Genomic DNA, 57,181 nt, shown 5'->3' on the forward strand with positions numbered 1-57,181 from the left:
ACGGGTGCTTGACGCCGCTCGGCACGTACAGGCGCGGTCCGGCGTACCGGTGCTCTTCCACCGGGCGAGCCGCGGGCGGGTCCTCGGCGTACCAGACCGTCCGGCGGGTCAGATCGACGACGACGCCGGTGAGCTGGTCGGTGAGCTCACGCCGTACCGGCAGCCGATAGGTTGTGCCGTCGTCGAACAGGCTGTTGACCCACGTGACGACCTTCTCGACCTCGGCGGCCGAGACCCCGACCGCCTCGGCGTTGTCGTCCTCCGTGGGACTCAGGACCGACCCATCCGGGTCGCCCGACATGTCGACGTACAGCCGATACAGCGACTGTGGGAAGGGCCGCGCGCACGCCACCGCGCCGCTGCTGAGGGTCACGGTCTGGCGCAGGCTTCGCGACGCACGAACCGCAGCCATCAGCCGTCGATGCGCGTCGGCGTCGGACGCGGCCGGCTCCGAATACAGCAGCGCGTCGAGGCGTTCGACGAGATCGACGTCGACCTCGCGGGCTTCGTCGGCGCAGTCGAAAGCCAGCGCCAGTGCGCTGACCGTGCCCGACCTCAGGCACGCCGCGACCACGGGCGAGGCGTCCGCGTTCGCCGCCCACAGCAGGATCGTCTCGCGCCACCAGGCCTTGTCGACCATCGACGCCAACACGTTCGCTTCGGGATGGTCGCGGATTTCCGCGGCTGCGAGGTACTCCTGCAGGGTCTGATGCGCGAACGCGTACATCCCGACTTCGCGTTCGACGAACAGACCGCTCTTGGTGAGCTCGTCCAGGAACACCTCGGCCGTCGCGGCGCGCGGAATCCTCGCCAGCGTGGGCCCGACGATCTCGCTCGCCGACTCCCGCGTCACGTCGCGGACCTCGCGGGTCATCATCGCCAACGCGAGCTTGCGTACGACCTTGGCACGTTGCTCGGCCTTCAGTCCTGATCCCGCGGTGAGGTTCTTCGCCTCTTGGCGTCGGTGCAGGAGGAGGTCGCACATCTCGCCGTACAACGCGGCCCGGCTACCGGGCAGCGCCCCGCGGTACTTGTGGACGTTGGCGATCATCGTGAGCAGCATCGGGTTGGCCGCCAGGTCGTACAGCGCCGGCTGCAAACGCATGCGGCGGAGAAGATCGGCGGCGTGCTCCTTGGCGATCGCCCGGGTTCGCTCACCGGTCTCGCCGGTACTGCGGCACTCGATGGCGTAGTACCAACCGTGCACGAACTTGAAGATCTGATCGCTGGTGAACCGCCGAACCTGCAGTACGTCGGCGCCGCGGACCGGATTCGAGTGATACCCATGGGGCCGCGACGTCAGGATGAAGTGATTGGCCGGATAGCGCGCGACCTGGTCCTGCACCCAGGTGGATGTCAGTTGCCGCTGTTCCTCGACTGCGACCTCGTCCAAACCGTCCAGCATGACGACGCAACGGCCCTTCGTCAGACAACGCTCGAACCAGTCGGCCGTGACCATGCCTTTCAACCAGGTAACGCTCGCGATCAGTTCGGGAATCGACACCCCGGGATTGCGGACGATCTCCTGGACGTGGTCGCGCAGGTAAAGAATCACCGGCAGGCCGCGTTTGTGCCGGCCGCTCTCGCCCAGTGTCATTACTGTCCGGCGTAACAAGGTCGTCTTACCTGAACCCGGTCCGCCGATTACCGCGAACACACGGGGCTGATGGCCCCCCAGGAACGATTCGAGCGATCGCCGTTCGCCGGCTTGCGTGTCGGGGCCGACGAATGGCGCGTGCGTTGTCGTCTGCAGCGCCGACGGTGCCAGGCTCACGTCGACGTACACGTGCCGGAGTTGCAGCGAGAACTCTCCCTGGGTGGCCATTCCGAGCAACTCGACATCACGGACACTGGCCAGGAGCTGGTTGAGATAGCGACCCCGATAGCTCTTGAGGAACGCACTCAGCCTTCGGTCGACGGCCACGGCCGTCCGGGGAATCCACAAATCCCCGACCTCACGGCTGACCCGAAAGACGAATCGCGTGACCGCGACCAGGAACCAGTAGCCGATCAGCACGAGAACGCTGACCGCGACATTCTCCTGGACCTTGGACCACAACCAGCCGCTGACCGCCACCGGCGGCCCGAACGCCACCAGGATCGGCAACAGCCGCGCCACGATCCCGCCGTCCGCGAAGTCCCCCGGCCGCTCGGCATCATTCACCATCCGGCGCCCCCAAAACAGCTCCACATCCTGCAATTGCAGACGGTACTGCATAAAACCGCTTAAGTGACACCTTTTGCCTACAAGAGAATTTACGAGACTTAAATGCACGCGACAGACTCGAAATTCACTGACCAGCTCTTCGCTTGGGTTTTCGGGGCACCTGATTGCCGTCGACAAGCAACTTCGCGGGAATTCATCGGGCCTTGCGATGATGTTGCTCCTGGCAACGTGACCTTGCCCCCAGTACGGGCGTAGTACGGGCAGATCCGTGTCAGGGCCGGCGGATACCGTCACGGTTCCGCGGATCGAGTACACCTCTGGAGGATCAATGAAGACACGCGTTTTCGCCACTATGGCAGGGATTTCGGCACTTCTGGGCAGCACGATGGTGGCGGCAGGTCCGGCGTACGCCAACGGCAGTTACACGGGCCGCGCCTACGTCGCCGGCGCCGGCACGATGTACGACGACTGGACCGACGAGGGCGTGGTGAGTGTCGCCGTACACCGTTCTTCGAACGCCACTTGCCTGTGGCAAGCGATCCTCTGGGCCAACGGATACCTGCCGAAGAGCGAGATCGACGGCGTCTTCGGCGACCGGACCGACGCCGCGACCCGTTCGTTCCAGCGGGCCGAGGGCCTGTCCGCGGACGGCTCCGCGGGCCGCAAGAGCTGGGCAGCCGCCGGCGGGGTCTCCCACACCGTCGACGCCTCCGGCTGGTCCAACGGCCTCTACTCCGGCACCAAACACGCCGTCACCGTCCGCCGAAACAGCGCCGGCAACTACCAATTCAGCTTCGGCACCGGCTGGAAATGGGCGTCGTACAACACCCGCACCTGCAGCTGAACCTGATCAAGGGGTGGCTGAGCCATCCAGAAGCCCGAAGTGTCTCAGCGCACGCTCAGCCACCTCCCGCGGCGCCAGCCTGCTGGTATCGATCACCAACTCATCCAGATCCGCGGCCTCCAGACGAGCGGCGATCTCCTCGCAACGCTCCAAATGCCAGTCCAAAGCCTTCTGGCCCGCGTCGTACCGCCCCCGCAGCCGCTGCTTCACGATGTCGGCGTCAGCAGTCAACCGAACCATCCGAACCGGCCCCTCCACCGCGGCCTCATATCGCTCCCGAGCAGCCGCGGTACTGATCACCCCAGCCATCACCAGTTGCCGCGGCCCCACCGCCCGATAACACTTCCAAACCGCAGCAATATTCGCAGCCTCAACCAGCGCATTGTCCTGCTCCGCCGGCGGCCAAGACCGATGAAACCAGTCAACATCCATCAAGCTAAAAGCCTGCCCCACCCCCACCAACAAGTCCCCCACATGCTCCAGCACCGAACTCTTCCCAACCCCATACCCCCCATTAAAAAACACCACCCCACCACCCGGCACCACACCAATCCCCCTCCCGTCGACAGCCAGCCACCCACAGAAGCCCTACCCTAGCCACCGACACACCGCGCACGCCGACCAGTTGACATCAACGCGAATCGGCGACCATCTTGTAGCGCTGTCGCGACGAGTAGTTCTCCATGCCCTGCAGTAAATCTGGCATGATCAATGGATGTCGCTGCGGTACATCTACCAGGTGACGAAGTACGACCCTGCCGACTGGAACGAGGACGGCCGATACGTCGGCCTCGAGGTCGAGACGAGCGATCACGGGACGCAGGAGGCTGCGTACCTCTCAGCACTGGCGGCTTTTGCCGAGGAGAGTGGGGTTGGCGAGGTCAGCATCCGGGAGCCTGAAGTCGCCGGCCCATGGAACTTCGGGCTCGAGGCACCAATCGACGGGCACGGACTGAGCGGGCAGTTCGCTCCTGATCTTAGTGACTACTACGACGGAGCGGTCGTCCCAATCAGTGTCGCCATCGACCTGGTCCGGGCGATGTTGCGGGACAACGGCGCGTGGTGTCGGCTCGAGGTCGAGGGTCGCTTCCTGGTGCACGTCGGCTTCGACCAATACATGTTTATCGGAAGCCATGCACAGTGCGAGCGAGCAGTCGCCACAACGACCACCCTCGGGTTGTTTCCGATCCGGCTGGAGAGGTCACCGTACGAGCCGGACGAAGTACCTGGACCACCCGCCGACGCCGCCTTCTGGGCAAACGTCGCCGACCTCGTGGCCCAGAACGGCACCATCCTGCTCCGGGAATCCGCGATTCGGAATACGTCCCGATGGCATCGGCTCACGCCAGAAACACTCGACGGCATCCAACTCGCCCCACGCTCGAGACTGAGCGTTTGGCCCAACCTCTCCCCCGACGTGCAAGCTGCCCAGTCGAGTGCAGGTGACGTCTGTGAGTACATCTGGGCGAACCCAGCCGGTGAAATCCAGAGCGTGACGCTCACCGATCCGACGGCCGAAGACTTCCCCAATGACGCAGTTGCGGCAGCCGTCGTCCCCTTCATGGAAAAGGATTACAAGCCTTTGCTTGAGGGCGTTCTGCCCGACCCCGACGGCGTACTGCGAGCCCGCTGGTCAGCCAGGTGAGCAGTCGACGGCCAGCCGTTGCCGGCCGACACGCCGCGCCCCAGCCCCGATCCGGACGCACTCAGGCAATCCACGGAATAGATACTGACCTTCACACTCCAGCTGCGGCGACAGGCGCCCGACCAGGGGTCTGGTAGCCCCGCGGTGTTGTGGTTCAGGACATAGGCGACAGATGTCTCAAGACATAGGCGACACGTGTCTCAGGTGATCAGCGACAGCGTGGGCTGGCCGGATGCTCGGGCATGTCGAAGGCTCGGTTGGTCATCACCGCGTTGTTTGTTGAGGGTCAGACGGCCGCGGAGGTCGCCGTGCGGTACGGCGTGCACCGGGCCTGGGTCTACAAGCTGAAGGCCAGGTATCTGGCCGAGGGCGAGGCAGCGTTCGAGCCACGCAGCCGCCGCCCGAAGACCTCACCGCGTGCCACTCCTGCCGAGACAGTCGAGCTGGTCGTTCGGTTGCGCAAGCAGCTGAGCGAGCAGGGCCTGGACGCCGGTGCCGACACGATCGAGTGGCACCTGCAACACCCACCATCAGGTCAGGCTGTCGCGGGCGACGATCCACCGGATCCTGACCCGCGCCGGCGCCGTGGTCCCGGCCCCCGGGAAGCGGCCGAGGTCGTCGTACCTGCGGTTCTCCGCTGAACTGCCGAACGAGTGCTGGCAGTCCGACTTCACCCATTACCGGCTCGCCGACGGCCGAGACGTCGAAGTGATCACGTGGCTGGACGATCACTCCCGCTACGCCCTCCACGTGACCGCGCACCGGCGGATCACCGGGACGATCGTGACCACCACGTTCCGCGAAACCGTCGCGCAGCACGGGATCCCGGCCTCCACGCTCACCGACAACGGCATGGTCTACACCACCCGGCTCTCGGGCGGGAAGGGCGGCCGCAACGGCCTCGAGACCGAACTACGGAAACTGAACATCACCCAGAAGAACTCCCGGCCGAACCATCCCACTACCTGCGGGAAAGTGGAGCGGTTCCAGCAAACCCTCAAGAAATGGCTGCGCGCCCAACCCATCCAGCCGGCCACAATCGCCGAGCTCCAGAACCTGCTCGATGCCTTCGTCGACGAGTACAACCACCGCCGCCCCGCACCGCTCCCTGCCCCACCGCGCCACCCCGGCCACCGCCTACCACGCCCGCCCCAAAGCCACCCCCAGCGGCGACCGCACCGGCGAGGTCCACCACCGCGTCCGCACCGACCGCATCGACCACACCGGCGTCGTCACGCTCAGAGTCAACGGCCGGCTGCACCACATCGGCATCGGACGAACCCACGTCCTGATCCTCGTCCACGACCTCCAGATCAGGGTCGTCGACGCCGCCACCGGCGAACTCCTGCGCGAACTCACCCTCGACCCAGACCGCGACTACCAACCCACCGGCAGACCACCCGGCCCCATCCCTAAAAAGAACAGATGAACCCACGAAACGTGGGTTCACCTGTCGCCGATGTCTTGAGACATCACATCTGGTAGCCCCGCGGGACTCGAACCCACAACCCGCGGAAACTGACAAAAATACGCCCATCATTTGTCATCAATTGCCAGACCTACTCGTGACCTGCGAATTCGCGCCACCATGCTTCTCATCGGTGCCGGCGTATAGCCAACGTCTTGCGTTGATTCTGCTGAGCAAAGGTGGACGACTCGAGACTGTCGGGACCGTCGGACCGCCCGATAACACAACCTGGGCAGGACGCTGCTCCTCAAGCTCGGCTGCGCTGCGACAGGCACCGGACTGGGCGATGCCGGCGTACCTGCCTGACAATCCGGGACACTCGTGAACTGGGCAGTACACCCCTGGACGCTCACCGAACATCCTGCCCTACGGCCAACGACCCCGAAGCCCTTCAGCAGTTGCCGGTAGCCATTGGTCCGGTCTGTGCCGAGGCGTCGCGTCGCGGACCATCTCGACAGCCTGATGTATTGAATCGGTGCGTCCCAGACTCGTCATGTCATCGCGGCTTACAACTCTCTGCGCCTCGGCCTCTGGCTAACCAAAGCCGAGCTGCGCAGCGGGTGTCGCACGCGGCCATCCACGTTTGCGGACGTCGCCGTTGAGCTGGTGCCGCAGCCCTACTTACTCCGTCCTGGACACCCGAGGCGCAGGCGTTCCGCGCGACGCGCGCCGCACGACTGGCGGAAATGTCCTTGAGAGCCGATAATCTTTGGTCATGGTCGGAGAGAAACCTGTCACCGTCAGACCCTTGCTTCGGTGGGCGGGAGGGAAGCGGTGGCTGGTGCCAACTGTGGCCAGGCTGCTCGGCGACACCGAGGTCCAGAATTATCACGAGCCATTCGCGGGGGGCGCCTCGGTGTTCTTCGGATTGAACATCAACGCCAAGGCGTACTTGTCCGATCTGAATACAGCTCTGATAGACACTTATCGCCAAGTGCGTGAAGCGCCAGAGGACGTCTGGAGGTTCTTGCGGTCTTATCGCAACACCGAAGAGGCGTACTATGCCGCACGATCCGGGAGACCGCGCCTGCCAGCGTCAAAGGCAGCGCGGTTCATTTTTCTCAACCACACATCGTTCAACGGCATCTATCGCGTGAATCTTGAGGGCAAATACAACGTACCCTACGGGTACCGAGATCATTACAATATCCCGTTGCTGCAAGATCTCAAAGCCGCTAGCAAACGCCTTGAACGCGCTACTTTGACCGCAGGGGATTTCGAGACCGCGCTCGACAACGTCGGCCCGGGCGATTTGGTTTTCCTGGATCCGCCATACACCGTCGCGCACAACTTTAACGGCTTCGTCAGATACAACGACAAACTCTTCCGCTTCGCAGATCAGTATCGCCTGAGCGACATGGTCGACACTCTTCGCGAGAGAGGTGCTTACTACATTCTCACAAACGCCGCACACCAGTCGATTGCTGAGCTCTTCGAGAAGGGCGACCGACGGATCGAAACTAGCCGGAGGAGCGCTGTGGCCGGCAAGAAAAGCAGCCGCGGCCGCGCGACCGAGTACCTATTCACGAATCTTCCTGAGTCATGACGCTGCCGCCATCAGGAGCCCCGTTGAGGGACGCGCTGCTATCTCCAAGAAGCATCCCGGCCGAAGTTCGAAAGAGGATGTCGCCGGACCACTTCATTACGGTCCAGCCAAGGCAGATCCCCGAGCGTGAAGCCGACGGCTGGGTGATCGACAAGCGGAACAAGAGGTCCGCACGGATGCGCAAGCCCAAACTACACGATGTCGCGTTTGAAGACCGCGTCTGGGCCGCGTTTGCAAAACTGAACTTCACCTCACTAAACAAGGATCGAGATTTCTCTCTCAGATTCGGGAATGACGCCAGAGAAGCGCAGCACGTCGATGTCTTCGCCGCCGATGACGAGGTCGTACTCATAATAATATGCAGGTCGTCGGAGACTGTGCGCACAGGGCAGTTCAGGAAAGAACTTGAGACGGTCCAGTCACAGCGGCCGGCGCTCCTGAAGGAGATCAAGAGGGACTTCCCTTACCACAAGGTAAAGTTCATCCTTGCGACGAACAATTTTGGCGTGACACAGCAGACTGCTGAACGTATCGAGCAGGCTGATGTCATCCACATGGACGAGGATGTCATCGACTACTACATTGGGCTCGCGGATCACCTAGGTCGTGCTGCGCGCTATCAACTCCTCGGAAACCTGTTTCATGGCACAAAGATTCCGAATCTCGACCCAGAAGTTGTGGCTATCGAAGCTCACATGGGTGGACATAAGTATTACTCTTTTTCAATCGAGCCGGAACGGCTACTGAAGCTTGCATATATCCTGCATCGCAATAAAGCAAACTCGAGCCTAATGCCGACATATCAGCGGCTGATCAAGAAGACTCGACTCAAGGGCGTCGCGCAGTTCGTTGACGACGGCGGATATTTTCCCAACTCGCTCATCCTGAGTCTGGATTCTGTTGGCAGGGGTTTGAAGTTCGAGCCGTTCCCGAAACACGCAGGTGGGACCCGAGCCGGCGTCCTTCATCTGCCACAAACCTTCCGCGCCGCCTACGTCATCGATGGGCAGCACCGCCTATACGGCTATGCCGACAGTTCGCGCGCAGCCACAGATCTGATCCCGGTCATCGCCTTTGTGAATCTTGAGCGCCCTGATCAGGTTCGGCTGTTCATGCAGATCAATGAGAACCAGCAAGCCGTTCCCAAGAACCTTCGGAACACGTTAAACGCGGACTTGCTGTATGACTCGAAGGATCTGCGCGAGCAGATCAGAGCGCTTAAGCTGCACATTGCACAACAACTCGGCGAGGATAAATCCTCTCCACTGTACGGACGTATTCAGATCGGAGAGAATCCGAAGACGGCCTTACGGTGCCTAACGATCGACGCAATCAGCCGCGGAATTGATCGCGGAGGTTTCCTCGGATCGTTCTCTAAGACCGAGGTCAAGGAAGTGGGCACATTCTACCGCGGCTCGAACGACGCGACCGCGGGGCCACTCATTAGCTATCTCACACTGGGACTTGCATACTTACGTGACGGACTCGACACTCAGTTCAAGCTTGGCAGCGCTGAGGGCGGATTCGTTTTCATCAATAACGGCGTCGAGTCGCTGATCCGGATTCTGGGCGATATCGCCCAACACCTCACGTTGGTGAATTCCTACAATCCACGAGAATGCGCGCCGCAAGAATTGTTCGATGCGGCACGACGATACATGGACCCGCTTATCAGTCACTTGGCGTCCCTTGACTCAGCCCAGGGCCTAGAGTTTCGGCAAATGTATGGGTCCGGTGCTGGCACGAGGTACTGGCGACGTCTGCAGCAGGCAATCAACGTCGCTTGCTCGGACTTCTTGCCACCCGGCTTGATCGAATATCTCGAAAGTGAGGAGAAGCAGTTCAACGACGAGTCGCGGGATATGGTTGCGGCATTGGGACAGTTCATGAAGGGCGATATTCGCAAGCGCCTCGAGGACGAATATGGATCCACGTGGCGCAAGGACGGCGTCCCACGCAGGATCATGATCGAAGCCGGGAAACTGGCGGTCGAGAAGAATGCCGATCTAGACGCGGATCATGAGCTTGAAGCTTGGGATTGCCTCTACATCGTCGACTATCGAGCGATCATGACGCAGAGCCAGGATCTGTGGAAACGGCTCTTCGAAAAGCAGTACACGCGACCGGGCGACGAAGATAAGCCCGGTGGCTGGAAGGCGCGTTCGGATTGGCTTCAGCGCCTGAATGATCTGCGCAACGACGTGATGCACGAACGTACGGTCACCTCCGAGGACCACGACTTTCTCGTGACGCTGACCACCTGGCTCATCAAGGGGCAGGCTGACAACGACCTCTGACCGCTTCGTCATCTGGCGGACTGAGGTACTGGAGTCGGGCCAGGGTGTCGTCGTGACGCATCTGAGCCTGAAGCTCTGGCGAGTAGGACGCGAATGGGTCCTACTCTTCCGGCAGGCATCGGCCGGAAGAATGGGGACGACGACGAGGCAGAGGTTCGCCACGTAGCGTCGTAGCCGCTGTTATATCAACGGCCTGGTGCCCTGTCGCAGGTGCCCGGTCGGGCTGTGCGTCGAGCACATAGTTGCTCATGATCGCTGCCTGCCGTCGAGAGGTCAGGCGGATCTGCAGTCGCGCAACGGGAGGATGTCGATGTCCTCAACAGGCCACTGTGCGTAGGTCCGCGTGGTGCCGACCTTCTCCCACCCCCAGCGTTGATACATCGCATGGGCTTGTGCACCGGGGCGGGAGATGAGTCTCGCGAAGGCCTCCGGGCGATCAGCGAGGAGAGCGTCGACGGGTTGGCGAGAGAAAACCACGGCGACGGAAGTCCGTGTGCACGCCGAGCTCGATGACCGCGAAAACGGGGCCTGAAGCAACATCAGCAGAAGGCGGGTCAGTCTTGACACCGGTCCACCATCGTCCCGGAGGAAAGGTGAATCCGTACGATAATCCCACGAATCGCCCGTCGAGCTCTCCGGCGACCAGGACGAAGCCGTCCAGGCCCGCATGCTTCGTAATCCGGATCTCGAACCGACAGATGTCTTCGTCCGACATCTCGTACGGCGGTTCGGAGTACGCGTTCGCATAGAGCGGCTTGAGTCTCGGGACGAGGTCGAGCGTCTCGAAGCCCGTATGGCAAGCCAACTCCAGGGTCATGCTGTCTCCCTCGGGTCAGGAATCAATGGCTGGACCTGGAGACAGGCGTGCCCCTCAACCTGAGCGTCAGCCCTAAGTGGCAGCGCGGCGGCAGTTCGACAGGACGAAGCCTCGACCGGCCAGGCCACAGAACACACATGATCGACCTTCGCCATCTGCAGCTCAGTCGAATGCCAACTCCCACACCACCAAATCGGGACGTCTGCCAGTGGCGAGGAACTCGGAGGCCGCCGCACGGGCATCCTTCACGGTGATTGCGCTGCCTTTGCCCATGGTCGTTGGCACGCCGCCGTAGTCGAAGGTTGCCTCCTGCGGCTCACCGAGGGTGCCAGCTGAGCAGTACTTTGCGGAGCCATCGACGTCGTCGTAGAGCGTCAAGGAACTGAAGGCCGCCCCTAGCCCAATGTTCATTGTGACGAGCTCGTCCGCACTGACCAGTTCGACCCAGGTCGGCCGGGGCAGACTCGCGACTCGGTCGAGCAGCTCGTCGAGCTCGGCCTGGCTGCCGATGCGCTGCTGCCCCGCCTCATCGTCGTAGTAGGCCGTCAAGAAGTCGTTCATGCGAGTCCTCTCCCATCACCGATGTAGACCTTATAGCCGCCTGGCCAATAGACCGCCAGCTTCGCACCGCGCGGCAACTGCCACGGCAACGTGTTGTCGCAGCCGTACCGCCCACCGCAGGGACGCTTGTTCACGTACAGGGTCATTTCTCGAGCCATGCCGGCACGGCGCATGAGGGCGGCCGCGTGGCCCTCAGCGTGTTCTCGCGCAGAGTCGAGACTGGCGGTTCGGCCGCCGAGACCTGGCGCCGTACCTCCGGGGCCTCGCGTCCCGCTGCGCACATGAATCAGGCCGCCACCGTCCGGCCTGGTCAGAATGCCGGATGTCGGCCCGACGTCTCCCGGCCGCTCGGGCAGTCGCCGAAAGATCTGCTCGATGAAGGGCGCGGGCTCCGGCTGATCTCCAGCTCCATCACTGCCGCCGCTGCCCTGCGTCCGATCGTCGACCGCGCCCCGCGACGGCTGTCCATCGTCCCCCGAACTCGTCCCTTCACTGACTCGCCCATTCCTGTCCGGGCTCTTCGCATCCGCTTCGTCGTCATGATCGTCACGCCGGCGGTCCGTGGAAGGCGTTCTGCCACCTGTTCCTGGCGACCGTCCATGCCTCGAGCCACCGCCGAGGGCGGTTCGAATGCCGCTCACCATCTGCTCCACCCATTGCTTCGCTCGAGCCTCCACCTGAGACAAGTAGTGGGCTGCCTCTTCACAGCGCCTTGCCGCTTCATCGAGCTGTGTGGCGGCGATTCGGGTGGTTGCTGGTGCTCCCTTCCTGGCTCGGTCATGCAGATAGCCGACCGCCCGCGGTGCCTCGTTCAGGCAGGCGAGCAGCTGTTCGGCGACCCGCTGCAGCTCGGAAGGCATGCGCTGCCTCGGCGCTAAGTCTGGTCGGCGTAGCCGCGGCACCCGGCTTCGGCGATCTGCAACGACTGGACGGCCTGGTCAACCGACTTGGCGGCGGCATCCAGCATCGTTGCAATGTCCTGATCAGCCCGTGTCGCTGTGCCGCGAATGAGGGCCTGAACCTGCTGGCTGGACTGTTCGAAAACGCTGCTTGAACCCAGCCAAGCTGGCTGCGCCCTGCCTCGACTGATCAGCCAAGCCGTGCAGCTGCATCTTCATCTGTTCGACTTGGGACATGTACGGCTCCTCACCTGGTTGGACAATCAGCGATCTGCTGAGGTCCGGATTGACAAGCCGCGCGGTGGCGCGGCAATGATGTTCCCGATACGGGAGGACGATCAGGCACATGATTCGACGCAAGAACGCCTTGTTGGACACGGCTCTCGCCTGCGTGGAGCGTGAGATTCCGGTGCGGGCGGCAACTATCGCAGGTACGCCGGACGGCGACTGGATCACCAATGTCGATGCAGCCCGCGTCCTCTGGGACGTCGCCGAGCCGCCGAACCTGGCGGTCACCTCTTGCCCGACCGTGGCGATCTGGCGCCTGCCGCGGATCGCCGGCGCTTATGGCAAGCGGCTGTACGAACAGGAGCGACCTGGAATCTGGCCGCCGACGATGAAGCTGCCGGACGGCGACTGGATCACCTGCACGCTCCAGCCCGAAGCCGACCTCGGACCGCTGGCTACCGGCGTCGAGTACTTCGAGCCGGGGACACCCGTAGTCATCCCGCCGTCGACAACCGCGGATGGCCGGCTCAGGTCGGACGGGTCGAACTTCCCACTCCATCCGTTGCCGAGCGCCGATGCGGTCTTGTCGAAGGTGCTGCGCGCCGAAGAGGAGTACATCGAGTTGCACGGCCAGCTCGGCTGAGATCTCGCCAGCTGTGCAGCAGGACGCCACGACTCAGCCCTTCTGCCCCACGGCCAGGAACAACGAGCTCGCTGCCACCAGTTCGGGCATCCGATCCGCCAGGCGCGAGCACTCCAGTGCCGTGTCGAGCGGGTCGTGCTCGGCCAGATTGTCGGCGTAGGGCTGGTTCTTAAAGTGGGCGTCGATCATGACTGTGAGCCAGCCACCGGGACCGGTGAGGCCGAAGATGTTCACCGGCCGCAGCCCAGCGCTGACGAGCTCGCTGCGCAGCTCGCGCTCTCGGTGGTAATAGCAGTGCGCCATGCGCTCGTTGTCGACGCTGTGGCCCGTCTCCAGGATGTCGCGCACGATGCCGTGACGCGTCAGAAGCGTGTTGGCCAGCGTCGAGCCAATCAGGTTCGCTGCTCGGTTGATCGCTACCGCAGCCAGTACGCCGCCGGGGCGCAAGACCCGCAAGGCCTCACGAAGTGCCAGTCGACGGTCGCTTGCCTCCGGCAAATGGTAGAGCGGTCCCGCCATGAGCACGGCGTCGAACGATTCGTTCGACCATGGGAGTCGGCGGCCGTCGCCAAGTTCGGCGGTGATGCCCGCCGCGTTGGCTTGGTCGACGTGACGCTGGACGGGATCGAGTAGTACGACGTCGTGCCCTTGATCGCGGAGCCAGCCAGCGTGCACACCGGGACCACCGCCGATGTCGGCAACACGAGCCGGAGGCGGCGGGAACCACTGGCCAAGGAAGTCGTAGAGCCGGGCCTGTTCCAAGCGCCCCTTGACGGTCGAGCTTAACCGGACGGACTCGTCCCAGCGGCTCGAGTAGTGCGTCTCTATCGCTGGATCGACGGTCGGCCCATCCAACGAGATTACGGGCGTATCCACTGCGCTCCTATCATCGGGGTGGAACAGCGGGCGGGCGTCCGCTCTGCAGGCTGTGCGCCCGCCCGCTGGTCTCGAACGGCGGTGGCTGAGTGGTTGCTCGCCCGGGCACTTACGCCCCAACCACTCAGCCGACCGGGACCGAGGCGCCCGTCCGCGCCTCGGTGTTTAAGCGGCTGACACGGAACGGACTCGCTTCCGCGTCCCGTGCCAGCCAGCATCCGAGCGGGCCCTGGCCGAGCCCTCCACAGGGGAGAGGAGGACTCGGACAAGGACCGCAGTACGACGGAGCCCATGGGTGTGCAGCGATCGTCTGCACGTGCGGGGCTGAGGACGATGACTCCCCCACCGACTCCGCCAGTTCACAGGGCGGCCTCGTGCAGCATGATGCGAGCCCCCTGACCCGCTCGAACCGCACACGTACCTCTGCCGGATCTCCCACCAAAGGCAGGTGCCGCAGACCTGGCAGCACGACCGCTGTGATCTGGCAGCGGTTGACCGAGGCAACCAGTGCCTCGGAGGCCTGCGGCACAGTTTCGGGGTCTTCGACGTACACCGACCCCATGGCGAAGCCTTCGAGCCGGGCGAACTCCCCGAGTTCGCGCTTCAGGTCGTCAACGTGTTGGCCGGACAAGTACAGGTCACGTCGTGCATATCCGAGCAGCAACGGCCGGCTGTAGTCGGTCACCGATCGTCGTCCATCCAGCGACGGAAAGCCGCGACCAAGCGCTCCCAGAGCCGGGACCACCAGCCGCGGCGGTGCTGGCCGTTCACGAGTCGGCAGCATCTTCATCCACCGCCGCGGATACCGACTCGATCGTGATGCGAAGACTGGCGAACCGCCGAGTCATGCCCGCGTGGTACAGGATCGCTTTCGCCGGCTCGGCGGTGTAGTCCGCGATGACGTGCTCACCGAACCAGACCCGGACGCGACGGTCAGTCGGCTGTGGCAGCTGAGTGACGGTCATTCGCCCGTCACCTCCTGGATGATGTCTCGGATCATGAAGGCGTAGAGCGCGGCCGCCAGCAGCCAGAGAGCCCACATTTCTGGTATCACGTAGCGTCACCCTGTCGTCGCGGTTAGCACTTTCGGTGACGAGAAGCTTCCCGCCGGTCTGTCTGCCGTCACCATGAACGACACCGGACACTCGGCTGCCATCTGATTGCCATTTGGGACTGCAATGGACGGCAGAGGCGCATCTGACGCCGAAATGCCAGAGGTCAGGGCATGACGTCTGCCTGCCATCTGGCGGACGTTCGGCTGCCATCGACGCGCGGAACCCGCTTGCTACCCACTGGCCTGACGTACGGTGAATGCGTGGCTACGGCGCAGTACAGAACGCTGTTAGAGCAGATCGTCCACGAAGGCCCCTGGACGGTCGAGGAAACGTGCCGTGAGTTCGAGATCAAGGCACGGCAGATGAAGGAGTCGGCGACGTTGTCCCCACGCCAGTTGGCGCGGTGGATGCGCGGCGACGTCGGTCACGCGAGAGCAGTCGCGCAGCGCGTGGCCGAAGCGTTCTGGGGTCACCGTTTCGAGGTCTTGCTTGGCTTGCCGCATGAGTTGGCAGAGTTCGAGCTTCGCAGCGGTACGGCCGCGCCTGGCCTGTCCGTTGACGTCGAATCGTTGGAGGCAGCGGCAGTTATGGCCGCCCACGAGAGTTTTGAGCACGCAGCCCGAATCGCCGGCACTGTTGACTCGGACGACATTTCGTTGCTGCAGGAGTCAGTTCTTGAACTAGCCCGCGGTTACCAGACCAAACCTCCGTTGCAGTTGCTCACCGAAGCCCGCCACATCCGCAATGTGGCCTACCTGTTGCTCGACAAGACGAGACGACCAGCGCAGACCAGCCAGCTCTATCAGGTGGCAGGACAAGCCTGTGGACTGCTGTCAGTCGTGTCGTTCGACCTAGCGCGTTGGGACGCCGCCGAGGAACAAGCCCGCTCAGCGCGTACCTACGCCGAGCTGATTGGTGATGCGCACCTCGAGGCATGGTCCCGGGGAACGCAGGCTCTCATCGCTAACTGGCGTGGCCAGAGTCGGCGGGCGGTCGAGCTGATCGCCAGCAGCATCGATGCTGCCCCAGCCGGTGCCTCACCCGCGAGACTCAGAGCAATTGAAGCACGGGCGTGGGCCGAGCTAGGGCGGCCGGACCAGGTTAAGGAATCCCTGCGCCTGGCCGATATAGAGATGGAGAAATCACAAGACAGCGAGCTGTACAGCGCTGCCGGTGGAGAGTTCGGCTGGGGCCAGAGTCGCCATTCGGCGTGCGCTGGAACGGCCCTACTGACCGTGGGTCAAGGAGAACCGGCTGTGACTCGCATTCAGAACGCCATTGCCCTGGTGCCGGAGGACCCACTGGGCGGCTTGGCGCCTGCACGGGCGCAGGTCGACCTGGCAACCGCGGAACTCCTCGCCGGCCGCCTTGACGCCAGCGTGAACGCGCTGGAGTCCGTCTGGACAATCCCAGCGCCAAGCCGCCGACATGGTGTGACCGGACGAATGGAGCAGCTGTCTCGTCGGCTCACCAGTCGCGACTGGCGCGACTCCAGAGGCTGTGGACTTGCGCGATCAGATCGAGATCTTCAATTCCGAGGCGGTCTCGCGACTGGCGCTACCGAGCGCTTGACGACTGGGCGTCATCCCAAGCGGCGAGGAGTTCAGCTTCCCGTTCGGGACGCATCCCAAGCTGGTCTTGCCGTGGGTGGTCGATGAGCCCGTCGCGGTCAAGCACCTCTTTGAAGTCGTACAGCGTGTCGCGGAGTGGTCTGCAGACGAATCCCGCCTCCGCGGCGCGCCGGCCGTCCACTTGCCAGGTGCCTTGAGGCACCCGCCATAGCGGGATCTCCGTCCACTGCCGGACGCCCTGCTCATCCAGCCATCTCGGATCCACCCATACCAGTTGAGCACGGTGTCCGGTCAATGCCAGGCAGACGTCGATCAGGGCGCCGTACGTCGAGTGGCCGATCGGGGCGACGAGGTTGAAGACGCCGTCCCGTTTCGCCTCAACGGAGTCGAGGAGGAACGTTGACACGTCGCGTACGTCGACTGGCTGAATGGGCTCCCCAGGTGGCGCAGGGAGCAGCCACCGACCACCGCGTGCGGCTCGTTCCAGCAGTTTGAGACCGCGGCCGACGTACTCACCTGGCCCCAGGATGACGCCCGGCCGCACAATCAAGCTGCGTACGTCTCCGTCCATCGCCGCTGTCTCGCAGCCCGCCTTCAGCGTGCCGTACTGGCCGCCTATCGTGAGGTCGGCTAGCTCGGGGGAATCTTCGGTGTAGGTCGGTGACGATGGCCAGAGCGGCGAATCCTCGCTGACAGGGACAGCCGGCCACTCGAGATAAGCACTCACGGTCGAGATGAGCACGTACTGCTCAATCTGCTTTCCGAGCGCCTCCGTCACCCGAGTGACGTCGACGGGTTCATACGCGCTGGTGTCGATGAGCGCGTCCCATCGGCCAGACTCGGCCAAGCGCTGGAGGTCTCCGTCCTTCCTACGATCGCCGAGAACATGTGTCGCCCCAGCCGGCGGCTGACCATTCTTGCCACGAGAGAAAGCCGTGACCTCCCACCCCCGGGCCAAGGCATCGACGATCAGCGTTCGCCCCAGGAACCAGCTGCCACCGAGGATAAGGAGTCGCATGAGGCAATCTTGCCTTCTGACTGCGTGCCGGGCTGACCCCGGCCGCCCCTCGTCAGCGAGCCCACACTGATCACACCACTCCGCGAACTCGAATCTCAGATAGTCGAACGCGCCGCCTGGGTCGAAGACGAACTATCCGCCAGTCCGCCCGGCTAGTATCCCGATTTGCATCGCGCAGGCAGCGCGACACCGGACCCGAACCTCACCGAACTCATCCGGAAGATCGCCGCCTACACAGAGAGCGCCACCAGATTCAGGGCCGATCAATCCTCGGAGACGCCCCAACAACCAACGCAGTCGAGCAACGCCGCCAGCACCTAGGCCTCATGAACATCTCCCTGGCTGCTCAGCAGAGCCATCGGCATCCGGTCCGGGATTCGCTAGGGTGCCAACATGGTCCGTCCACAGCTACAGCCTGAACTGACATCACCAGGCAGACGATCGGTCGGACCCTACCAACCATGGCCGGTAGGGTCCGAGGAATGACGGTCACCCACCTCTACGCTTCCAGCACTGCGCCGACCGCCCGACGGCTGGTGATCGAATGACTGTGCCCGAATCGGATGTCGCGCGAGTGCAGCGGTGGTGCGCGATCCGGGTGCCCGAGAACGCCCGCGACCAATTGCGCATCGAATGCGAACTCGCTCAGCGCCACCTGACGATCGTCGAACGACGACCGCCATGGCACGAGAACCTCGGGCCAGACTGGACCACCTCCGCGATCGCACGCCTGCGCTACAACACCACCGACAAGTCCTGGACGTTGCACTGGAGCGACCAGCATCAACGCTTCCACCTCTACGACCAGCTCGCCCCGTCACGGAGTATCGACGACCTACTGGCTGAGATCGATCGCGACCCCACCAGCATTTTCTGGGGCTGACGCGAAATCGTCCTTAGCGCCACGAAATTGGACGGTATGGTTCGACGCACACCGATGGCATCCAAGGCAGCCTGCTGGTAAGCCTCTGCCATCGCGGTTGTCTGCGCCGGCAGATCCGCCCTGAAACGGCTCCGGTTTACTGACACACAACCATTGGCACGCCGGCATCTGCGTGAACTGGGCCAGGAGGCTGGTCAGGCCGGAATGGCATACTCCGCCGGGTGAGCTATGACTTCGCGATCTGGGAGAGCGACGCATCCACCGGAGAGCCCGATGCGGCGGCGACCTTCGAAGAGCTGTTTTACCCGGTACCTCGAGGTCGATCTGGTCGCACCGACCGCAAAGATCCAGGCGTACTCCGATGCCTTGGCCGCCCGGTTCCCCGACGACGAGAGCGAGGACACTCCCTGGGCAGCGGGCGGTCCAAGCAGCAATTGTTCGGGCCCGATCCTGTACATCGCGGTCAGCTACAGCCGGGCCAACGAGGTCGGCGTAGTCGCAGAGCGACTCGCAAAAGAACACGACCTGGTCTTCTTCGACCCACAGAAGGCGCCGAGGTAGCCCGCCAACGACGGTGAAGTGACCATCACCACCTCGAAGGGGACAGTAGCCGTACCCGACCGCTGGGTGTCCTTCTTATCGCAAGAACTGAGCAATTTCGATGGCTACGTAGTCCTGGACAGCGGCCGGGACCACAACCCGCGGATTGGGTATCCACGTTGTGCAGCGGTCCGCAGCGCTGGTCGGACTTGCTCCTGACCTGGGAAGCTTACTCAGAGAGAGCAGACCTCGTCAGTTCTCATCGACTGGCGCTAGTTCGCGTCCAAAACGGTGGGGAATCTGGTGGCCGGCAACCGGCGTTCGCGCGATGCGGCTGTTTGCCGACTCGCCTCCCCCACAGCTCGTCAGTGACACGTAGGCGTCAACTCACCATCGAACATACGTTCCATAGTTCTCAGCATGGGGAGCAATCGGCGGTACCCTCCGGGAGTCGCGTCCGATCCTGTCAATACGGCACTGGTGGGTCCTGCGGATGGCTCGGGAGCGTGGGCCATGGCCTGGTTTGCTCTTGGAGTAGAGGCAGACCAACTCCGGTGGCTGCGCTGCCCGCGTGGTCTATGTTCCGGACCATCGCGCGGGACGGTCCGTCGAGGGCTGGTTCGCCGATTACCACCTGCGGCTGATCGACGCTTGGCCCAGCGAGGCGACACAGCAGGCAGCACGCCGTGCCTGAATCTGTCCAGTGTGTCCAGCCAGGTGTGATTACGTCAAGATTCTTTGTCAGCCTCGGTTGATATGGGGTCAATTTGGCTCGACCTTGAAATCAAGAGAGAAACGAACGCTGAACAGGCAATCAAGAAGTACTTTGCCGTCGCCTGGTCCACCGAGGGCTCGTCAGATGCGAAGTGGCGAATTCCATCATCGTCGCTCGTGTAGCCATAAAGATTCGACCACCCCTTCTCCAGAGCCGGGTGAATTTCGACGCCCGCAGTTCTTAGTCGCACAAGCGCCCGGCCCAGCGTCTTTTCGCCGGTGATCTTATGGCAGACTGATTCAACTGCACTGATGCTTTCCTTGACACTGTTTGCATAGTCCGGTGATTGGCGGTCAGCCAGATGCTCGACGGCCCGCGCGAGATGGTGCTTCGCTCCTATGAACGGAGTCGCGGCATCCAGTGCATCCTCAATCGCACTCAGATCTAGATCGGAATCGATGGGTACGAGTTGATTCCCTATGAATCGATAGGCGCACAGATTCTTCTCAAGAATAGTGTTGTATAGCTGTCCTAATTGACGATTGAGGGAGCCTGCGTTCTCTGAGACGAACTCGATGAGGTCGAGGACCTCATACCAAAGTCCATCGATGATCGTCATCTTGATGGCATTTTGAAACAGGCTAGGATGATACGGTATCTCGTCAACATTGCGTCGCCACAACTGCGTCCATATCTGCACCGACAGCTCGGAGTGTTCCGAGTATGTTGTATGCTCAGTTTCGGCCTTATGAACGGCTAGCGTGAGATTCCAGATTTCACTTCTGGTTGGCCCGTCGAGTGACTCGTGCTGGATCGCCGAGCGGACAGGCTGGTATCCATGGCGTTCTGAAAATCTCAATGTTCCCCCACGTTGCTGAAACGACGAGCACCTGTTGCGAGGTGTCCGCTGTGACGATATCAATCCCAACACCCAGGGGTTGACGGTTACGTGTCAAGCGCACGGACAGGCCTCCCGCATCGCCCCGATAGCTGCCGACCTTAGGTCCGGCGCGGTGCGGGTCAAGGGTCGAGCTTGCTCGATCGCTTGCGACGCGGAAGGCGCTCTTGACGCGCGCCGCACCGGACCGTCCCTTCCATGATTGCTAGCGGGGCGATGCCGGAACGCACCGGACAGCGGTGGCGCGGACAACCGGGCGCGAGGCAGGTAGCCGGCCGTTCCGGCGAGTGGGTGCACTGAGAGGGTGTCGGGCATTGATGGCGAGGTCTGCTGTCATCGATCCAGCGCCATTTGGCACGTGCGCGCCATGCCAAGGGAGGCGCCGGGAGCGCAGCGAAGCGGGGGGCAGGCGTCCCGCCCTGCGGTGGCGGCGCGGTTTCGGGCCCTGAAGGGGCCCGTCTTGAGGACGTAGAGAAAGTTGTCAGAGACTCGAATACCCCTAGCCACCGCGAGTTATGCAGGTGCGTGTACAACTGCGGCCCCTCCTGCTCCATGCGCCTCGATTCGCGCAATCAGCGCCTCAAGATGCTCGGATGCCCCCTGCAAGTATCCGGGTGAGTAGACCTTAATCCCGTGGACTACTTCGTTGCGAATCTGGCGGAGGTGGTCCAAATCAATGATCATGTCGGGCTCAAGAAACGACAGTCTCTCCATAGCTCGACGATTCCAAACAACAGGTCGGTGAGCGTCTTGGCCCGGAACCAGCTCCCTCATTAGACGTTCGAACCTTACCCATTGTGTAAGGAAGTACCCGACTTCCTTGTAGATGGATGAGTCTTCGAAATGACTACCGCGCCGAGATGCATCCTGATCCTGGCGAACGGACTGATAGATCTCGTAGCGCGAAGGGTCCTCAGCGAGTAAGGCATCGATGACCTGCTCAGAGAGCGGCCGTCGCTCTACGTCGGCATGCAGGCTCTCTAAGTACGGCTCCAGACAACCTGGAGTTTCGAGATCGAGGCGGGCCAGGAGTCCGAATAGCAGGTCGACGCGCCCGAGGCCGGCCGTCGTGACGGGCCGATCCTCCATAGTTGCTTGGCTCAACAGGTGGGCCGCTAGTTCGTAATGATTGGCGAAATGCCGCCCCGTAGGCGCAACTCGTGCCTCTCCGGCTTTTTGCAGACGTTCAAGTGCTATCTCTCCGGCAAGAACCAACCCATTTAGCTGATCGAGCAGATCATACTCTTCGTCCGACAGCTTGCCTTCATATGGCTTATAGACAAGGTCGTGCTCCACCTCAGACCATGCATGCATCAAGACCGACGCGATTTGCACTTCGATATTGGCTGATAAGTAGCGCGCTTCGGGATCATTTGGCGCAGACGCCCGGAGACGGACGCGATAGTGGACAGCAGAATATCCTGAGAACCGTTTGGATTTGAGTGGAGGGCTTGCATTTGGAAATTCTCTGCGCGAGTCATATTCCGAGAACAGTCGCTCGATCACCTTTCCGACCTGGTCACGCTCCGCCGGAAAATATAGGGCTACCCTAACACCGGCTAGGTCAACGATATCTCCATAGATAGCATCCAGCGACCTATACGGCGTCTTGGAATTTCGTTGACGAACTTTTTCTTCTAACCGCAACACCGACTTTGCCCGACTCGTGACGATGCATCGGATACCCTCCGATTGCAGTTCCGTCTCCAGCTTGCTTGCCGCGAGCCGCGCCGCCTGCTCGTAAAAATCGATCTCTCTCACGTATTGCGAAATGAACCGGTCAACTAACTTCACGGCATCCCCCATCAACGTCTCTAACCAATCTGCCCCGGCCCTCAGGGACCTTCTACTACACCCTCTGGGGTCTATCGATCCTGACCTGCAAGTCGTTACTGCGCGTGATAGCCGGTCTTCCCGAACAGCATCGGCGGATTCCGCGACCCCCACAACCCGCTCCGGGATCTCCGCGACGTGCGGGCCGACATCGACTCACCGGAGTGGGTCAAGTCACACAGCTTCCGGAAGACACTCGCGACGCTCCTGGACGACGTCGGCCATTCCGCGCGGCAGATCGCGGACCAGCTCGGGCACAGCCGGGTCTCAATGACACAGGACACCTACCTCGGTCGGAAGATCCGCAACACCAAGGCGGTCGAAGCCATGAACAAGGTACTGGGCACCGACCCCGAGCGAGGCTCGGAGACTCAACGTGGTGGGTAAGTGGTGGATCGAGGTGGTAGCCACGGTGGCCATGTGCGCTATGACCTGCGGAAACAGGTAGGCCCCGTGGGACTCGAACCCACAACCCGCGGATTAAAAGTCCGCTGCTCTGCCAATTGAGCTAGAGGCCCCTCAGGGGGTGAGGGGAACAGTGTGTCAGGTTTGGCGGGGGTTTGCTTGGGCGGGGGGTGACCCTCTGGTCGCTTACGGTGTGTAGTTGTAAGCGGTCGGGTGGTGACGTCGGGGTGGGTTTCGGCGTCCTGCTTCCTCGGGGGAGGAAAAGGCGATGGGTTTCCGGATCCGGTTCGGGTGTGTTGATCTGGCGCGTACGACGATCTGTCGGGAGCCGGATCCGCTGTGGGAAGTGTTGCTCGGGATGCACATGGTGCAGACCGATGACGAGCCTGAGGTGTTCGGTGCGTGGCGGCAGCGGACGCGGGCGCGGTTGACGCCGCTGGAGCGGGAGTTGCTGGTGCTGGCGCCGCCGGTCGGGTACTCGCCGGACTTCCTGACGCCGGCGGAGAGCGTCGACGGGCTGGAGGCGGGGCTCAGCGCGGTCGCGGCGACCCCGCAGCCGCAGCTCGAGAGTGAGCTCGCGCTGCTGGCGGACCAGGACCAGGTGCGGCTGCCGAACTGGACCCGTCGCCTCGCGGCCGGCGATCCCGCCGTACTGGCGAAGTTGTGTCATGGGCTGCGGCAGTTCCATCGGTCGCATATCGCGCCGCAGATGCCGATGATCACCGCGATGATCAGCCGGGAAGTGAAGGTACACAGCGACACCGTGACGACTGGCGGGTTCGAGTCGCTCGCGGGCACGCTGCATCCGGTGCTGCAGTGGGAGCCGCCGTACCTGCACGTCGACATGGGGCATGTCGATCGCGACCGGGATCTCGACGGGCGCGGCCTGCGGCTGGTGCCGTCGTACTTCTGCTGGCGGCATCCGATCATGCCGGCCGACCCCGAGCTCCCGCCGGTCCTCGTCTTCCCGGTGCACCACGACCCTGCCTGGGCCGAGCGCGGCGTCGACCCGGAGCGCGCCGTCGCCGATCTGCTCGGGCGGACGCGGGCTGCCGTACTGCGGACCATCTCGAAGCAGGCGTGTTCGACCAGTGAGTTGGCTGCCCGTGCCGGGATCTCGCTGGCGTCCGCGAGTGAGCACGCCCGCGTCCTCCACCGCACCGGCCTGGTGACGACGCGCCGCGCGGGCGGCGCGGTTCGGCACACGATCAGCCCGATCGGCACCAACATCCTCACTGGAGCGCAATTCTGAGCCTTGCGAGTCTCTGAGCGCGGCTGGTAAAGATCGGTGTTCGCTCGGGAGGTCCGGGCGCTGACAATCCCGCCGCGGGGGGACCGACGGCGGGTTGGGGGGAACAACGTGTCATTCTTCCGTGCTGCGCTGGTTCCGGCCGCCCTGACGGCCGTCTGCGCGCTCGCCGCCGGATGTGGAGCAGATTCCGGTACGTCGGCCAACAGTGAACCGGCCGCCATCGCCACCGTCTACGTCACCACCACGCCGGCACCCACACCCACCACGACACCAACCAGCACCACCGCAGCCAGCGCGACACCAACCAGCACCACGCCAGCCAGCACCACCGCGCCAATCAACAAGCCCACGACGATCACCAAGGAGGTCGTCGAGCTCCGCACGATCCCGTTCAAGAAGAAGACCGTCACCGACGACTCGCTCCCGAAAGGCGAGCGGACGATCCGCACCACCGGCGTCAACGGCACCCGACGCCTGACCTACCGCGTCACCTTCGTGAACGGCGTACAGACCACGAAACACCTGCTCCGCGAGGAAGTCGCCAAGCAGCCGCGCACCCAGATCACCGTCGTCGGCACCAAGGTCGACGAACCGAAACAGTCCTCCGGCTGCGACCCGAACTACTCTGGCTGCGTCCCGATCGCCAGTGACGTGGACTGTTCCGGCGGCAGCGGCAACGGGCCGGAGTACGTCGACGGCCCGATCGAGGTCATCGGCACCGACATCTACCGCCTCGACGCCGATCACGACGGCATCGCCTGCGAGTAGCCAGGCCGGGCCGACCAGGCGGGCCAGGCGGGCCAGGCGGGCCAGGCGGGCCAGGCGGGCACAGCCTCACAGGTTCACGGCCGCGTCGAGTTCGAGGACGACGTCGGCGCGCACCAGCGCCGTGGTGAACAGATTCCAGTTCACGTTCCAGTCGTGCCGATCGACAGTCAGCGCGGCCGTGAACCGCCCCGCCTCGGTCAGCTCGAACGGCACGGTCACCGCCCGCGTCGTACCGCGGATCGTGAGCTCACCCGTCACGTCGTACCGCCGTGCCGAGACCTGCGCCACGTCCGTCGACACGAACGTCATCACCGGGTACGCCGCCGCGCCGAAGAAGTCCTTCCGCAACTGGGCGTCCCGCCGCCGATCGCCGGTGTCGACGCTGTCGGTCCGCACCGTCAGCCAGGCCGACGACGCCGCGGGATCGGCGCTGTCCAACCGGACCGCACCGTCGAACTCCGCGAACCGTCCACGGACCTTGCTCCCGACCCGATGCGCCGCCAGGAACCCGATCCGGGTCCGTTCACCGTCGAGTTCGTGCTCTCCCTGCAACTCCGCGAGCTTCGTCATATCCGGTACGACGGGGCAGCGCGGCGAACTGTCAGCCGATGACGCCGGTGGTGATCCGCCGCGGGGTGATGTCGAACATCGAGTCCTCGGGTGGGTCGGCCAGATAGGCGGCGCGGAACTCCTCGGGGAGGTACTTCTCCACCATCGCGTGCAGCAGGTCGTCGGCGAGTGGAAGCAGCCGTGCCTCCCCCTGCATGTTGAGGTACTTCGCGGTCGGGCCGTCAGCCGTCTGCACCGACAGCGACAACCCGCCGGAGCCGGTCCGGTGCAGCCGGGCCTTCTTCGACTTGGCCGGCGTCATCACCTGGAACTTGTTCTGGTCCGGCAGGTGATGGAACCAGACCGGCGTCACATGCGGCGACCACCCCGGATCGTCGATCGCCAGCACGGCCACCAGCGGCTGCGCCAGGAACTCGGCTGCTTCCTTGTCATCCATCGTTCGGAACCCCATGCATCGACCATCTCACCGACCACCGACAGTCGGTCGATTTAGGATCGGTCCACATCGACGAAGGGGAACGGAGTGCTGACCTACCTGCTGGACTCGCAGGACCTGGCCGACGTCCGGTTCGCGGTGTCGCCGGTGGCGGAGATGGTGCTGTCGATGCGCGCACTCCGCGATCCGGGCCGCTTTCCCTTGCAGCTGGGCTGGGTCCGGGCCGTGCAGTCGCAGGTCGCCGACCTCGATTGGAACGTCCTGCGCCGGCTGGTCAACGACACGATGGGCAGCCCTGACTTCCTGACGCCGCGCCCGATCTCGCCGCTCACCCAACTCACCGACGAGCTAGATGTGATCACGTCTGTGGACCGGCGTACGTTCGAGCGCCAGATCGTCGCGGTCAACGGCGAACTCCCCGAGGACCTCACGGTCGAGGAGGTCGTCGAGGTACTGCGCCAGTACTGGGACGCCGCGATGGCGCCGTACTGGAACCGGATGCGCACCCTTCTGTCGGCGGACATCAGCTATCGAGGTCACATCCTCACCCAGCAAGGCACCGGCGCGATGCTCAACGACCTCGGCCCCGCGATCAGCTACGCGAACGGCGAGCTGAAGGTCGAGCGGGTCGCTCACCTCAGCCGCACCGAAGCCGTCGCTGGTCGCGGACTCGTCCTGCAGCCAACGCTTTTCGGACCGCACGCGGTCATTCCGTTCGATCCCGGCGCCGATCCACTGCTCGGTTATCCCCCACGCGGCCAGGCGAACCTGTGGTCCGTCGTCGAGCCACCGTCCCGCCAGGATCTCGCCCAGTTGATCGGTACGCCGCGCGCGCACATCCTCGAGCTCCTGACATATCCCCGTACGACGACCGATCTGGCCGGCGAGCTCAAAGTGACACCGTCCGCGGTGAGTCAGCACCTGCAACTGCTCCGCCGTACCGGGCTCGTCGAACCGCAACGCACCGGGAAGCAAGTGCTCTACCGGCCGACCGAACTCGCCGCCCTGCTGACCGGAACCGATCTCGCTTGAGCTGTTGACAGCCCGATCACCCACAGCGATAGTACAAATCGATTTGTACACGTCGTGGCAGCCGACGTCTCACCCACACCGCCCTGATTCAAGGAGTCGGCATGAGACGTACCCTTGCCCTCGTTCTCGGAGTTCTCCTCCTCGGCATCGGCACCATCGCTCCCGCGCACGCGGCGACCCTCGCCCTCACCCCGATCACCCTCGGCAACGTGTTCACCGACGGCCAGCCGGTCAAGGTCGGCCTGAGCACCGACGCCGCGTCCGTCACCTGGTCGGCCGCCGACGTCAACGGCACCGTGGTCGCGACCGGCAGCCAGGCGGCCGCGAGCACTCTGCAGGTCTCGGTCACCAACCGCGGCTGGTACCAGCTCACCGTCCAGGCGGGAACGCTGACAGCCAAGACCACGTTCGCGATCCTCAGCCCACTCGGTACGGCGCCGGTCGCGGGCCTCACCACCAGTCGCGTCGGCGACTTCGAGAACGCGGCGGAAGGCTGGACCTTCTACCCGGGCAGCGAGTTCCCCGGAGCCACCGGAGACTTCGTACTCGACAGCACCGACAACCATTCCGGAACCAGTTCCGGAAAGCTGTCCGGGAACTTCGGTGCCGGCGGCGCGTACGTGAGCGTGAACCGTACCGTTCCGGCGGTCGCGGCCAGCAGCCTGAGTTTCTGGGCGAAGTCGCCGAACCTGACTTTCCTGACTTTCCGTATCACCGACTCGACCAACCAGGTACACCAGCAACGCCTGACGTTGTCGGGGGCAACTGATTGGCAGCCGCTGACCGTCAGCCGGTTCGACGGCGGCAAGCAGTACGTCCACTTCGGCGGCGCGGACGACGGCGTCTGGCACGGTCCGGCCAAGCAGATCGAGGTGGTTCTGGACAAGGGCGCGATCAGCGGCGCGACCAGCAGCAGCGTCAGCCTCGACGACTTCACTCTCAACGCGCCGGCGAGCACCCCGACCACCCCGCTGGGCGATTTCGACAGCGCCGCGGAGGGCTGGTCGTTCTATCCGGGAAGTGAGTTCCCGGGAGCGACCGGCGGTCTCGCCTACGACACCGCGTCCCCGCACGCCGGTGCCCAGTCCGCCAAGCTGAGCGGCGAATTCACCGGCGGCGGAAACTATGTCGCGCTGCAACGAAACCTCGTCCCGATCGACCTGAAATCCCTGAGTCTGTGGGTGAAGACGAGCCAGATCTCCGCACTCGGACTCCGCCTCACCGACGCGACCGGTCAGGTCCACCAGCAGCGCCTCGCCCTGTCCGGTTCCACCGCGTGGCAGCAGCTCACCGTCACGCGCTTCGACGGCGGCACCGGGTACCTGCACTTCGGCGGCGCCGACGACGGCGTCTGGCACGGCCCCGCCAAGGCGATCATGCTGACCCTCGACAAGAGCTCGATCATCGGCGGCGGCACGACGGCGGTCGCCAACGTCGACGCCGTCGCCGCGACCACGGCCCCGACGTACCAGGGAGCGGGGACGCACTTCGCGCAGTCGTGGAACCCGGACGTGATTCCGCTGGTGAAGCAATCCGGAGCCGGGACCGCCCGCGACGAAGCCTATTGGCAGGACGTCGAGACGACGCAGGGCGTCTACTCGTTCCCGGCGAAGATCACCAACTACCAGCAGGCGTTCCAGAGCAACGGCCTCGACCCGTTGCTGATCGCCGACCGCGGCAACCCGTTCTACGACGGGTTCAAGCCGCCGACCACCGACGCCGGCCGGGCGGGATTCGCCAACTACGCCGACAAGGTCGCGACCCAGTTCCCGCAGATCAAGAACATGGCGGTCTGGAACGAGTGGGACATCAACGGCGAGGGCGCGGCGTACCAGACTCCCGAGGCGTACGTCGCGTTGCTTCAGGCAACGTATACGAAGCTGAAAGCGAACCACCCGGGCCTGACGGTCGTCGGCGGTAGTGACACCGACGTGACGCAGCAGGCCTGGTTCCAGCAGTTCTGCCAGCTCGGCGGGCTGAAGTACCTGGACGTGGTCTCGATCCACCCGTACAACTACCTCCACGCGCCCGAGAGTCTGGGCACCTTCATCGATCAGGTGCGCGCGACGATCCGGCAGTACAACGGCGGCGTGGACAAGCCGATCTGGATCACCGAGGCCGGCTGGTATACCGGCTCCGGCAGCGCGGCACCGGTCACCGAACCGACGCAGGCGATGTACATGGCGCGGGCGATGCTCAGCGTTCCCGGGCACGACGTCGACCGGTTCTACATGTACGACTTCAAGAACGACGGCATCGACCCCGCCGCCCAGGAGAACAACTTCGGCCTGATCCACCACGAGACCGATGCCCTCGGCAAGTACACCCCGAAACCGTCGTACGTCGCCTACGCGACCGCCGCTCGTCAGCTCCGCGGCGCGACGTTCCTCGGCAAGGAGTTCCCGGGCAACGGCCTGATCGACCAGGTCTACGCGGCCAACGACGGTACGCCGTTCCGCGCGATCTGGGCCGCGAGCGGGTCGAACACGACCGTGACGGTGAACGCGACCGGACCGGTCCAGGTCACCAGCCTCTACGGCCTGTCCAGCACGTTCACGCCAGACGCCAACGGTCAGATCACCGTGACGGTCGGCGTCTGGCCGACGTACATCTCCGGCGCGAATGTGACCTCGGTGACAGCGCCTTAGTGTTCGGCAGCGCTTTGCACGCGCCGTCGTGGCGCCGTTTGGGTGGTTCACCTCAGAAATGGTCCGTTCCCACGCCGCATACCAACTGCTCACGGACAACATCAGGGGTGAACCGCTCAAATGCCTGGCCGGGGTGCCTGGCCGGGGTGCCTGGCTGGGGAAACCGGGGGACGCGCTGGGCTGAGGGACGACCTCGACGTTTCTTGTCACGGCGCTAGGCCGAGTCGCGGCGTACGACGGACGGCGCGAACAGGATGCGCTGCGGCCGGCTGGGGGCCGTTCCCTCCAGCCGGCCCAGCAGGACGCGGCCCACCGACCGGCCCTGCTCGCGGGGATCGCCGGAGACCGTCGTCAGCGCGGGCGACACCAGCGCGGCGGCCTCGATGTCGTCGAACCCCATCACGGCGACGTCGTCCGGGACCCGCAGACCGCGGTCCCGGACGGCGTCGAGCGCACCGATCGCGACCATGTCGTTGGTGCACAGGACGGCGCGGGGAGGGTGCGCGAGGTCGAGCAGTTTGCGCATTCCCGCCGTACCGCCGGCTCGGGAGAACTCCTCGCGGACGATCAGCCCGCGCGGGGCGCTGCCGAGTGCGCGGCGGTAGCCGAGCACACGATCGGCAGGCGGGCCGTCGCCGGCCGGACCGGTGATGAACCCGATCCGCCGATAGCCGCGTTCGATCAGGTAGCGGGTCGCGAGTTCGCCCGCGGCGAGGTCGTCGGACGACAGCACGTCGATCCCCGGCGCCGCCTTGCGGCCACCCATCAGCACGACCGGGATCCCGGCGGCGACGGCGGGCGCGACGTCGGCGGCCTTGCTGTAGTACCCGGCGAACACCATCGCGTCGACGCTGCGGGTGACCATCCGCGCCACCAGGTCCCGCTCGGCTCGCGGCTCGCCGTCGGTGTTCCCGATCAGCACCTGGTACCCGGGTTCACTGACGACGTCGAGCAGCCCGCGCGCGACCGACGGGTAGAACGGGTTGGTGATGTCCGGCACGATCAGCGCGATCGTCCGGGTCCGCTGGGTCCGCAGACTGCGCGCGACCTCGTTCGGCGCCCACCCGAGCTCGTCCATCACCGACCGCACCCTGGCCCGCGTCGCCTCCGACACCGGCCGCCGCCCCGACAACACGTGCGAGACCGTCGTCGGACTGACGCCGGCCCGAGCGGCCACGTCCGAGATGGCGACTCGCCTGCCAGCAGCCACGACATTCCTCCCGCAGGGATCTCGTCACGATGATGACAGGATCGACTGCGTGACGAACGATGTACTGATCGTGGTGGCGGCCGCTGTCGTGCAGGACGGACGTCTGCTCGTCGTGAGCAAGCAGGCGGCGCCGGACGTGTTCTACCTCCCGGGCGGGAAACCCGAGCCGGGTGAGGCACCACTGGAAACACTGACCCGCGAGTTGCGGGAGGAGCTCGGCGTCACGCCGTACAACCCGCGGCTGCTGGCGACGGTCGAGAACCGGGCCGCGCTCGAGGACCAGCAGATGCGGATGACGGTCTACACCACCGACCTGGACGACGTCCCGCAACCGGCCGCCGAGCTCGCCGCGCTGCACTGGATCACCTCTGAGTACGACGTCCACCTCGCGCCCGCAGTACGGGAGCAGGTCCTGCCCCTGATTCGTCAGGCGCTATAGTCGACACGTCCGCGGGAGCTCGCAGGGAGTGGGCTGAGAGGGTGACTACGCCGTCACCGACCGCTGAACCTGAATCGGGTAATTCCGGCGTAGGGAGGAAGCGTGGAATCCGTCTGGGTGAACGGTACGGCGGTCGACGTGCCGAGCGGCAGGTCGGTGGCCGAGCTGATCGCGGAGTACTCCGATCGCGTCACCGGCATCGCGGTCGCGGTGAACCAGAACGTGCTGACCAAGGCCGAGTGGGCGCAGACCACGCTGCGGCCCGGCGACCGGGTCGAGATCGTCAGCGCGACGCAGGGAGGCTGAGATGGACGACCCACTGGAGCTCGGCGGCCGCACGTACACGTCCCGCCTGATCATGGGGACCGGCGGTTCGGCCAACCTGGAAGTGATGGAGGAGGCGTTGATTGCCTCCGGCACCCAGTTGACCACGGTCGCGATGCGCCGGCTCGGCACCGGCCACGAGGGCTCCGTGCTCGACGTGCTGAAGAAACACAGCATCGACGTGCTGCCGAACACGGCCGGCTGCCACACCGCCGCCGAGGCCGTGCTGACCGCGAAGCTCGCGCGGGAGGCGCTGGAGACCGACCTGATCAAGGTCGAGGTGGTCGCCGACGACCACCTGCTGCTGCCTGACCCGGTCGAGCTGCTGGACGCGGTGGACGCCTTGGTGGCCGACGGTTTCACCGTGCTGCCGTACACGAACGACGACCCGATCCTGGCCCGCCGGCTCGAGCAGGCCGGCTGTGCCGCCGTGATGCCGTTGGCCGCACCCATCGGTTCCGCGCTCGGCATCCGCAACCCGCACAACATCGCGCTGATCGCCGAGGCCGCGAATGTCCCGGTGATCGTCGACGCCGGCATCGGTACGGCGAGTGACGCCGCGCTGGCCATGGAGCTCGGGTGTGCCGCGGTCATGCTCGCGACCCCGGTGACCCGCGCGGAGAAGCCCGCGCTGATGGCCGCCGCGATGCGCGACGCGGTCTCCGCGGGCCGGAACGCCCGACTCGCCGGTCGGGTGCCACGGCGCTGGCAGTCCGCGCTGGCGTCCTCGCCTACAACTGGCCTGCCAGCGTTTTAGCCTCCGCCGCGTCGACCGCCCGATCCAGCAGCAGGGCGGTCAGCGAGAGCTGCAGTTCCTGATTCGGCTGCAGCACCAACGGCTCGTCCCATGCGAGCGCCGGGCACGCACCGACGTACTCACCGGTCCGCAGGAACCACGGCCGTACGTCGTCGTGCTGCATCAGCAGCAGCGTGACGTCGCCTTGGACGAAGGCGAGCCACGGGCTGGTCGAACCGAACGCGGCGTCCAGACCCTCGCCGTGGTCGGTCAGCACGGTCGTCTCGGCGGACGGCAGTCGCCAGAAGAGTCCGCCGTACGCCGCTCCCGCGCGGCCGTTCGTCGCGGGACTCTCGATGCGGATCGAGCCGTAGCGGGCGGTCAGGACGCTGCGCCAGTCGAGTCGCCAGCCGCCGGAGGCCAGGTCGCCCGTGAGGCGCCGGCGTTCGACGAGCTGCGGCCGGCCCTGCTCGTCGTACCAGGTGATGTCGTCGTTGAGCGTGCGGCCGTCCTCGATCGTGACGCCGCGGCTGCGTTGCTGACCGTGATTCGTGAGCAGCGCCGGGCCTTGTCCGCGGACGTAGGTCCGGCCACCCCAGTGCGAGGTGCCGTTGACCTGCGCGACCGCGAGCGAGACGCCGTAGTGGTGCCGGTGGTCGACCGGGCTGACCTCGGTCAGTGGATGGCCGCCGAGTGTGCGGACGGGATGCAGGTACGGCCGCGGGGCATGCACCTGCGGCATCCGCCGGCCGAACTCGTACCGCGCGAGCAGCCCCGCGTCGCTCTCGAGCGCGCAGATGTCCCCCTGCTGCTGCCAGCCGACCTGACCGGCCGGACGTTCTCCTTGCAACCGTGGCTCCTGAGGCACCGGCCCGGTGCTCGCCCGCACCGCCAGCCGCAACTCGGGTACGTCGTCCGCCACGCCGCTCGGCGCCCCGATCGACGCGTGCAACCGCTGCCACGCCAGCTCCCCGAGATCCTTCTGCGGGACCCGCACCGTGGTCAGCGACGGTACGGCGAACCGGGCCAGCCCGATGTCGTCCATCCCGGTCACCGAGAGATCGGCCGGTACGGCGACCCCGACCTCGTTGAGCCTGGCCAGCAACCCGAACGCGACCAGGTCGTTGAACGCGACCACCGCGGTGGCCTGCGACTCGAGCACCCGCTCCACCGCGGCGTACCCGTCCTCGATCGAGCGGCCGCACTCCAGCCGGACCAGGTCGAGCCCCGGGATCTCCCGCTCGGCGACCTCGAGGGCCTGCAGCCGGAGCGCGTTCGAGGCGCTCGCCGCCGGGCCGGACAGGAACGCGAGCCGACGATGTCCCAGCCCGACCAGGTGGTCGACGACGATCCGGACGCCGCGGCCGTAGTCGACCACCACCGACGAGACCTCCGGCGGGCCCTGGCGATTGACCAGGATCACCGGTTGCACCTGCGGCAGCAGCTCGCGCAGCCGCTCCTCGTCCAGCCGCGGCGAGACCATGATCAGCGCGTCACAGCGCCGCCGCGCCTCGATCGCGATCGCCGCCTCGGCGCTCGGGTCCTCGTCGGTCTCGGCGACCAGCACCTGGTACCCGGCCGCGGCGGAGGCGTTCGTGATGCCGCGGAGGATCTGCTGGAACAGCGGGTTGCCGAGGTCCGGGACGACCAGCGCGACCATGTCCGTCCGCCCGAGGGACAGGCTGCGCGCCAGGTCGCTCGGCCGGTAGTTCAGCCGGTCCGCGGCGGCGCGCACCCGGGCGACGATCTCAGGGGCGACGCTGAGCCGCCCGTTCATCACCCGGGACACGGTCGCCCGCGACACCTCCGCCGCCCGCGCGACGTCGGCAATCGTGATCGAGTCCTTCGGCGTCCGTCCCACACCGGTATCTTCTCCCGCTGGAAAGCGGTTTCTCAACCCCGGTCCGCGGTATATCTGGGGCATGAGCGAGCTGCGGTATCCACCGGCCGAAGGTGTTGCTCCGGGCAACGGTTACAGCCACGTCGTGACCGGGCACGGACAGTGGGTGGCGATCTCCGGGCAGGTCGCCCTGGACGTGGACGGAAGGTTCGTCGGCCTCGGCGACCCCGGGGCACAGGCCGAGCAGGTCTTCGCGAACCTGCAGGCGTGCCTGACGGCGGCCGGCGCGACCTTCGAGAACGTGGTGAAGCTGACGTTCTTCGTCACCGACATCGGTTTCCTGCCGGCCATCCGCCCGGTCCGCGACCGGTACGTCCCGGGCCCGAAGCCCGCGACCACGGCGGTGCAGGTGGCCGCCTTGTTCAGTCCGGACGCCCTGCTCGAGATCGAGGCGTACGCGGTGATTTAGCGCAGCAGGTCGACGGCGACCCGGGCGGCCTCACCGATCGCCGCGTCCACCCGCGGTTGCCGGAAATCGCCCCGGGCCGCCAGCGTGTAGACCGCGATCGCGAACGCGGACCCACCAGGCAAGGTGACCACACCGGCCTCGTGCCGCAACGCACCGAACGTGCCCGTTTTCCCCGCGACCCGGACCTCGTCGTGCGGGAAGCCCGACGCCAACCGGTGCAGGAAGACCTGCCGGTGCATGGTGGTCTTCAGGTAGCCGGTCTGCTCGGGTGACAGCAACTCCCCCGCCCACAGTCGCCGGAGCAGGAACGTCATGTCCCGCGCACAACTCGCCGACCCGTTCGCCGCTTCGTAGACCCCGGCCGGATCGGTCCGGTCGTTGTCCGCGAGTACGGCGAGCGCCGCATCCGGATCCGGGGCCCCGGTACGGCGTTGCAGGTCGCGCAGGTTGGCCGCCGTACCCCGTCGTACCCAGGTGCGATGCAGGCCGAAGGACTTGAGGATCTCGGCCAGCCGGGACAGTCCGACGATGTCCAGGAGGGCGTCGGCCGACGCGTTGTCGGACACGGTCGCCATCGACAGCGCGAGATCGCGCAACGACACCGTCACCGGGTCAGCGAACGCCGACAGGCCAGTCGGCCCAGCCGTCCGCGCCGATGGCTCGAGCGTCACCCGCTCGCGTGGATCGAGCTCGCCCAGGTCCACCAAGCGGCAGAACCCGGCGAGCAGCGGCAGCTTGTAGACCGACGCCATCGGTACGACGGCATCCGCGTCGAGCTCGACCGTCTGCTCGGGATCGTCGAGCGACACCGCGTGCATCCACCCCCGAACGCCCGCATCCTCGAAGATCCCGCGGATCCGGGCGCTCATGACGCCACCAAGGCTTCCGTGAGCTGCGCCATGACGTCGTTCGGGCGGAGGAACGGCGTACGTGTTCTCGACCAGACGAGGCGGAGGCGGAGCGGCAACGGGTCGTCGGCCAGGCGACGACGCTCGACACCGGGGGCGGTCAGGCCTGGATCTGCCGTCACCACGATCGCCTGACCGGCCGCCGCCATCGCCAAGCCGGCTCGCTCGTCGGTCACCACGACCGTTCCCCCGTCGGGCCGGTGCAGCGCCAGCGTGTCCAGGAACAGATCCCGCGCGGCCGGCGCCTCGGCCCGCGGCCGCACCGCGACCGGCAAACCCTTGAGCTGCCGGAGCGTCACTTCCTCGTCGTCCACCATCGCCGAAGGCACCAGCGCCCAGGTCGGCAGCAACGACACCGGCCCGGCCTCCAGCCCGTCGAGTACGGCGGGATGCTGTACGGCGGCCATCGTCAACCGGCCCGTACTCACCTGGTTCACCAGCGAACTCGTCGGCGCGGTCACCACCGTCACGCGACTGCCCGGAATCACCGCGCCGCACGCCGCGGCAACCGCCGCACCCGAGGACGGCGGAACCTCCGGCGCGAGCCCGATCCGGATCTCCGGGCCTTCCGGATCCCGCGCTACCGCCGCCTGGTGCAGTTCCTCGATCGAGGTCAGCGCCCGGCGCGCATACGGCAGCAGGGCGGCCCCGGCCGGGGTGAGCTCGACACGACCGGCGCCCCGTTCGAAGAGCTTGGCGCCGACCAACGCCTCCAGCCGGCGCAGCCCCTGGGACAGCGGCGGCTGGGTGATACCGACAACTCGCGCCGCATCACCGAAGTGCTGCTCCTCGGCCAGCGCGATGAAAATCTGCAGATGCCTTTCAGTCAGCATGACTGTGTCATGCCGCGCCTCCGGCGCGGGGGTCGTGGGGCTGTGACTCCCGGCCTTCCCTCGTCGCTCCAGTCGCTTCGCTCCCTGCGCTCCTCAGTCCAGGCCGGGAGGCCCCACGACCGGGCTGACCTGCGTTGATATCTCCAGACAATCGCCCCATGCTCAAGAGCATATTCGACACAGCCGATCACCTTCGCCTTGACTGCAGGTCCAGGGACGACGAGAGGAGACAGCGTGAAGGTGAGTCGGAGGGGAATGTTGACCGGTGCGGCGGCCGTCGGGGCGGCGGCGGTCGGAGCGGCCGGCGTGGTCGGTGTCGAGGGGCGCAGCGAGGCAGCCACGGCCGACACCGAGCGGGAGCCGGTCGAGCTGACGTGGTTCGGCACGCACGCGTGGCAGATCCGCTGCGGGAAGAGCGTCGTACTCACGGATCCGTGGCTGACCCGGTTCCACACCGGGACGTTCACGCCGGAGGGAGCGGACCCGAAGACCAAGCTGGTGATCGATCGCAACGTCATCGACCGGCACCTCGGGACGGCGGACGCGATCCTGGTCCACCACGCGCACTACGACCACATGGCCGACGTACCGTACGTCGCGGAGAAGACCCAGGCGACGGTCGTCTGCACCGAGACGCACGCGAACCTGCTGCGTGCGATGAAGACGCCGGACGACCTGCTCTCACCGGTCCGCGGCGGCGAGTACTTCCCGTTCGAGGGCTTCACGATCGAGGTCTTCCCGTCGCTGCACTCCTGCGGCGGCAAGCGCCACGACTACGCGTACCCGGGCTACCGGTACTCCGTCCCGCCGCGCCCGCGCGTCATCGAGGACCTCGTCGAGGGCGGCACGCTCGCGTTCGTGATCACGATCGGCGGCCTGCGCATCCTCAGCCTGAGTACGGCGAACTTCGACCCGAACGCCCTGCGCGACCTGCAGGTCGACGTCGTCTTCGCGGCCCCCGGCGGCGAACCTGGCATCACCGACCGCCTGCTGCGCACGATCAAGCCGGTCAAGAAGGTGATCGCCACGCACTGGGACGACTTCGACAAGCCGCTCACCGAGCCCGGCGTCCCGTGGACCGACCTGACCCCACTCCGCACGTCGGTCGAGAAGACCGGAGCCGAGTTCGTCCTCCTCGATCACCTGCAGCAGATCACGCTTTGACGCGGTAGTGGTAGTGCGAGACGGCCCGGAAGCCGAGGCGGTCGTAGAGGGCGCGGGCCGGGGCGTTGCTTTCCACGACCTGCAACCAGACTCGGTTGACGCCGAGGCTTGTTGCCTCCTGCAACAAGCCGTGAATGACCGTCTGCGCGAGGCCCTGGCGGCGGTGCGCGGGGTCGACGGCGAGGCAGTACAGCCCGGCCCAGTCGTCGACCAGCGCCAGTCGTCCGATCGCCTTGACCGGCTCGCCGGACGGGATCACGGCGTACAGCGCGCGGGCGCGGTTCAGGATCTGCCGGGCGGCGGCCTGCGCGGCCGATCCGCCGCGCCCGTCGACGGACCACCAGAAGTCCATCCAGGGGTCGGTGGGCGCCGCGGATATATTCACCGGCGCACTCGGCTCGGCAAGGTTCGCGAGGACGTCGGCGACCTCGGCGCACATCACCAGCGTCGGGTTCCGGACCTCGTAGCCACGTGCCGCGAGCCGGTCGTCGAGGTCACCGGGCTGGGCCGCCGGACCGACCTGGAAGGACGGTGCGATGTCGTGCGCGGCGTACAGGTTCTCGACGTAATCCAAGGCGCGGCCGAGGTCGAACGGCGCGCTCGCGGGCAGCACCGAGTTGGCGCGCAGGGTCACTCCGGCGTTGTGGCGGACCAGCCAGCCGTCGAGTTCGGTGCTGTGCGCGGCGGGCCAGCCTTGATTCATCAGGGAGTCGATGCGAGCTGCGGCGATCACTCCACCAACAGTAGAACCGGCCGAATCAAATTGCAATGAAATGGATAGTTATTCACGAATTGCGGATCGTCGCGACCGCGTCCGCGAGCAGGTCGATGCCCTCGACAACGTCCTTCCGGCTGAGCGACCCGTACCCGAACACCAGCCCGGCCGGCCCCGATCCGTCGCCCCAGTACGGCGCCAGCCCGTACACCCCGACCCCACGCTCCCGCGCCGCCGCCTGCAACGTGTCCTCGCCGAGATCCGGCGGCAGCCACGTCAGCACGTGCAGCCCGGCCGACACCCCGACCGGCTCGAGCTCGGGCAACCGCGCCGCCAGCCGCTCGACCAAGGTGTCCCGCAGCTCCCGGTACCGCGGCCGCATCCGCCGAAGATGCCGGTCGAACTCGCCGCGCGCCACGAAGTCCGCGAAGGCCAACTGGTCGAACACCGGCGACCCACGGTCGTCCATCAGCTTCGCCTGCGCCATCGGCTCGACCAGCCAGGACGGGAGGATCAGCCAACCGAGCCGCAGCCCGGGCGCCAGCGTCTTGCTCGCCGTCCCGGCGTACGCGACCCGATCCGGCGCCAGCCCCTGCATCGCACCGATCGGCTCGCGGTCGTAGCGGTACTCCGCGTCGTAGTCGTCCTCGATCACCAGCCCGTCCCGCGCGGTCGCCCACGCGATCAGCGCGGCCCGCGTCTCCGCCGAGGCCACGGCCCCGGTCGGGAACTGATGCGCGGCGGTCACCAGGACGACGTCCGCACCCGACTGCTCCAGCGCGGCGACATCGATGCCCGACTCCAGCATCGGTACGCCGATCACCTCGAGCCCCGCCGCGCGCGCGACGTCCCGCAGGTCGTTGTCGGACGGGTCCTCGACCGCGAGTCGCTTCCGGCCCTGCGCGGCCAGCACCTGCAGCAGCAACCGCGAGCCCTGCGCGAACCCGTTGCAGATCAGCATGTTCTCGGGGCGCGCCGCCGTACCGCGGACCCGGTTGAGGTAGTCGGCCAGGGCCGTCCGCAGCTCGATCGTCCCGCGCCCGTCGATATACGCCAGACTCCGGCACGGCGTCTCGTTCAGCACCCGGCGTACCGATCGGAGCCAGGCCGCGCGGGGGAACTGCGAGACGTCCGGGCGGCTGTAGCGAAAGTCGATCCGAGGCGGACCGCCGGTGGACTTGAGGGCGGCCGCCGTCTCGACCACTGCGATGTCCGCGACCTGCGTGTACCCGCCGCCGCGGCTGACGAGATACCCCTCGGCGACCAGCTGCTGGTAGGCCTCGACGACCACGCCGCGGGACAGGCCGAGATCCTGCGCGAGCGCCCGGGTGGACGGCATCACGGTCTCGGGCCGCAGCAGGCCGGCCCGGATCCGGGTCCGGATCCCGCTCTCGAGCTGCTGATGCAGCGGGACGCCGCTGTCGCGCCGGAGCTCGACCAGGAGTTCACCGGCTCCGGAACTGGTCCTCATTCGGCTCACGCAACTGGACCTTATCGGAGTACCGCTTCGCTGTCAGGGTAATGACGAGAACCCGATGACCAGGAGTGAGCAGGAGTGAGACCGATGACCTACCTGACCGCCGGTGACCCCGGCTACGACGAGGCCCGCAGCGTGTGGAACGCGATGATCGACCGCCGGCCGGCCGCGATCGCCCGCTGCTCGAGCACCGCGGAGGTCGCCGACGCGGTCCGCTTCGGCCGGACGCACGGCCTGGAGATCGCGGTGCGCTGCGGCGGGCACAACATCGCCGGCCTGGCCGTCCCGGAGGGCGGGCTGATGATCGACCTGACGCCGATGAACGCGGTCCGCGTGGACCCGGCACTGCAGCGCGCGTCGGTGCAGGGCGGCGCCATGCTGGGCAAGCTCGACAAGGCGGCACAGGAGTACGGTCTCGCGACCACAGCGGGCAACGTCTCGCACACCGGGGTCGGCGGGCTGACGCTCGGCGGCGGCATGGGCTGGCTGGCGCGGCGCTTCGGGCTGGCCTGCGACAACGTGGTGTCGTACGAGGTGGTGACCGCCGACGGTGACGTCGTGCGGGCCGCCGCGGACGAGAACGCCGAGCTCTTCTGGGGCCTGCGCGGCGGTGGCGGGAACTTCGGGATCGTCACCAGCTTCGAGTTCCGGCTGCACGAGATCGGGACGCGGGCGATGATCGTCGAGTTCACCTATCCGGCGTCGGCGGGCCTCGACGTACTGCGCGGCTGGCGCGACCTGAATGCGAACGCGCCACGGGAGGCCACCTTCACCGCGAGCATCACGCCGGACTCGGTCACGGTCGGGTACGTATGGGTCGGCGCGGGCGGGGAGGACCTGCTGCCGGCGTTCCGCGAACTCGGTCCCGTCCAGGACGAGGTCGTCGCGGAGACGACGTACCTGAAGCTGCAGACGCGGGAGGACAACGTACAGGGACACCGGTTCCGGCGGTACTGGAAGGGGCACTACTTCAAGGCGCTGCCCGACGACGCGATCCGCGCGCTGCTGGCGACGCCGGGTCCGTCCGCGAGTCTGCAGGCGTACGGCGGCGCGATCGCCGACGTACCGGATGAGGCGGCGGCGTTCAGTCATCGGGACACGCTGTTCGAGTTCGTCACCGCCACACGCTGGGACGACCCGGCCGAGGACGAGGCCCGGATCGATCAGCTGCGTGGGTACGCCGCGACGCTGGCGCCGTACGCGAGCGGGGCGTACGTGAACACGCTGAACGACGACCCGATCCATCGCGCGTTCCCGCCGGCGAAGCTGCAACGGCTGGTCGCGCTCAAGACGGCGTACGACCCCGGCAACGTCTTCCACCTGAACCAGAACATCCGGCCCGGCGAGCCGACCAGCGAGTCCGTCGCCTGACTGGTACCCATGGAGGGTGGACTTCGCGCAGGTCTTCGAGCACGTCGCGCGCGTGATCGAGAGCGTCGGCGTGGCGATCATGGCCGTCGGGCTCGCCGTCGTCCTGCTCCGCTACGCGTACGACGTACTACGCAAGGGCACCGGCAGCTACCAGCAGCTCCGGGTGAATCTCGGCCGGGTGATCCTGCTCGGCCTGGAGATCCTGATCGTCGGCGACATCATCCGCACCGTGATCGTCGCGACGACACTGGAGAACGTCGTGGTGCTCGGCCTGATCGTGGTGATCCGGACCGTCCTGAGCTTCGCACTCGAGGTGGAGATCTCCGGCGCCTGGCCGTGGCAGCAGCACCGGACCAACGGCCGCGACGCGGCATGATGGAACCGTGACTGGCAAATACCTTCCCCGCCCCACCACCCCGGTCGAACTCACTGCGGAACTCGCAGCAACCATCGAACAGGCCTTCGCACGCCGGGACCGGGCGAACATGGGCCCGACGATCGACTTCTTCGAGAAGCTGCTGACCGAGCACCCGGACAACCCGTACGTGCTCTACGAGGTCGGCGGCTCCTACGACACCGCCGGCCTGGAGGAGAAAGCGGTCGGGTACTACGAGCGCGCGCTGCCCGGACTGACCGGGGAGACCCGCCGCAAGTGCCTGCTGCAGTACGGCAGCACCCTGCGCAACCTGCACCGGTTCGACGAGTCGCTGGCGGTGTTCAAGGACGCCTGCGCCGAGTTCCCCGAGTCCGACTCGCTGCGGGTCTTCAAGGCTCTGACGCTGCACGCCGCCGGGAACCAGGACAAGGCGCTGGCCACGCTCCTGCTGCTGATCGCCGACAAGGTCGACTCCGCCGAGATCAAGCGCTACGAGGCCGCGATCCGCGGCAACGCCGACTACCTCGCGAACCTGGGCTAGAACCGCTCAGGACTTGCGGGCGACGGCGCCGTAGATCGCGTCCCGGACGCCGATCGCCGGGTCCTCGGCGACCCGGCCGCCGGGCACGTGCCAGTCGGCCAGCCGGACGACGCCCGGCTCGAGGATCTCCAGGTCACCGAACAGGGACGAGATCTGCTCGACCGACCGGAACGCCAGCGTCGGGAAGGCGTGCCTGACCTTCTCCGCGAGCTCGGTCACCATCAGGTCGACCGGCCCTCCGTCCCCCGGATTGCACGCGTGCGTGATGGCCAGGTAGGACCCGGGCGGCAGCGCCGCGACGTACTGGCGGGCGACCTCGCGGGTCTCGTCGTAGTCGGCGATGTGGTGCAGCATCAACGCCATCACCAGCGCGACCGGCTCGCCGGCGGCCAGCATCGTGGCGACGGCCGGGTCCGCCAGCACCTCCTCCGGCTTCGTGAGGTCCGCGGCGGTGAACTGCGTCCGGTCGTTGTCCAGCAACAGGGCCCGTCCGTGGGCGACCACGGACGGGTCGTTGTCGATGTACACCACCGCGGCGCCCGCATTCACCTTCTGGGCGATCTGGTGGGTGTTCTCGGCGGTCGGCAGCCCGGAGCCGGCGTCGATGAACCGCCGGACGCCGGCCTCCTCGGCCAGCCAGGTGACCACCTCACTGAGCCAGCGCCGATTCGCCCGCGCCCAGACCGGGGCCTCGGGCGCGATCTTCATGATCTGCTCGTACAGCTCGCGGTCGGACGCGTAGTTGTCCTTGCCGCCGAGGAAGTAGTCGTAGACCCGGGCGACACTCGGACGCGTGGTGTCGATCCCGAACGCGACCAGCCCACTGTCGTTCACCGGCTGATCGGTCACACCGTCTCCTCGCCTCGCGGACCCCTCTTCCGAGGGTAACGTACGGAGAGTCAGCGTTTCACCACGGCGGGTTCAATCTCTGTAAAACCTCAACATTCACAGGGGTTTCAGCACGCGCAGGCCACGCCGCGCGGAGCGACCAGCGGATCCTGCGCCCGGCGCTCGATCCCCGCCGCGGTCTCGATCGGCCCACCCTCGCGCGCCCAGTACTCGAACCCGCCGATCATCTCCTTCACCGGATACCCGAGCCGCGCGAACGCCAGCGCCGCCTGGGTCGCCCCGTTGCACCCCGGCCCCCAGCAATACGTCACCACGGTCACCCCGTCCGGTACGACGCTCTTCGCGCGCTCCGCGATCTCGCGGTGCGGCAGGTGGATCGCGCCCGGCAGATGGCCCTGGTCCCAGCTCTCCTGACTCCGGCTGTCGACCAGCACCCAGCCCGTCACGCCGGCACCGATGTCCGCGGCGACGTCGGCCGCGTCCACCTCGAACGCGAGCCGGCCGGCGAAATGCGCGACCGCGACGGCCTGGTCGGCGGCGCGGGTGCGCAACACTGCGGATGTCTCCATGGGAAGCCTCCTCGAGGATCGGGAGGCACCAGCGTCAGCCATCCGCGAAGACGACGACAGTGGCAGTAATGACCTAGTTCATCAAGATTCAGCCATACCCTCGTGGCGTCAGCCTCGCCGGGCGCTGATCTTCGCCCGCGCCCGCGCGACCTTGATCGCCGCCTTCAGCGTCTCGACATCGTAGGCGCCGTAGTGCCGCTGACCGTTGATGAAGAACGTCGGCGTACCGGAGACGCCGCTGGTGTCCGCGGACTCCACGTCCTGCGCCACCCGGGCACCCGCCACGTGCCGTTTGACGTCGTCGTGCAACCGCTCAGTGTCCAGCCCGAGCTGCTCGGCGTACCTGATCAGGTCCTTGGGCTGCAGGTTCTCCTGGTTCGCGAGCAGCAGGTCGTGCATCTCCCAGAACTTGCCCTGCGCGGCCGCCGCCTCGGCCACCTCCGCCGCGATCTGCGCCCGCGGGTGGACGTCGGACAGCGGCAGGTGCCGCCAGACGAAGCGCAGGTCGTCGTCCTGCAGCACGCTGCGGACGATCGGCTCGGCCATCCCGCAGTACGGGCACTCGAAGTCGCCGTACTCGACCAGGGTCACCGACGCCGTCTCCGGACCGCGGATGTGGTCCCGTTCCGGATCGACCGGGTCGGTCAGGTCGACCAGCTGCTCCGCGTCGCCGAGCAGCGCCAGCGCCTTCTTCGGCGGCGACAGCAGCTTCGCCGCGCGGAACACCGCCCAGGTCAGCCCGGACGCCACGATCACCGCCGAGAGCAGACCGACCTTCGCCTCGGCCAGCTGCGTCCCGTCGAACGCGATCGTCGCGATCAGCAGCGAGACCGTGAAGCCGATCCCGGCGATCGTCCCGCTGCCGACGACCGCGGCCCAGCCGACACCGGGCCGGATCCGCCCGCCGGACAGCCGTTCGAGCAGCCAGGACACGGTCGTCACCGCGAGCGGCTTGCCGACGACGTACCCGACCAGGATGCCGAGGGTGATCGGTGAAGTGAACGCGTGGCCGAGGAAGTTCGCGTCGATCGTCACGCCGGCGTTCGCCAAACCGAACAGCGGGACGATCAGGTAGCTGGTCCACGGGTGGTAGAGGTACTGCAGACGTTCGTTCGGCGAGATGGTGGTGGTCAGCCCAACGGTCGCGGACCGCGCCAGCTCCGGCGTCGGCTGCTCGCGGAACAGCCGGAACAGACCGGTCGCCTCCTCGAGCGCTTCCCGCCCGGGCGAGTACGCCGGTGCGGTCAGGCCGATCGCGAGTCCGGCGACCACCGGGTCCACGCCGCTCTGCAGCAGCGCTGCCCACATCAGGACGCCGAGGATCACGTAGATCCACGCCTTCCGGACGTGGAACAGCGACAGCACCAGGACGACCACGAACGCGACGATGGCCAGCGTCAGCGGCATCAGCCGGATGTCCTCGCTGTAGACGACCGCGATCACCACCAGCGCGAGCAGGTCGTCGACCACGAACACCGTGAGCAGGAACACCCGGACCCGATCCGGGACACCGCGTCCGACGAGTGCCAGCAGGCCGAGTGCGAGCGCCGTGTCGGTGGACATCGCGACGCCCCAGCCGTGCGATCCCGGTCCGCCGGCGTTGAACGCCAGGTAGATCAGCACCGGCGCGATCATCCCGGTGATCCCGGCCAGCATCGGCAGCACGAACCGGCTGCGCTCGCGCAGGTCCCCGAGGTCGAACTCGCGCCGCGCCTCCAGCCCGACGACCAGGAAGAACAGCGTCATCAGCCCGCCGTTGATCCACTCCCGCAGGTCCAGGCTGAGGACGTCGTGGCCGAGCCCGATCGACAGTTCGGTCCGCCAGAACTCGTCGTACATGCCCGGGGCGACGTTGGCCCACAGCAACGCGAGCACGATCGAGGCCGCGAGGACACCCGAACTCCCCGCCTCGGTCCGGAGGAAGGCACGCATCGGTGCCGCGAACTCCCGCCGCCAGTTCGTCCGGCCGCTCAACAGGCCGGAGAAGTCCGTCATGCGGATCACTGTAACCAGCACCAACGGGAACTCGCGCCCTACCGGCTAACACTCTGCCGGGCTGTGGCTGCATGATGTGCGTGCCCTACTGCACGTCCCTGTTCTGGAGCCTCCGTGACCGAGCCTGACCTTGCCAATTCGGCGGACATGTTCGCCCGTTTGGCGATCGAGCTGCACGACGCCCCCGGCGTCGAGGAGACCGTCGATGCCGTCGTCCAGTTCGCCCTCCAGGCGCTGAACTGCACGTACGCCGGAGTCGCGCTGTACACCCGTGGTTCACAGGCCGAGATCGCCGCGGTCACGGACCCTGTCGTCGCCGATGTGTACGCGCTGCAACTCAGTACCGAGAGTGGTCCCCTGGTCACGGCGCTGCGAGATCGGACCACCGTCCTGATCCGCGACACCGGCACCGACGACCGGTGGCCCGAGTGGGCGGACAAGGTCGCAGCGCTCGGGGTCCGCAGCGTTCTCGACGTACCGTTGGCGACCGGTGACGCGTCGCGACCGACTGTCGGCGTCCTCGGGTTGTACAGCCCGTCCCCGGACGCGTTCACCGCGGACGACGAGGCGGTCGCGCACATCCTCGCGCAGCACGCCTCGGTCGCGCTGGCCTCCGCGCGCCACGAGGAGACGATGGCGCAGGCCGTCGACGCACGGAAGCTGGTCGGTCAGGCGATGGGCATCCTGATGGAACGCTTCGACGTCGACGGGGACCGTGCGTTCGCGATCCTGAAGCGGTACTCGCAGGACACCAACACCAAACTGCGCGACGTCGCGCAGCAGCTGATCGATACCCGCAAGCTTCCGCACTGACCGTGAGGTGACTGGGATCTGACAGCGTTGTCCCGCAGCCAAGGACTGGAAACCGTTGCATACTGCGAGATGAGCCTGACGCCGGGGCTTGTGCGGCCAGAACCGCGGACCGGGTCACGCCCCGGCGTCTCCAGCCCGGCGTGTCCTAAGCTGTCGCAATGGGTCAGTGGCGGCCGTTGGCGGGTCCGTCGCGACAGGTCGCGCTGGAGATCTTGCTGGACGGGCCGCTGTCGCGCGCCGAGTTGTCACGCCGCGTCGGCCTGTCCCCCGGCAGCCTGACCCGGTTGACGAAACCGATGGTCGAGTCGGGGCTGCTGGTCGAGGTCGAGGGCGGTCCCACCGACGCCCGGGTCGGGCGCCCGTCGCAGCCGCTCGACCTGGACGCGACCGCGCACCACTTCATCGGCATCAAGCTCACCGGCGACTCCGCGATCGGTGTCCTGACCACGCTGCGCGCGGAGGTGCTCGCGAGCGTCGAGCGCCCGATCCCGGACCCGACACCGTCCGCGGTCGCCGAGCTCGTCCTCGAGCTCACCGACGCACTCGCGGTCCAGGTCCCCGGCGGTACGCCGATCACGGGGCTCGGCATCTCGCTCGGCGGCCGGGTCGCGGACGGTTTCGAGGTCCGCTGGGCGCCGTACCTGAACTGGGTGGACGTGAAGTTCGGCGAGCTGCTCGCGGCGCACACCGACATCCCGGTCGTGATCGCGAACGACCTGACCTCCCTGACCGAGGCGACCCACTGGTTCGGCGCCGGACGGAACTCGGACCGCTTCATCCTCGTCACCATCGGCGCGGGCGTCGGCTACGGCCTCGTCGTCCACAACCGGACGGTGGACAGCCCCGACGTCACGCTCGGCCTCATCGGTCACTACCCACTCGTCCCCGACGGCCCGCTCTGCGACCGCGGCCACCATGGCTGCGCGCTCAGCCTGCTCACGGTCCGCGCGGTCACCGAACAGGTCGGTACGGCGCTCGGCCGGCCGGTCGGCTACGACGAAGCCCTCGACCTGGCGGCGAAGGGCGACCCGGCCGCCGTCGCGGTGGTCGGCCGGGCGGGCCGGGCGCTCGGCAAACTGATCGCCGCGGCCGCGAACTTCACGCTGCCCGAACTGGTCGTCCTCGGCGGTGAAGGCATCCGCCTCGCCGAGGTCGCACACGACGACCTGCTGGCCGGTCTACATGCCGATCGGCATCCTTCCGCGGCCGAGCTGCCGATGGTCCTGCAGCCCGCGGACTTCAGCGAATGGGCCCGCGGCGCGGCCGTGGTGGCGATCCAGACCTTCGTACTCGGCACGGAGTAGCGGTCCGGCGTCGCCGGAAAGTTCGTCCCCGCGGGCGAATTCATTCATCGGGATGAGGGCCGTCATACCAGGGTCGTAGTCACCACGCGCAGACATCCGTCCGCGCTCCGATGATCGCGATCGTTGCCAAAAACAACAATAGCGGGCATGTACCTGGTCCAGTCCCGCCACCGCCCGGCAGCCCGTGGGATCGCCGGATTGACCGAGGCCGTCGTCGACCTGTCCGCCATCCGCGCCAACATCCGCACCTTTCGCGGACGCATGCCCCACGACGTCCTGGCGGTGGTGAAGGCCGACGGTTTCGGCCACGGCGCCGTGCCGGTCGCCCGCGCGGCCGTGGAGGCCGGCGCGACCTGGCTCGGCGTCGCGCACGCCGACGAGGCGCTGCGACTACGCGCCGCCGGGCTGACCGTACCGATCCTGGCCTGGCTGTACGACGCGGCAGAACTCATGCTGCTCGGCGATGTCGACGTGGACGTGAGCGTCTCGACCGTCGCCGAGCTCCAGCGCGTCGCGTCCACACCATCCGTCCAGTTCGTGCATCTCAAGCTGGACACCGGACTCCATCGGGCCGGCTGCGCGCCTGACCAATGGATCGAGCTCACCCGAACGGCGGCGCACTACGAGGCGCTCGGCGCCGTCACGGTCCGCGGGATCTGGTCGCACCTCTCGCACGGCGACTCCGTCGACGCCGTCCGGAGCAGGCGGCAGCTCCAGCTCCTGCGGACCGGGGTGGGTCTCGCGCGAAGGGCGGGCCTGCGGCCCAGCGTCGTACACCTGGCCAACTCGGCCGGGGCCATCACTCTGGACGCGCCGGACTGCGGCCTGGTCCGGATCGGCGCCGGGCTGTACGGGATCGACGAGGTCGGTCTCGGGCTGCGGCCGGCGATGCGGCTGATGAGCAAACTGACCCAGGTACGCCGGATCCGCGCGGGGGAAGGCGTTTCGTACCGGCACGAGTTCGTCGCCGATCGGGACACCACGATCGGCCTGGTTCCGATCGGGTACGCCGACGGCATCCCGCGGGTCGCCGGAGGACAGGCGAGTGTGTGGTGTCACGGCGTCCGGATGCCGGTGATCGGGCGGATCGCGATGGACCAGTTCATCGTCGACGCGGGTGACCACACGGTCGAACCCGGTGCGCCGGTGACGATTTTCGGCGACGGTTCCGCGGGTGAACCGACCGCCGCGGAGTGGGCTTCGTGGGCCGGGACGATTCCGCACGAGATCTACTGCGGCATCGGCAGCCGGGTGCCGCGACGGTACGAGGAGGGCAACCGATGAAGGTCGCAGTGGTGATGGGCGGCAACAGCCCGGAACACCAGGTGTCACTGGCCAGCGGCCGGGGAATCGCGAAGGCCGTCGAACTCCTCGGCCACACGGCGATCCCGCTGGTGATCGATGCCGACGGCAACTGGGTGGACGGGCAGCACGAGGCGATCGAGATCCTGCAGGCCTGCGCGGTGGCGATCCCGGCGCTGCACGGCGAGGGCGGTGAGGACGGCCGCATCCAAGGCTTCCTCGAACAACTGAAGGTCCCGTACGTCGGCAGCGGGATCGCGGCCGGCGCGGTGGGTCTGGACAAGCACCTGACCAAGGCGATTCTCGCGGCGCACGGCATTCCGGTCACGCCGGGCGTCACCTTGCGCGGCCGGGACCTGATCGACACCGAGGCTGCACTGCAGCAGCTCAAGTCGGCCGGGCTGGAGTTCCCGGTCTTCGTGAAGCCTGGGAACGGTGGGTCGAGTTTCGGCGTCACCCGGGTGACCGATCAGGCGTCGCTGGAGGCCGCGATCGCGGATGCGGCGATCATCGATCCGCACGTCCTGATCGAGCGGGCGATGGTCGGGCGCGAGATCGATCTGGCGGTGCTGGAGTTCCCGGACGGGCGGGTCGAGACCGCGCCCGCGTTGGAGATCCACGCCGATCCGGAGCAGCCGTTCTTCAACGCGACCGCGAAGTACGACAGCAGTACGACGCGATTCGTCGTACCGGCGCCGCTCGAGGCCGGGTTGGCCGAGCGGCTGCGGCGGACGGCGCTCGACGTGTTCGAGGTCCTCGGGTGTGCGGGGCTGGCGCGGGTGGACTTCTTCGTACCGCGGGACGGTGAGCCGGTGGTCAACGAGATCAACACGTTCCCCGGATTCACGCCCGCGTCACAGTTCCCGCGGATGTGGGCCGCGGCCGGGATGTCGTACGCCGAGGTCGTGGACACGTTGATCCGGACGGCGGCGGCGCGCGGATGACCGTCCTACTGAGTGACGACCGGATCACCGGTATTCCGGCGATCGAGAACCGGGAGCCGCTGGTCGATCTGTTCACCCGTGACCTCGCGACGACCGGCCGGCAGTTCGCTCGGGAGGGCGTCGCCGATCGGCTCGCGCTGGCCGACACGTTCCTGCCCACCGGCATCCGGTTGCACGTCGTCGAAGGGCTGCGGCCGGTCGAGAGGCAGCAGGAGATCTACGACGGCTACCGCGCCGGGCTCGAGCGACTGCATCCCGGCATCTCGGACCACGACGTGCACGTCCTGGCGAGTCGCTTCGTGTCACCGGTCGAGGTCGCGCCGCATGTCGCGGGCGCGGCGGTCGACCTGACACTCGTCGGCGCACACGGCCCGTTGGACCTCGGTACGCCGATCGACGCGACGCCCGAGCAGAGCGACGGGGCTTGCTTCTTCGCGGCGGCCAACATCAGCCGGGAGGCGCGCACGCATCGCGCGTTGCTGGCCGACGTACTGACGGCCGCCGGTCTGGTGAACTACCCGACCGAGTGGTGGCACTGGTCCTACGGCGATCGGTACTGGGCGTTCCTGGAACAGCGGCCTTCCGCTGTCTACGGGCCGGCGTACAGCCTGACCTGATAGCCGGTGCCTATCAGGTGATAGGCAGCATTGCTTTGACCGTGCCGCGCTGGCGACGGAATGTTGTATACATGACGAGTGAGATCGTGGCCGCCGCCCCCGTCCCGGTCCCCGGGCGTGCCGAACGCGTACGCCGGATCGCCGAGCAGCTGGCCAGCCTCCGCGGTCCGCTGATCCCGATCCTGCACGCGGTGCAGGAGGAGCTGGGGTACGTCGATCAGTCCGACGTACCCGTGATCGCGAACGTGCTGAACCTCGCGGTCGCCGAGGTGCACGGCGTCGTCACGTTCTACAAGGACTTCCGGCGTACCGCGGCCGGGCGCACCACGGTGTCCATCTGTCAGGCCGAGGCCTGTCGCTCGGTCGGCGCCGTCGCGCTGGCCGGCCATGCGCGACGGATCATCGGCTGCGGGTTCGGTGAGACCACCTCCGACGGCCGGATCACGCTCGAGGAGATCTTCTGTTTCGGAAACTGTGCCCTCGGCCCGGCCGTGCAAGTTTCCGGAAAGCTCTACGGCCGGGTGACGCCGACCCGGCTGGACGCACTCCTCGGGGAGGTCCGGTGAGGGTCTACGTTCCGAGAGATTCCGCCGCGCGGTCGGTCGGTGCCGACGAGGTTGCGGAACGGATTTCCGCCGTTTCCGGGACCGTCGAGGTGGTGCGGACCGGGTCGCGGGGGATGTTGTGGCTGGAACCGTTGGTCGAGGTCGAGACGGCTGCGGGGCGGATCGGTTACGGACCGGTGGCTCCGGAGGACGTGGACGGGCTGATCGCGGCAGGGATGCTGCGTGGCGAAGGGGACAGCCTCGGGGTCGTCGACGAACTGCCCTGGATGAAGCGGCAGCAGCGGTTGACGTTCCGGCGGGTCGGCGTGGTCGATCCACTCTCGACCACGGACTTCGTGGACCACGGCGGGACCAGTGGACTGCGGACCGCGCTGGCAATGTCGCCTGCCGACGTGGTCGAGACCGTTGTGGACTCGGGCCTGCGCGGCCGCGGCGGCGCGGGGTTTCCGACCGGGATCAAGTGGCGGACGGTGCTCGGCGCCGACGCCGATCTGAAGTTCGTCTGCTGCAACGCGGACGAGGGCGACTCCGGGACGTATGCGGACCGGATGCTGATCGAGGGCGATCCCTTCACGCTCATCGAGGGCATGACGATCGCCGCGTACGCCGTCGGCGCCGCGGAAGGCTACGTCTATCTGCGCTCGGAGTACCCGGACGCGGTCGCGACGCTGCGATCGGCGATCACGCTGGCCCGGGCGGAAGGCTGGTTGGGGCCGGACGTCCTCGGCTCAGGGTTCGGCTTCGACCTGCACGTCCGGGTCGGCGCGGGTGCGTACATCTGCGGCGAAGAGACCTCGATGCTGGAAAGCCTCGAAGGAAAACGCGGGATGGTGCGGGCGAAGCCGCCGATCCCCGCACTGGAAGGGCTTTTCGGCCGCCCCACGGTGGTCAACAATGTGTTGTCCTTGGCAACCGTTCCGGAGATTCTGGCGTCCGGCGCGGCCGCGTATGCGGCGTACGGGACGGGCCGCTCACTCGGCACCAGCGTCTTCCAGCTCGGCGGGAACGTCGCGCGCGGCGGAATCGTCGAGACCGCTTTCGGGATCACGCTCGGCGAGCTGGTCGACGATTTCGGCGGCGGCACCTCGTCCGGGCGTCCTGTCCGCGCCGTGCAGGTAGGCGGTCCGCTCGGGGCCTATCTGCCGGTCGAGCAGTTCGATCTGCCGATGGACTACGAGGCGTTCGCCGCGGCCGGCGCGATGGTCGGGCACGGCGGGATCGTGGTGTTCGACGACACCGTGGACATGGCCGCGATGGCGCGGTTCGCCTTCGAGTTCTGCGCCGCCGAGTCGTGCGGAAAGTGCACACCGTGCCGGGTCGGCGCGGTCCGCGGCGTGGAGACCATCGACCGGATCGTCGCCGACGAGGACCGCGCGAAGAACCTGGTCGTGCTCGACGACCTCTGCGAACTGATGACCGACGGCTCGCTCTGCGCGATGGGCGGGCTGACCCCCATGCCGGTACGTAGTGCCGTCCGCCATTTCGGAAAGGACTTCGGCGCATGAGCTTGCTCAAGGAACCCGATTTCGGCACCCCCGCCCGCCCCGGCGCGGCGACCATCGAAGTGACCGTCGACGGAGTGCCGGTGCGGGTCCCACCCGGGACGTCGGTGATGCGCGCGGCGAAGGAGGCGGGTGTCGACGTACCCAAGTTGTGCGCGACCGACAACCTGGAGGCGTTCGGGTCCTGCCGCCTGTGCGTGGTGGAGATCGACGGCGTGCGGGGTACGCCGGCCTCCTGTACGACGCCCGTCGCGGACGGCATGGTGGTGCGGACCCAGAACGAGCGGCTCGGGAAACTGCGCCGCGGCGTGATGGAGCTGTACATTTCGGACCACCCGCTCGACTGTCTGACCTGCTCGGCGAACGGGGACTGCGAACTGCAGGACATGGCCGGTGTCACCGGACTGCGTGAGGTCCGGTACGGCTCCGGCGTCGAGGCCGGCGCGAACCACATGGACCTACCGACCGACAGCTCCAACCCGTACTTCGACTTCGAGGCGTCCAAGTGCATCGCGTGCTCGCGGTGCGTGCGGGCCTGTGACGAGGTCCAGGGGACGCTGGCGCTGACTATCGAGGGACGCGGGTTCGACTCCAAGGTCGCCGCGGGTGCGGGCGTCTCGTTCTTCGACTCCGACTGTGTGTCGTGTGGCGCGTGCGTGCAGGCGTGCCCGACCGCGACGTTGCAGGAGAAGTCGGTGGTCGACCTCGGCATGCCGACGCGGACCGTGCTGACGACCTGTGCGTACTGCGGCGTCGGCTGCTCGTTCAAGGCGGAACTGCGGGGTGACGAGCTGGTCCGGATGGTGCCGTACAAGAACGGCGGCGCGAACGAGGGGCACTCGTGCGTGAAGGGCCGGTTCGCGTTCGGGTACGCGAGCCACCCGGACCGGGTGCTCGAGCCGATGATCCGGAACACGCTTTCGGACGACTGGCGGAAAGTTTCCTGGGCGGAGGCGATCGCGTTCACCGCGAGCCGGTTGCGGGAGATCCAGGCGACGTACGGGCAGGGGTCGATCGGCGCGATCACGTCCTCGCGGACCACGAACGAAGAGGTGTACGCGGTCCAGAAAATGGTCCGGGCGGTGTTCGGGAACAACAACGTCGACACCTGCGCGCGGGTCTGCCACTCGCCGACCGGCTACGGGCTGAAGCAGACCTTCGGGGAATCGGCCGGAACGCAGGATTTCCGTTCCGTCGACGAGTCCGACGTGATCCTGGTGATCGGCTCGAACCCGACCGACGCGCACCCGGTGTTCGGGTCCCGGATGAAGCAGCGGATCCGCCAGGGTGCCCAGTTGATCGTGATCGACCCGCGGCGGATCGACCTGGTCCGGACGCCACACGTCGAGGCGACGTACCACCTCGAGCTCCGGCCGGGGACGAACGTCGCGATCGTCAACGCGCTCGCGCACGTGGTGGTGACCGAGGGGCTGGTGGACTCCGAGTTCGTCGCCGACCGGTGCGAGGACTTCGCGGCGTGGGCGGCGTTCATCGCGCGGCCCGAGCACAGTCCCGAGGCGGTCGCCGAGATCTGCGGCGTACCGGCGGACAAGATCCGGGCGGCGGCCCGGCTGTACGCGACCGGCGGGAACGCGGCGATCTATTACGGTCTCGGCGTCACCGAGCACAGTCAGGGCTCGACCATGGTGATGGGGATGGCGAACCTCGCGATGGCGACCGGGAACATCGGCCGGCCGGGTGTCGGGGTGAACCCGATGCGCGGACAGAACAACGTCCAGGGATCGTGCGACATGGGTTCGTTCCCGCACGAACTGCCCGGGTACCGGCACGTTTCCGACGACGACGTCCGCGACATCTACGAGAAACTCTGGGGTACGCCGATCCTGAACGAGCCCGGGTTGCGGATCCCGAACATGTTCGACGCCGCGATCGACGGTTCGTTCAAGGCCCTGTTCGTCCAGGGTGAGGACATCGCGCAGTCCGACCCGAACACGCAGCACGTGTTTTCCGCACTCGGCGCGCTCGACCTGCTCGTCGTCCAGGACCTGTTCGTCAACGAGACCGCGAAGTTCGCCCACGTACTGCTGCCCGGAACGTCGTTCCTGGAGAAGGACGGAACGTTCACGAACGCCGAGCGGCGGATCAACCGGGTCCGGCCGATCATGGCGCCGCGGACCGGGAAGCAGGAGTGGGAAATCGTGTGCGAGATCGCCCAGGCGATGGGGTACCCGATGCACTACGACTCGGCCGCGCAGATCATGGACGAGATCGCCCTGACCACCCCGACGTTCATGGGGGTGTCGTTCGCCAAGCTCGACGAGCTGGGCTCGATCCAGTGGCCGTGCAACGTCGAGCATCCGGAGGGGACGCCGATCATGCACGAGGACGAGTTCACCCGCGGCAAGGGCCGGTTCATGGAGACCGTGTACGTTCCGACGTCGGAACGGTCGACGCGGAAGTTCCCGTTGATCCTCACCACGGGCCGGATCCTTTCGCAGTACAACGTCGGCGCGCAGACCCGGCGGACGGCGAATGTCGCCTGGCACGCCGAGGACGTGCTCGAACTGCACCCGCACGACGCGGAGGTCCGCGGCGTGACCGACGGCGATCTGGTGGCGTTGTCGAGCCGGGTCGGACGCACGGAACTTCGCGCGAAGATTTCCGACCGGATGCCGGTCGGCGTCTGCTACACCACGTTCCATCATCCGGTGAGCGGCGCGAACGTCGTCACCACGGAGAACTCCGACTGGGCCACCAACTGTCCCGAGTACAAGGTGACGGCGGTCCAGGTCGATATGATTCCGGAATCCGTCAGCACCGACTCCGCAGCCGACCGCGAGCCTGTTGTTGCTGGGGGCAACCGGTGAGCGGCGGCGTGCCGCCGTACGTGCGCCTGGCGAACGAGATCGCCGCGCAGTTCGCCCACCGCGCACCCGCGGACGCCGCCACCGCGGTCGCCAACCACCTGAAGGCCACGTGGGACCCCCGGATGAAGCAGGCCCTGATCGCCCATGCCGAATCCGGAGCGACCGACCTGACGCCCGTAGCAGTCGACGCCGCCCGCCGCCTCCAGGCTCTCTCGTGATCCACCCCACTCCGGCCGGTGCCTCGCCGTCCGGGGAACGGGATCGGTTCGACAACCCGGGCCGGGTTGGAGAGGGTGGTCCGGTGGAGGACGGGCCGGGTGGTGCAGCCTCCGGAGGCCGTGGTCTTCGGGCGCAGCGGGATGTCGTGCCGTGGGATGTCGCCCGGCGGTTGGCACACGCGGCGGCGCGCCCTGGGAAGGTGGTGAGCCGCGGCCTGGACACGGCCGGCGAATGCGTCCTGGCGACTCCTTTGGTGTCCCCGGTAGCGGTTCCACCCGTGGATCGGGCCGCGATGGACGGGTACGCCGTGCGCGGCGCCGGACCGTGGCGCGTGATCGGCCAGGTGAAGGCCGGGACCGCGGATCCGGGGGCGCTCGAGGACGGTGAGGCGACCGGCATCGTCACCGGCGCGGCTCTGCCGGACGGCGCGACGTCGGTGGTGCGGTCGGAGGACGCGGCGGTGTCCGGTGACCGCCTGGAGGGTGCGGCCGAGGACGGCCGCCACATTCGCCGAGCAGGCGAGGAATGCCGGCCCGGCGACCACCTGCTGCCCGCGGGCGTAGTCGTCACCCCTGCGGTCCTGGGCCTGGCCGCGACAGTCGGCCTCAACCGCCTCACCGTCATCCCGTCCCCCACCGTCGCCGCCCTGGTCACCGGCGACGAACTGGTCCACCGAGGCCCCTCCACCCCCGGCCGCGTCCGAGACGCCATCGGCCCCATGCTCCCCACCCTCATCACCCGATCCGGAGCGAAACCGACAGCTGCTACCGGGGAGGAGTACGGCGCGGTTCGGCATCTGGGGGATTCTCGGGAGGAGTTGATCGACGCGCTGCGGGAGACTCGGGCTGATCTGATTCTGGTGTCCGGCTCGTCTGCCGCCGGCCCGGCGGATCACCTTCGGCCGGCACTGGCCGCGCTGGGCGCCGAGCTGATCATCGACGGTGTCGCCTGCCGCCCCGGGCACCCGCAGGCGCTGGCGCAACTGCCCGACGGGCGGCTGGTTCTCGGCCTCCCCGGCAACCCCTTCGCCGCGCTCGTCGCATTCCTCACGCTGGGCGTCGCGGCGATCCGCCGCCTGCGCGGTCTCCCGCTCCCCGAGCTCACCCACATCGCCGTCCCCGGTGCCATCCCCTGCCACCCGACCAGCACCCGGCTCGTGCCGGTCCGCCTCACCCCACAGGGCGCCGTACCGATCGGTCATGGTGGTGCCGCCATGCTCCGCGGCCCCGCCACCGCCGACGCCCTCGCCGTCGTGGCCCCCGGCCCGTCCGAAGCCATCGCCGCCCGCCTGCTGCCGCTCGACCCAGGAGCCCGCCCATGGGCCGGCTGATCGCTCGCCGTCCGGTCGTCCGGATCACCCCCACCGGGGAGCACTCCCGCCCGGACTCGATCGCCGTCGAGGAACCGCTCGAACTCCGCGTTGACGGAAAGCCGCTCGCCGTCACCATGCGAACTCCCGGCCACGACGTCGAGCTCGCACACGGTTTCCTGCACACCGAAGGCGTGATCGGAAACCCCGACGACATCCGTGACGCCCGGTACTGCGATTCCCGCGACGACGAGGGCCGCAACACCTACAACGTCCTCGATCTCGGCCTCGCCCCCGGCGTCCCGGCACCGGTCACCGGCGTGGAGCGCAACTTCTACACCACGTC

At 66.7% G+C, this 57,181-nt stretch carries 54 protein-coding genes, 1 tRNA gene, 1 pseudogene and 1 riboswitch (2 of these 57 only partly in view); of the genes and pseudogenes, 34 read left to right on the top strand and 22 right to left on the bottom strand.

What is annotated here, in order from left to right:
* Nucleotides 1-2,275 carry the 5' portion of an NACHT domain-containing protein gene (locus ACFYRH_RS01220; RefSeq protein WP_387766174.1) on the bottom strand. It extends 1,061 nt beyond the left edge of the window, so 2,275 of the gene's 3,336 nt are visible here — the first part of the coding sequence; the start codon lies at nt 2,273-2,275; its stop codon lies off the left edge, out of view.
* A gap of 220 nt (nt 2,276-2,495) precedes the next feature.
* On the opposite strand from ACFYRH_RS01220, the gene ACFYRH_RS01225 reads away from it, so the two are divergent.
* Entirely contained in the window at nt 2,496-3,011 is a 516-nt protein-coding gene (locus tag ACFYRH_RS01225; RefSeq protein ID WP_387766176.1) for a peptidoglycan-binding protein, read from the top strand.
* Nucleotides 3,012-3,017: 6 nt separating this feature from the next.
* Here ACFYRH_RS01225 and ACFYRH_RS01230 read toward each other — a convergent pair whose 3' ends face one another.
* Nucleotides 3,018-3,497, bottom strand: a complete 480-nt coding sequence (locus ACFYRH_RS01230; RefSeq protein ID WP_387766179.1) for a hypothetical protein — start codon at nt 3,495-3,497, stop codon at nt 3,018-3,020.
* 229 nt (nt 3,498-3,726) lie between these two features.
* On the opposite strand from ACFYRH_RS01230, the gene ACFYRH_RS01235 reads away from it, so the two are divergent.
* The 6 genes and pseudogenes from ACFYRH_RS01235 to ACFYRH_RS01260 all read left to right on the top strand — a co-directional run bounded on the left by ACFYRH_RS01235 (nt 3,727) and on the right by ACFYRH_RS01260 (nt 9,967).
* Nucleotides 3,727-4,656 (top strand): hypothetical protein, encoded by a 930-nt coding sequence (locus tag ACFYRH_RS01235; RefSeq protein ID WP_387766182.1) that lies wholly within the window; start codon nt 3,727-3,729, stop codon nt 4,654-4,656.
* Nucleotides 4,657-4,898: 242 nt separating this feature from the next.
* Complete coding sequence (locus ACFYRH_RS01240; RefSeq protein WP_387766185.1) at nt 4,899-5,297, top strand: helix-turn-helix domain-containing protein; 399 nt, start codon at nt 4,899-4,901, stop codon at nt 5,295-5,297.
* Nucleotides 5,242-5,694 (top strand): annotated as a pseudogene (locus tag ACFYRH_RS01245) (DDE-type integrase/transposase/recombinase); the annotation flags it as partial. The gene ACFYRH_RS01240 and the pseudogene ACFYRH_RS01245, both read left to right, overlap by 56 nt.
* A gap of 25 nt (nt 5,695-5,719) precedes the next feature.
* Nucleotides 5,720-6,085, top strand: a complete 366-nt coding sequence (locus ACFYRH_RS01250) for a hypothetical protein (protein WP_387771780.1) — start codon at nt 5,720-5,722, stop codon at nt 6,083-6,085.
* Nucleotides 6,086-6,839: 754 nt separating this feature from the next.
* Nucleotides 6,840-7,670 carry a DNA adenine methylase gene (locus ACFYRH_RS01255; protein WP_387766188.1) on the top strand — a complete coding sequence of 277 codons (831 nt, stop codon included), beginning with the start codon at nt 6,840-6,842 and terminating at the stop codon, nt 7,668-7,670.
* Nucleotides 7,667-9,967, top strand: coding sequence for a DGQHR domain-containing protein (locus ACFYRH_RS01260; RefSeq protein ID WP_387766191.1), 2,301 nt, complete (start codon nt 7,667-7,669; stop codon nt 9,965-9,967). Before ACFYRH_RS01255 ends, ACFYRH_RS01260 begins: the two co-directional genes overlap by 4 nt.
* Nucleotides 9,968-10,403: 436 nt before the next feature.
* On the opposite strand, the gene ACFYRH_RS01265 is transcribed toward ACFYRH_RS01260, so the two are convergent.
* The 3 genes from ACFYRH_RS01265 to ACFYRH_RS01275 all read right to left on the bottom strand — a co-directional run bounded on the left by ACFYRH_RS01265 (nt 10,404) and on the right by ACFYRH_RS01275 (nt 12,205).
* A complete protein-coding gene (locus ACFYRH_RS01265) occupies nt 10,404-10,784 on the bottom strand; it encodes a hypothetical protein (protein ID WP_387766194.1) in 381 nt (126 codons plus the stop codon).
* A gap of 162 nt (nt 10,785-10,946) precedes the next feature.
* Entirely contained in the window at nt 10,947-11,345 is a 399-nt protein-coding gene (locus tag ACFYRH_RS01270; protein WP_387766197.1) for an Imm1 family immunity protein, read from the bottom strand.
* Nucleotides 11,342-12,205 (bottom strand): DddA-like double-stranded DNA deaminase toxin, encoded by an 864-nt coding sequence (locus tag ACFYRH_RS01275; protein ID WP_387766199.1) that lies wholly within the window; start codon nt 12,203-12,205, stop codon nt 11,342-11,344. The genes ACFYRH_RS01270 and ACFYRH_RS01275 overlap by 4 nt, the downstream gene beginning before the upstream one ends.
* Nucleotides 12,206-12,590: 385 nt before the next feature.
* Here ACFYRH_RS01275 and ACFYRH_RS01280 point away from each other — a divergent pair, with 385 nt between their 5' ends.
* Complete coding sequence (locus ACFYRH_RS01280; protein ID WP_387766202.1) at nt 12,591-13,115, top strand: hypothetical protein; 525 nt, start codon at nt 12,591-12,593, stop codon at nt 13,113-13,115.
* Nucleotides 13,116-13,148: 33 nt separating this feature from the next.
* On the opposite strand, the gene ACFYRH_RS01285 is transcribed toward ACFYRH_RS01280, so the two are convergent.
* Nucleotides 13,149-13,991, bottom strand: coding sequence for a class I SAM-dependent methyltransferase (locus ACFYRH_RS01285; protein ID WP_387766205.1), 843 nt, complete (start codon nt 13,989-13,991; stop codon nt 13,149-13,151).
* Between the two features lie 767 nt (nt 13,992-14,758).
* Nucleotides 14,759-14,956, bottom strand: coding sequence for a hypothetical protein (locus tag ACFYRH_RS01290; RefSeq protein ID WP_387766207.1), 198 nt, complete (start codon nt 14,954-14,956; stop codon nt 14,759-14,761).
* Between the two features lie 350 nt (nt 14,957-15,306).
* On the opposite strand from ACFYRH_RS01290, the gene ACFYRH_RS01295 reads away from it, so the two are divergent.
* Nucleotides 15,307-16,704, top strand: coding sequence for a hypothetical protein (locus ACFYRH_RS01295; RefSeq protein WP_387766210.1), 1,398 nt, complete (start codon nt 15,307-15,309; stop codon nt 16,702-16,704).
* Here ACFYRH_RS01295 and ACFYRH_RS01300 read toward each other — a convergent pair.
* Nucleotides 16,604-17,635: a hypothetical protein gene (locus ACFYRH_RS01300; protein WP_387766213.1), complete on the bottom strand. Its 1,032-nt coding sequence runs from the start codon at nt 17,633-17,635 to the stop codon at nt 16,604-16,606. The genes ACFYRH_RS01295 and ACFYRH_RS01300 overlap by 101 nt on opposite strands.
* Before the next feature lie 544 nt (nt 17,636-18,179).
* On the opposite strand from ACFYRH_RS01300, the gene ACFYRH_RS01305 reads away from it, so the two are divergent.
* Nucleotides 18,180-18,518: a DUF3024 domain-containing protein gene (locus tag ACFYRH_RS01305; protein WP_387766215.1), complete on the top strand. Its 339-nt coding sequence runs from the start codon at nt 18,180-18,182 to the stop codon at nt 18,516-18,518.
* Between the two features lie 1,268 nt (nt 18,519-19,786).
* Here ACFYRH_RS01305 and ACFYRH_RS01310 read toward each other — a convergent pair.
* A complete protein-coding gene (locus ACFYRH_RS01310; protein ID WP_387766218.1) occupies nt 19,787-20,704 on the bottom strand; it encodes an AbiJ-NTD4 domain-containing protein in 918 nt (305 codons plus the stop codon).
* Between the two features lie 480 nt (nt 20,705-21,184).
* On the bottom strand, nt 21,185-22,477 hold the full coding sequence (locus ACFYRH_RS01315; RefSeq protein WP_387766221.1) for a GTP pyrophosphokinase family protein: 1,293 nt from the start codon (nt 22,475-22,477) through the stop codon (nt 21,185-21,187).
* Between the two features lie 165 nt (nt 22,478-22,642).
* Here ACFYRH_RS01315 and ACFYRH_RS01320 point away from each other — a divergent pair, with 165 nt between their 5' ends.
* Nucleotides 22,643-22,891 (top strand): tyrosine-type recombinase/integrase, encoded by a 249-nt coding sequence (locus ACFYRH_RS01320; protein ID WP_387766224.1) that lies wholly within the window; start codon nt 22,643-22,645, stop codon nt 22,889-22,891.
* 58 nt (nt 22,892-22,949) lie between these two features.
* On the opposite strand, the gene ACFYRH_RS01325 is transcribed toward ACFYRH_RS01320, so the two are convergent.
* A tRNA-Lys gene (locus ACFYRH_RS01325) sits at nt 22,950-23,022 on the bottom strand.
* Nucleotides 23,023-23,177: 155 nt separating this feature from the next.
* On the opposite strand from ACFYRH_RS01325, the gene ACFYRH_RS01330 reads away from it, so the two are divergent.
* Both ACFYRH_RS01330 and ACFYRH_RS01335 read left to right on the top strand, forming a co-directional pair.
* On the top strand, nt 23,178-24,161 hold the full coding sequence (locus ACFYRH_RS01330; RefSeq protein ID WP_387766227.1) for an ArsR/SmtB family transcription factor: 984 nt from the start codon (nt 23,178-23,180) through the stop codon (nt 24,159-24,161).
* A gap of 108 nt (nt 24,162-24,269) precedes the next feature.
* Nucleotides 24,270-24,929 carry a G5 domain-containing protein gene (locus ACFYRH_RS01335; protein WP_387766230.1) on the top strand — a complete coding sequence of 220 codons (660 nt, stop codon included), beginning with the start codon at nt 24,270-24,272 and terminating at the stop codon, nt 24,927-24,929.
* Between the two features lie 66 nt (nt 24,930-24,995).
* Here the strand turns inward: ACFYRH_RS01335 and ACFYRH_RS01340 are convergent, their stop codons facing one another.
* Both ACFYRH_RS01340 and ACFYRH_RS01345 read right to left on the bottom strand, forming a co-directional pair.
* The gene (locus ACFYRH_RS01340) at nt 24,996-25,499 is read right to left on the bottom strand and encodes a YceI family protein (protein ID WP_387766233.1); all 504 of its coding nucleotides are present in this window, start codon (nt 25,497-25,499) and stop codon (nt 24,996-24,998) included.
* Nucleotides 25,500-25,530: 31 nt separating this feature from the next.
* A complete protein-coding gene (locus ACFYRH_RS01345) occupies nt 25,531-25,935 on the bottom strand; it encodes a pyridoxamine 5'-phosphate oxidase family protein (RefSeq protein WP_387766235.1) in 405 nt (134 codons plus the stop codon).
* A gap of 87 nt (nt 25,936-26,022) precedes the next feature.
* Between ACFYRH_RS01345 and ACFYRH_RS01350 the strand changes: the two genes are divergently transcribed.
* Nucleotides 26,023-26,967, top strand: a complete 945-nt coding sequence (locus tag ACFYRH_RS01350) for a DUF5937 family protein (protein WP_387766238.1) — start codon at nt 26,023-26,025, stop codon at nt 26,965-26,967.
* A 101-nt stretch (nt 26,968-27,068) separates the two neighbouring features.
* Nucleotides 27,069-29,615, top strand: coding sequence for a glycosyl hydrolase (locus ACFYRH_RS01355; RefSeq protein ID WP_387766241.1), 2,547 nt, complete (start codon nt 27,069-27,071; stop codon nt 29,613-29,615).
* A gap of 214 nt (nt 29,616-29,829) precedes the next feature.
* Here ACFYRH_RS01355 and ACFYRH_RS01360 read toward each other — a convergent pair whose 3' ends face one another.
* Entirely contained in the window at nt 29,830-30,825 is a 996-nt protein-coding gene (locus ACFYRH_RS01360) for a LacI family DNA-binding transcriptional regulator (protein WP_387766244.1), read from the bottom strand.
* Between the two features lie 49 nt (nt 30,826-30,874).
* Here ACFYRH_RS01360 and ACFYRH_RS01365 point away from each other — a divergent pair, with 49 nt between their 5' ends.
* The 3 genes from ACFYRH_RS01365 (at nt 30,875) to ACFYRH_RS01375 (ending at nt 32,345) form a co-directional block, all read left to right on the top strand.
* Nucleotides 30,875-31,264: an NUDIX domain-containing protein gene (locus tag ACFYRH_RS01365; protein WP_387766247.1), complete on the top strand. Its 390-nt coding sequence runs from the start codon at nt 30,875-30,877 to the stop codon at nt 31,262-31,264.
* Between the two features lies 1 nt (nt 31,265).
* Nucleotides 31,266-31,377, top strand: a riboswitch (TPP riboswitch).
* Nucleotides 31,367-31,570 carry a sulfur carrier protein ThiS gene (gene thiS / locus ACFYRH_RS01370; RefSeq protein WP_387766250.1) on the top strand — a complete coding sequence of 68 codons (204 nt, stop codon included), beginning with the start codon at nt 31,367-31,369 and terminating at the stop codon, nt 31,568-31,570. Its footprint overlaps the riboswitch before it by 11 nt.
* A gap of 1 nt (nt 31,571) precedes the next feature.
* Nucleotides 31,572-32,345, top strand: coding sequence for a thiazole synthase (locus ACFYRH_RS01375; protein WP_387766253.1), 774 nt, complete (start codon nt 31,572-31,574; stop codon nt 32,343-32,345).
* Here the strand turns inward: ACFYRH_RS01375 and ACFYRH_RS01380 are convergent.
* A complete protein-coding gene (locus tag ACFYRH_RS01380) occupies nt 32,320-34,185 on the bottom strand; it encodes a DUF6807 family protein (RefSeq protein ID WP_387766256.1) in 1,866 nt (621 codons plus the stop codon). The two genes, ACFYRH_RS01375 and ACFYRH_RS01380, sit on opposite strands and share 26 nt — an antisense overlap.
* Before the next feature lie 61 nt (nt 34,186-34,246).
* Between ACFYRH_RS01380 and ACFYRH_RS01385 the strand changes: the two genes are divergently transcribed.
* The gene (locus tag ACFYRH_RS01385; RefSeq protein WP_387766259.1) at nt 34,247-34,633 is read left to right on the top strand and encodes a RidA family protein; all 387 of its coding nucleotides are present in this window, start codon (nt 34,247-34,249) and stop codon (nt 34,631-34,633) included.
* On the opposite strand, the gene ACFYRH_RS01390 is transcribed toward ACFYRH_RS01385, so the two are convergent.
* Complete coding sequence (locus ACFYRH_RS01390) at nt 34,630-35,502, bottom strand: serine hydrolase (protein ID WP_387766262.1); 873 nt, start codon at nt 35,500-35,502, stop codon at nt 34,630-34,632. The genes ACFYRH_RS01385 and ACFYRH_RS01390 overlap by 4 nt on opposite strands.
* Nucleotides 35,499-36,374, bottom strand: a complete 876-nt coding sequence (locus tag ACFYRH_RS01395; protein ID WP_387766265.1) for a LysR family transcriptional regulator — start codon at nt 36,372-36,374, stop codon at nt 35,499-35,501. The genes ACFYRH_RS01390 and ACFYRH_RS01395 overlap by 4 nt, the downstream gene beginning before the upstream one ends.
* A 255-nt stretch (nt 36,375-36,629) precedes the next feature.
* Here ACFYRH_RS01395 and ACFYRH_RS01400 point away from each other — a divergent pair, with 255 nt between their 5' ends.
* A complete protein-coding gene (locus ACFYRH_RS01400; protein ID WP_387766268.1) occupies nt 36,630-37,538 on the top strand; it encodes an MBL fold metallo-hydrolase in 909 nt (302 codons plus the stop codon).
* Here the strand turns inward: ACFYRH_RS01400 and ACFYRH_RS01405 are convergent.
* Together ACFYRH_RS01405 and ACFYRH_RS01410 are read right to left on the bottom strand one after the other, a co-directional pair.
* The gene (locus tag ACFYRH_RS01405) at nt 37,528-38,271 is read right to left on the bottom strand and encodes a GNAT family N-acetyltransferase (RefSeq protein WP_387766271.1); all 744 of its coding nucleotides are present in this window, start codon (nt 38,269-38,271) and stop codon (nt 37,528-37,530) included. The two genes, ACFYRH_RS01400 and ACFYRH_RS01405, sit on opposite strands and share 11 nt — an antisense overlap.
* Nucleotides 38,272-38,323: 52 nt before the next feature.
* Nucleotides 38,324-39,724 (bottom strand): PLP-dependent aminotransferase family protein, encoded by a 1,401-nt coding sequence (locus ACFYRH_RS01410; RefSeq protein WP_387766274.1) that lies wholly within the window; start codon nt 39,722-39,724, stop codon nt 38,324-38,326.
* A gap of 93 nt (nt 39,725-39,817) precedes the next feature.
* Between ACFYRH_RS01410 and ACFYRH_RS01415 the strand changes: the two genes are divergently transcribed.
* From ACFYRH_RS01415 to ACFYRH_RS01425, 3 genes are read left to right on the top strand one after another with little or no spacing between them, the layout of a single operon-like run.
* Nucleotides 39,818-41,101 carry an FAD-binding oxidoreductase gene (locus ACFYRH_RS01415; protein ID WP_387766277.1) on the top strand — a complete coding sequence of 428 codons (1,284 nt, stop codon included), beginning with the start codon at nt 39,818-39,820 and terminating at the stop codon, nt 41,099-41,101.
* 16 nt (nt 41,102-41,117) lie between these two features.
* Entirely contained in the window at nt 41,118-41,477 is a 360-nt protein-coding gene (locus ACFYRH_RS01420; protein WP_387766280.1) for a DUF1622 domain-containing protein, read from the top strand.
* A 7-nt stretch (nt 41,478-41,484) separates the two neighbouring features.
* A complete protein-coding gene (locus tag ACFYRH_RS01425; RefSeq protein WP_387766283.1) occupies nt 41,485-42,018 on the top strand; it encodes a tetratricopeptide repeat protein in 534 nt (177 codons plus the stop codon).
* A gap of 6 nt (nt 42,019-42,024) precedes the next feature.
* On the opposite strand, the gene ACFYRH_RS01430 is transcribed toward ACFYRH_RS01425, so the two are convergent.
* From ACFYRH_RS01430 to nhaA, 3 genes are all read right to left on the bottom strand, one after another.
* Complete coding sequence (locus ACFYRH_RS01430) at nt 42,025-42,867, bottom strand: SAM-dependent methyltransferase (protein ID WP_387766286.1); 843 nt, start codon at nt 42,865-42,867, stop codon at nt 42,025-42,027.
* Between the two features lie 107 nt (nt 42,868-42,974).
* Nucleotides 42,975-43,436, bottom strand: a complete 462-nt coding sequence (locus ACFYRH_RS01435) for a rhodanese-like domain-containing protein (RefSeq protein WP_387766289.1) — start codon at nt 43,434-43,436, stop codon at nt 42,975-42,977.
* A 108-nt stretch (nt 43,437-43,544) separates the two neighbouring features.
* On the bottom strand, nt 43,545-45,431 hold the full coding sequence (nhaA, locus tag ACFYRH_RS01440) for a Na+/H+ antiporter NhaA (RefSeq protein WP_387766292.1): 1,887 nt from the start codon (nt 45,429-45,431) through the stop codon (nt 43,545-43,547).
* Nucleotides 45,432-45,545: 114 nt separating this feature from the next.
* Between nhaA and ACFYRH_RS01445 the strand changes: the two genes are divergently transcribed.
* From ACFYRH_RS01445 to fdhD, 11 genes are all read left to right on the top strand, one after another.
* Nucleotides 45,546-46,244 (top strand): GAF and ANTAR domain-containing protein, encoded by a 699-nt coding sequence (locus ACFYRH_RS01445; protein ID WP_387766295.1) that lies wholly within the window; start codon nt 45,546-45,548, stop codon nt 46,242-46,244.
* Between the two features lie 158 nt (nt 46,245-46,402).
* Nucleotides 46,403-47,548 (top strand): ROK family protein, encoded by a 1,146-nt coding sequence (locus ACFYRH_RS01450; protein ID WP_387766298.1) that lies wholly within the window; start codon nt 46,403-46,405, stop codon nt 47,546-47,548.
* A 147-nt stretch (nt 47,549-47,695) separates the two neighbouring features.
* Entirely contained in the window at nt 47,696-48,832 is a 1,137-nt protein-coding gene (gene alr / locus ACFYRH_RS01455; protein ID WP_387766301.1) for an alanine racemase, read from the top strand.
* Nucleotides 48,829-49,794: a D-alanine--D-alanine ligase gene (locus ACFYRH_RS01460; protein ID WP_387766304.1), complete on the top strand. Its 966-nt coding sequence runs from the start codon at nt 48,829-48,831 to the stop codon at nt 49,792-49,794. The genes alr and ACFYRH_RS01460 overlap by 4 nt, the downstream gene beginning before the upstream one ends.
* A complete protein-coding gene (locus ACFYRH_RS01465) occupies nt 49,791-50,411 on the top strand; it encodes a M15 family metallopeptidase (protein ID WP_387766306.1) in 621 nt (206 codons plus the stop codon). The genes ACFYRH_RS01460 and ACFYRH_RS01465 overlap by 4 nt, the downstream gene beginning before the upstream one ends.
* Before the next feature lie 71 nt (nt 50,412-50,482).
* The gene (locus ACFYRH_RS01470; RefSeq protein ID WP_387766309.1) at nt 50,483-50,977 is read left to right on the top strand and encodes an NAD(P)H-dependent oxidoreductase subunit E; all 495 of its coding nucleotides are present in this window, start codon (nt 50,483-50,485) and stop codon (nt 50,975-50,977) included.
* Nucleotides 50,974-52,482: a formate dehydrogenase beta subunit gene (locus ACFYRH_RS01475; protein ID WP_387766312.1), complete on the top strand. Its 1,509-nt coding sequence runs from the start codon at nt 50,974-50,976 to the stop codon at nt 52,480-52,482. Before ACFYRH_RS01470 ends, ACFYRH_RS01475 begins: the two co-directional genes overlap by 4 nt.
* Entirely contained in the window at nt 52,479-55,307 is a 2,829-nt protein-coding gene (gene fdhF, locus ACFYRH_RS01480; protein WP_387766315.1) for a formate dehydrogenase subunit alpha, read from the top strand. The genes ACFYRH_RS01475 and fdhF overlap by 4 nt, the downstream gene beginning before the upstream one ends.
* Entirely contained in the window at nt 55,304-55,525 is a 222-nt protein-coding gene (locus tag ACFYRH_RS01485) for a formate dehydrogenase subunit delta (RefSeq protein ID WP_387766318.1), read from the top strand. The genes fdhF and ACFYRH_RS01485 overlap by 4 nt, the downstream gene beginning before the upstream one ends.
* Before the next feature lie 146 nt (nt 55,526-55,671).
* Entirely contained in the window at nt 55,672-56,856 is a 1,185-nt protein-coding gene (locus ACFYRH_RS01490) for a molybdopterin molybdotransferase MoeA (RefSeq protein WP_387771662.1), read from the top strand.
* Nucleotides 56,844-57,181 carry the start of a formate dehydrogenase accessory sulfurtransferase FdhD gene (gene fdhD / locus ACFYRH_RS01495; RefSeq protein WP_387766321.1) on the top strand. 520 nt of this gene lie beyond the right edge of the window, so only the first 338 of its 858 coding nucleotides appear in the window; it begins with the start codon at nt 56,844-56,846; its stop codon lies beyond the right edge, outside the window. Before ACFYRH_RS01490 ends, fdhD begins: the two co-directional genes overlap by 13 nt.

Source organism: Kribbella sp. NPDC004875, from assembly GCF_042873375.1.
Taxonomy (GTDB): Bacteria; Actinomycetota; Actinomycetes; order Propionibacteriales; family Kribbellaceae; genus Kribbella.

Bases quoted from the DNA above. Each gene is read 5' to 3' on its own strand.
- ACFYRH_RS01225 (WP_387766176.1), top strand. From the start codon at position 2,496: ATGAAGACACGCGTTTTCGCCACTATGGCAGGGATTTCGGCACTTCTG.
- ACFYRH_RS01235 (WP_387766182.1), top strand. From the start codon at position 3,727: ATGTCGCTGCGGTACATCTACCAGGTGACGAAGTACGACCCTGCCGAC.
- ACFYRH_RS01240 (WP_387766185.1), top strand. From the start codon at position 4,899: ATGTCGAAGGCTCGGTTGGTCATCACCGCGTTGTTTGTTGAGGGTCAG.
- ACFYRH_RS01250 (WP_387771780.1), top strand. From the start codon at position 5,720: ATGCCTTCGTCGACGAGTACAACCACCGCCGCCCCGCACCGCTCCCTG.
- ACFYRH_RS01255 (WP_387766188.1), top strand. From the start codon at position 6,840: ATGGTCGGAGAGAAACCTGTCACCGTCAGACCCTTGCTTCGGTGGGCG.
- ACFYRH_RS01260 (WP_387766191.1), top strand. From the start codon at position 7,667: ATGACGCTGCCGCCATCAGGAGCCCCGTTGAGGGACGCGCTGCTATCT.
- ACFYRH_RS01265 (WP_387766194.1), bottom strand. From the start codon at position 10,784: ATGACCCTGGAGTTGGCTTGCCATACGGGCTTCGAGACGCTCGACCTC.
- ACFYRH_RS01270 (WP_387766197.1), bottom strand. From the start codon at position 11,345: ATGAACGACTTCTTGACGGCCTACTACGACGATGAGGCGGGGCAGCAG.
- ACFYRH_RS01275 (WP_387766199.1), bottom strand. From the start codon at position 12,205: ATGCCTTCCGAGCTGCAGCGGGTCGCCGAACAGCTGCTCGCCTGCCTG.
- ACFYRH_RS01280 (WP_387766202.1), top strand. From the start codon at position 12,591: ATGATTCGACGCAAGAACGCCTTGTTGGACACGGCTCTCGCCTGCGTG.
- ACFYRH_RS01290 (WP_387766207.1), bottom strand. From the start codon at position 14,956: ATGACCGTCACTCAGCTGCCACAGCCGACTGACCGTCGCGTCCGGGTC.
- ACFYRH_RS01300 (WP_387766213.1), bottom strand. From the start codon at position 17,635: ATGCGACTCCTTATCCTCGGTGGCAGCTGGTTCCTGGGGCGAACGCTG.
- ACFYRH_RS01305 (WP_387766215.1), top strand. From the start codon at position 18,180: ATGACTGTGCCCGAATCGGATGTCGCGCGAGTGCAGCGGTGGTGCGCG.
- ACFYRH_RS01315 (WP_387766221.1), bottom strand. From the start codon at position 22,477: ATGGGGGATGCCGTGAAGTTAGTTGACCGGTTCATTTCGCAATACGTG.
- ACFYRH_RS01330 (WP_387766227.1), top strand. From the start codon at position 23,178: ATGGGTTTCCGGATCCGGTTCGGGTGTGTTGATCTGGCGCGTACGACG.
- ACFYRH_RS01340 (WP_387766233.1), bottom strand. From the start codon at position 25,499: ATGACGAAGCTCGCGGAGTTGCAGGGAGAGCACGAACTCGACGGTGAA.
- ACFYRH_RS01345 (WP_387766235.1), bottom strand. From the start codon at position 25,935: ATGGATGACAAGGAAGCAGCCGAGTTCCTGGCGCAGCCGCTGGTGGCC.
- ACFYRH_RS01355 (WP_387766241.1), top strand. From the start codon at position 27,069: ATGAGACGTACCCTTGCCCTCGTTCTCGGAGTTCTCCTCCTCGGCATC.
- ACFYRH_RS01375 (WP_387766253.1), top strand. From the start codon at position 31,572: ATGGACGACCCACTGGAGCTCGGCGGCCGCACGTACACGTCCCGCCTG.
- ACFYRH_RS01385 (WP_387766259.1), top strand. From the start codon at position 34,247: ATGAGCGAGCTGCGGTATCCACCGGCCGAAGGTGTTGCTCCGGGCAAC.
- ACFYRH_RS01390 (WP_387766262.1), bottom strand. From the start codon at position 35,502: ATGAGCGCCCGGATCCGCGGGATCTTCGAGGATGCGGGCGTTCGGGGG.
- ACFYRH_RS01395 (WP_387766265.1), bottom strand. From the start codon at position 36,374: ATGCTGACTGAAAGGCATCTGCAGATTTTCATCGCGCTGGCCGAGGAG.
- ACFYRH_RS01400 (WP_387766268.1), top strand. From the start codon at position 36,630: ATGTTGACCGGTGCGGCGGCCGTCGGGGCGGCGGCGGTCGGAGCGGCC.
- ACFYRH_RS01410 (WP_387766274.1), bottom strand. From the start codon at position 39,724: ATGAGGACCAGTTCCGGAGCCGGTGAACTCCTGGTCGAGCTCCGGCGC.
- ACFYRH_RS01415 (WP_387766277.1), top strand. From the start codon at position 39,818: ATGACCTACCTGACCGCCGGTGACCCCGGCTACGACGAGGCCCGCAGC.
- ACFYRH_RS01435 (WP_387766289.1), bottom strand. From the start codon at position 43,436: ATGGAGACATCCGCAGTGTTGCGCACCCGCGCCGCCGACCAGGCCGTC.
- nhaA (WP_387766292.1), bottom strand. From the start codon at position 45,431: ATGACGGACTTCTCCGGCCTGTTGAGCGGCCGGACGAACTGGCGGCGG.
- ACFYRH_RS01450 (WP_387766298.1), top strand. From the start codon at position 46,403: ATGGGTCAGTGGCGGCCGTTGGCGGGTCCGTCGCGACAGGTCGCGCTG.
- alr (WP_387766301.1), top strand. From the start codon at position 47,696: ATGTACCTGGTCCAGTCCCGCCACCGCCCGGCAGCCCGTGGGATCGCC.
- ACFYRH_RS01460 (WP_387766304.1), top strand. From the start codon at position 48,829: ATGAAGGTCGCAGTGGTGATGGGCGGCAACAGCCCGGAACACCAGGTG.
- ACFYRH_RS01465 (WP_387766306.1), top strand. From the start codon at position 49,791: ATGACCGTCCTACTGAGTGACGACCGGATCACCGGTATTCCGGCGATC.
- ACFYRH_RS01470 (WP_387766309.1), top strand. From the start codon at position 50,483: ATGACGAGTGAGATCGTGGCCGCCGCCCCCGTCCCGGTCCCCGGGCGT.
- fdhF (WP_387766315.1), top strand. From the start codon at position 52,479: ATGAGCTTGCTCAAGGAACCCGATTTCGGCACCCCCGCCCGCCCCGGC.